Source organism: Streptomyces sp. NPDC000983 (assembly GCF_040299205.1).
Classification (GTDB): Bacteria; Actinomycetota; Actinomycetes; order Streptomycetales; family Streptomycetaceae; genus Streptomyces.
Genome location: NZ_JBEPBM010000027.1, coordinates 57,672 through 109,768 on the forward strand (window position 1 = coordinate 57,672; position 52,097 = coordinate 109,768).

45 protein-coding genes and 1 tRNA gene (1 of these 46 only partly in view) are annotated in these 52,097 nt (G+C 71.9%); 35 read left to right on the forward strand and 11 right to left on the reverse strand.

Features of this window, described 5'->3' with window-relative positions:
• Positions 1-529, reverse strand: partial view of an MFS transporter gene (locus ABT296_RS27055; RefSeq protein WP_351931248.1) — the beginning only. 686 nt of this gene lie to the left of the window's left edge; only the first 529 of its 1,215 coding nucleotides appear in the window; it begins with the start codon at positions 527-529; the stop codon falls past the left edge of the window.
• An 83-nt stretch (positions 530-612) separates the two neighbouring features.
• Here ABT296_RS27055 and ABT296_RS27060 point away from each other — a divergent pair, with 83 nt between their 5' ends.
• The 13 genes from ABT296_RS27060 to ABT296_RS27120 all read left to right on the forward strand — a co-directional run bounded on the left by ABT296_RS27060 (position 613) and on the right by ABT296_RS27120 (position 17,567).
• The gene (locus ABT296_RS27060; protein WP_351931249.1) at positions 613-1,578 is read left to right on the forward strand and encodes a LysR family transcriptional regulator; all 966 of its coding nucleotides are present in this window, start codon (positions 613-615) and stop codon (positions 1,576-1,578) included.
• Positions 1,579-1,849: 271 nt separating this feature from the next.
• The gene (locus tag ABT296_RS27065) at positions 1,850-3,040 is read left to right on the forward strand and encodes a hypothetical protein (protein ID WP_351931250.1); all 1,191 of its coding nucleotides are present in this window, start codon (positions 1,850-1,852) and stop codon (positions 3,038-3,040) included.
• A complete protein-coding gene (locus ABT296_RS27070; RefSeq protein ID WP_351931251.1) occupies positions 3,040-5,208 on the forward strand; it encodes a bifunctional polysaccharide deacetylase/glycosyltransferase family 2 protein in 2,169 nt (722 codons plus the stop codon). The genes ABT296_RS27065 and ABT296_RS27070 overlap by 1 nt, the downstream gene beginning before the upstream one ends.
• Positions 5,205-6,470 (forward strand): acyltransferase family protein, encoded by a 1,266-nt coding sequence (locus tag ABT296_RS27075; protein WP_351931252.1) that lies wholly within the window; start codon positions 5,205-5,207, stop codon positions 6,468-6,470. Before ABT296_RS27070 ends, ABT296_RS27075 begins: the two co-directional genes overlap by 4 nt.
• A gap of 155 nt (positions 6,471-6,625) precedes the next feature.
• Positions 6,626-7,531 carry a hypothetical protein gene (locus ABT296_RS27080; protein ID WP_351931253.1) on the forward strand — a complete coding sequence of 302 codons (906 nt, stop codon included), beginning with the start codon at positions 6,626-6,628 and terminating at the stop codon, positions 7,529-7,531.
• 166 nt (positions 7,532-7,697) lie between these two features.
• The gene (locus ABT296_RS27085; RefSeq protein ID WP_351931254.1) at positions 7,698-9,080 is read left to right on the forward strand and encodes a nitrate/nitrite transporter; all 1,383 of its coding nucleotides are present in this window, start codon (positions 7,698-7,700) and stop codon (positions 9,078-9,080) included.
• A gap of 120 nt (positions 9,081-9,200) precedes the next feature.
• Entirely contained in the window at positions 9,201-10,361 is a 1,161-nt protein-coding gene (locus ABT296_RS27090; protein ID WP_351931255.1) for a uroporphyrinogen-III synthase, read from the forward strand.
• 176 nt (positions 10,362-10,537) lie between these two features.
• Positions 10,538-11,140, forward strand: a complete 603-nt coding sequence (locus ABT296_RS27095) for a CGNR zinc finger domain-containing protein (RefSeq protein ID WP_351931256.1) — start codon at positions 10,538-10,540, stop codon at positions 11,138-11,140.
• 267 nt (positions 11,141-11,407) lie between these two features.
• A complete protein-coding gene (locus ABT296_RS27100; RefSeq protein WP_186287205.1) occupies positions 11,408-11,992 on the forward strand; it encodes a sigma-70 family RNA polymerase sigma factor in 585 nt (194 codons plus the stop codon).
• On the forward strand, positions 11,992-12,804 hold the full coding sequence (locus tag ABT296_RS27105; protein WP_502977337.1) for an anti-sigma factor family protein: 813 nt from the start codon (positions 11,992-11,994) through the stop codon (positions 12,802-12,804). The genes ABT296_RS27100 and ABT296_RS27105 overlap by 1 nt, the downstream gene beginning before the upstream one ends.
• Positions 12,805-12,887: 83 nt before the next feature.
• Positions 12,888-15,185, forward strand: a complete 2,298-nt coding sequence (locus ABT296_RS27110; RefSeq protein WP_351931258.1) for a HelD family protein — start codon at positions 12,888-12,890, stop codon at positions 15,183-15,185.
• A gap of 354 nt (positions 15,186-15,539) precedes the next feature.
• A complete protein-coding gene (locus ABT296_RS27115; RefSeq protein WP_351931259.1) occupies positions 15,540-16,964 on the forward strand; it encodes an NAD-dependent malic enzyme in 1,425 nt (474 codons plus the stop codon).
• A 321-nt stretch (positions 16,965-17,285) separates the two neighbouring features.
• Positions 17,286-17,567 carry an HU family DNA-binding protein gene (locus ABT296_RS27120; protein ID WP_007382399.1) on the forward strand — a complete coding sequence of 94 codons (282 nt, stop codon included), beginning with the start codon at positions 17,286-17,288 and terminating at the stop codon, positions 17,565-17,567.
• Between the two features lie 144 nt (positions 17,568-17,711).
• On the opposite strand, the gene murA is transcribed toward ABT296_RS27120, so the two are convergent.
• Entirely contained in the window at positions 17,712-19,058 is a 1,347-nt protein-coding gene (murA, locus tag ABT296_RS27125) for a UDP-N-acetylglucosamine 1-carboxyvinyltransferase (protein WP_351931260.1), read from the reverse strand.
• A 252-nt stretch (positions 19,059-19,310) separates the two neighbouring features.
• Here murA and ABT296_RS27130 point away from each other — a divergent pair, with 252 nt between their 5' ends.
• From ABT296_RS27130 to ABT296_RS27175, 10 genes are all read left to right on the forward strand, one after another.
• Positions 19,311-19,883 carry a YqgE/AlgH family protein gene (locus ABT296_RS27130; RefSeq protein ID WP_351931261.1) on the forward strand — a complete coding sequence of 191 codons (573 nt, stop codon included), beginning with the start codon at positions 19,311-19,313 and terminating at the stop codon, positions 19,881-19,883.
• 30 nt (positions 19,884-19,913) lie between these two features.
• Entirely contained in the window at positions 19,914-20,204 is a 291-nt protein-coding gene (locus tag ABT296_RS27135) for a DUF3039 domain-containing protein (RefSeq protein WP_351931262.1), read from the forward strand.
• Positions 20,205-20,490: 286 nt separating this feature from the next.
• Positions 20,491-21,777, forward strand: coding sequence for an extracellular solute-binding protein (locus tag ABT296_RS27140; protein WP_351931263.1), 1,287 nt, complete (start codon positions 20,491-20,493; stop codon positions 21,775-21,777).
• Positions 21,774-22,664 carry a carbohydrate ABC transporter permease gene (locus ABT296_RS27145; protein WP_351931264.1) on the forward strand — a complete coding sequence of 297 codons (891 nt, stop codon included), beginning with the start codon at positions 21,774-21,776 and terminating at the stop codon, positions 22,662-22,664. Before ABT296_RS27140 ends, ABT296_RS27145 begins: the two co-directional genes overlap by 4 nt.
• Entirely contained in the window at positions 22,661-23,506 is an 846-nt protein-coding gene (locus ABT296_RS27150) for a carbohydrate ABC transporter permease (RefSeq protein WP_351931265.1), read from the forward strand. The genes ABT296_RS27145 and ABT296_RS27150 overlap by 4 nt, the downstream gene beginning before the upstream one ends.
• 1 nt (position 23,507) lies before the next feature.
• Positions 23,508-25,133 carry a beta-N-acetylhexosaminidase gene (locus tag ABT296_RS27155; RefSeq protein WP_351931266.1) on the forward strand — a complete coding sequence of 542 codons (1,626 nt, stop codon included), beginning with the start codon at positions 23,508-23,510 and terminating at the stop codon, positions 25,131-25,133.
• Between the two features lie 225 nt (positions 25,134-25,358).
• Positions 25,359-26,252: an FAD binding domain-containing protein gene (locus ABT296_RS27160; RefSeq protein WP_351931267.1), complete on the forward strand. Its 894-nt coding sequence runs from the start codon at positions 25,359-25,361 to the stop codon at positions 26,250-26,252.
• Positions 26,249-27,718, forward strand: a complete 1,470-nt coding sequence (locus ABT296_RS27165; RefSeq protein WP_351931268.1) for a 2Fe-2S iron-sulfur cluster-binding protein — start codon at positions 26,249-26,251, stop codon at positions 27,716-27,718. The genes ABT296_RS27160 and ABT296_RS27165 overlap by 4 nt, the downstream gene beginning before the upstream one ends.
• The gene (locus ABT296_RS27170) at positions 27,715-30,027 is read left to right on the forward strand and encodes a xanthine dehydrogenase family protein molybdopterin-binding subunit (protein ID WP_351931269.1); all 2,313 of its coding nucleotides are present in this window, start codon (positions 27,715-27,717) and stop codon (positions 30,025-30,027) included. The genes ABT296_RS27165 and ABT296_RS27170 overlap by 4 nt, the downstream gene beginning before the upstream one ends.
• 83 nt (positions 30,028-30,110) lie before the next feature.
• On the forward strand, positions 30,111-30,638 hold the full coding sequence (locus tag ABT296_RS27175) for an SUKH-4 family immunity protein (protein WP_351931270.1): 528 nt from the start codon (positions 30,111-30,113) through the stop codon (positions 30,636-30,638).
• 57 nt (positions 30,639-30,695) lie between these two features.
• Here ABT296_RS27175 and ABT296_RS27180 read toward each other — a convergent pair.
• A tRNA-Cys gene (locus ABT296_RS27180) sits at positions 30,696-30,767 on the reverse strand.
• A 201-nt stretch (positions 30,768-30,968) separates the two neighbouring features.
• On the opposite strand from ABT296_RS27180, the gene ABT296_RS27185 reads away from it, so the two are divergent.
• From ABT296_RS27185 to ABT296_RS27210, 6 genes are all read left to right on the forward strand, one after another.
• The gene (locus ABT296_RS27185; RefSeq protein ID WP_351931271.1) at positions 30,969-32,408 is read left to right on the forward strand and encodes an MFS transporter; all 1,440 of its coding nucleotides are present in this window, start codon (positions 30,969-30,971) and stop codon (positions 32,406-32,408) included.
• Between the two features lie 40 nt (positions 32,409-32,448).
• On the forward strand, positions 32,449-32,649 hold the full coding sequence (locus ABT296_RS27190; protein WP_016826066.1) for a ribbon-helix-helix protein, CopG family: 201 nt from the start codon (positions 32,449-32,451) through the stop codon (positions 32,647-32,649).
• Positions 32,646-33,035, forward strand: a complete 390-nt coding sequence (locus tag ABT296_RS27195; protein WP_351931272.1) for a type II toxin-antitoxin system death-on-curing family toxin — start codon at positions 32,646-32,648, stop codon at positions 33,033-33,035. The genes ABT296_RS27190 and ABT296_RS27195 overlap by 4 nt, the downstream gene beginning before the upstream one ends.
• A 103-nt stretch (positions 33,036-33,138) precedes the next feature.
• A complete protein-coding gene (locus ABT296_RS27200) occupies positions 33,139-34,929 on the forward strand; it encodes a DEAD/DEAH box helicase (protein WP_351931273.1) in 1,791 nt (596 codons plus the stop codon).
• Positions 34,930-35,246: 317 nt separating this feature from the next.
• On the forward strand, positions 35,247-35,888 hold the full coding sequence (locus ABT296_RS27205; protein ID WP_351931274.1) for an IclR family transcriptional regulator: 642 nt from the start codon (positions 35,247-35,249) through the stop codon (positions 35,886-35,888).
• Positions 35,889-35,995: 107 nt separating this feature from the next.
• A complete protein-coding gene (locus ABT296_RS27210; protein ID WP_351931275.1) occupies positions 35,996-36,787 on the forward strand; it encodes a S16 family serine protease in 792 nt (263 codons plus the stop codon).
• Between the two features lies 1 nt (position 36,788).
• Here ABT296_RS27210 and ABT296_RS27215 read toward each other — a convergent pair whose 3' ends face one another.
• Genes ABT296_RS27215 through ABT296_RS27235 form a run of 5 tightly spaced genes read right to left on the reverse strand, consistent with a single transcriptional unit; the run spans position 36,789 to position 41,000 of the window.
• A complete protein-coding gene (locus ABT296_RS27215; protein ID WP_351931276.1) occupies positions 36,789-37,757 on the reverse strand; it encodes a glycine betaine ABC transporter substrate-binding protein in 969 nt (322 codons plus the stop codon).
• Positions 37,754-38,614, reverse strand: a complete 861-nt coding sequence (locus ABT296_RS27220; protein ID WP_351931277.1) for an ABC transporter permease — start codon at positions 38,612-38,614, stop codon at positions 37,754-37,756. Before ABT296_RS27220 ends, ABT296_RS27215 begins: the two co-directional genes overlap by 4 nt.
• Positions 38,611-39,849, reverse strand: a complete 1,239-nt coding sequence (locus ABT296_RS27225) for a betaine/proline/choline family ABC transporter ATP-binding protein (protein WP_351931278.1) — start codon at positions 39,847-39,849, stop codon at positions 38,611-38,613. The genes ABT296_RS27220 and ABT296_RS27225 overlap by 4 nt, the downstream gene beginning before the upstream one ends.
• Positions 39,842-40,489 (reverse strand): ABC transporter permease, encoded by a 648-nt coding sequence (locus ABT296_RS27230; protein WP_351931292.1) that lies wholly within the window; start codon positions 40,487-40,489, stop codon positions 39,842-39,844. Before ABT296_RS27230 ends, ABT296_RS27225 begins: the two co-directional genes overlap by 8 nt.
• 31 nt (positions 40,490-40,520) lie before the next feature.
• Positions 40,521-41,000, reverse strand: coding sequence for an Lrp/AsnC family transcriptional regulator (locus ABT296_RS27235; RefSeq protein ID WP_351931279.1), 480 nt, complete (start codon positions 40,998-41,000; stop codon positions 40,521-40,523).
• A gap of 123 nt (positions 41,001-41,123) precedes the next feature.
• Between ABT296_RS27235 and hppD the strand changes: the two genes are divergently transcribed.
• Positions 41,124-42,269, forward strand: coding sequence for a 4-hydroxyphenylpyruvate dioxygenase (hppD, locus tag ABT296_RS27240; RefSeq protein ID WP_351931280.1), 1,146 nt, complete (start codon positions 41,124-41,126; stop codon positions 42,267-42,269).
• Here the strand turns inward: hppD and ABT296_RS27245 are convergent.
• On the reverse strand, positions 42,266-43,684 hold the full coding sequence (locus ABT296_RS27245) for a tetratricopeptide repeat protein (RefSeq protein WP_351931281.1): 1,419 nt from the start codon (positions 43,682-43,684) through the stop codon (positions 42,266-42,268). The two genes, hppD and ABT296_RS27245, sit on opposite strands and share 4 nt — an antisense overlap.
• 92 nt (positions 43,685-43,776) lie before the next feature.
• On the opposite strand from ABT296_RS27245, the gene ABT296_RS27250 reads away from it, so the two are divergent.
• Positions 43,777-45,171 (forward strand): FAD-binding oxidoreductase, encoded by a 1,395-nt coding sequence (locus ABT296_RS27250; RefSeq protein ID WP_453167635.1) that lies wholly within the window; start codon positions 43,777-43,779, stop codon positions 45,169-45,171.
• 20 nt (positions 45,172-45,191) lie between these two features.
• Here the strand turns inward: ABT296_RS27250 and ABT296_RS27255 are convergent, their stop codons facing one another.
• Entirely contained in the window at positions 45,192-45,668 is a 477-nt protein-coding gene (locus tag ABT296_RS27255) for an SsgA family sporulation/cell division regulator (RefSeq protein WP_351931283.1), read from the reverse strand.
• A gap of 263 nt (positions 45,669-45,931) precedes the next feature.
• Here ABT296_RS27255 and ABT296_RS27260 point away from each other — a divergent pair, with 263 nt between their 5' ends.
• Positions 45,932-47,602 (forward strand): RDD family protein, encoded by a 1,671-nt coding sequence (locus ABT296_RS27260; RefSeq protein ID WP_351931284.1) that lies wholly within the window; start codon positions 45,932-45,934, stop codon positions 47,600-47,602.
• Between the two features lie 112 nt (positions 47,603-47,714).
• On the forward strand, positions 47,715-48,389 hold the full coding sequence (locus ABT296_RS27265) for an RDD family protein (protein WP_351931285.1): 675 nt from the start codon (positions 47,715-47,717) through the stop codon (positions 48,387-48,389).
• A gap of 72 nt (positions 48,390-48,461) precedes the next feature.
• On the opposite strand, the gene ABT296_RS27270 is transcribed toward ABT296_RS27265, so the two are convergent.
• Complete coding sequence (locus ABT296_RS27270) at positions 48,462-48,740, reverse strand: hypothetical protein (protein ID WP_351931286.1); 279 nt, start codon at positions 48,738-48,740, stop codon at positions 48,462-48,464.
• 401 nt (positions 48,741-49,141) lie between these two features.
• On the opposite strand from ABT296_RS27270, the gene ABT296_RS27275 reads away from it, so the two are divergent.
• Positions 49,142-51,496, forward strand: coding sequence for an immune inhibitor A domain-containing protein (locus tag ABT296_RS27275; RefSeq protein WP_351931287.1), 2,355 nt, complete (start codon positions 49,142-49,144; stop codon positions 51,494-51,496).
• A gap of 121 nt (positions 51,497-51,617) precedes the next feature.
• Positions 51,618-51,965, forward strand: a complete 348-nt coding sequence (locus ABT296_RS27280; protein ID WP_351931288.1) for a hypothetical protein — start codon at positions 51,618-51,620, stop codon at positions 51,963-51,965.
• Positions 51,966-52,097: the final 132 nt, after the last annotated feature.

The window sequence follows — 52,097 nt, forward strand, 5'->3', positions numbered from 1 at the left end:
TGCCCGCCTCCGGGAAGAGGCTCGCGCACAGGAAGGCCGCGAGGACCGGGCCCAGCATGAAGCAGAGTTCGTCGGCGGCCTGCTCGAAGGAGTTCGCGGTGTGCAGCGCGCCCTGGTCGCCCTTGAGCAGGTGCGCCCAGCGGGCCCGGGCCATCCCGCCGATGTTGGGGGTCGTCGCGGTGGCGGCGTACGCGGCGAAGAGGGTCCAGTCGGGGGCGCCCTGACGTGCGCACAGCACCAGGACCAGCTCGCCGAGGACCGCGACGAGGGTGGCGGGCAGGGCGATCCGGGACTGCCCGTGCCGGTCGACCAGCCGAGCGATCCAGGGGGCGACCAGCGCGGTCGCCGCCAGCCCGGCCGCGACCACGGCCCCGGCCAGCGCGTACGAGTCCCGGGTCCCGGCGATCATCATGACCGCGCTCACACTGAACATGCCCATCGGCAGGCGGGCCATGAGGTTTCCGGCGGTGAAGGCACGGGCGCCGGGCAGGGCGAACAGACGGCGGTACCCGGAGGTCGGTTGCGGCATGGAGCAACGGTCGCCCCTGGACGATCAAGGGGTCCAACACCTGCCCGGCACCGATTGACGCACCCGCGTTGTAAATTCACGGGATGCCCGCCCACCTCGACCCCCGACTGCTGCGCGCCTTCCTCGCCGTGGCCGAGGAGCTCCACTTCACCCGCGCCGCGGCCCGTCTCTTCGTCGCCCAGCAGGCGCTCAGCCGCGACGTGCGCAGGCTGGAGCGGGAGCTGGGCGCCGAACTGTTCGTACGGACCACCCGGCAGGTGACGCTGACCGCGGACGGCGAGCGGCTCGTCCCGCACGCCCGCCGGGCGCTCGCCGCGCAGGACGACCTGCTCGCCGCGTTCGGGCAGGCCCGGCCCCTGCTGGTGGACGTGAACTCCCCGGGCCTGGGCACCGGCACCCGGGTCCTGGAGCGGGCCCGGGAACTCGCCCGCGAGTACGAGTTCATGGCCCGCTACGAGAGCGGCCTGACCGGAGCCGCCGCCGACCTCCTCGCCGGGCGCCTGGACGCCTCCTTCGGACGGTTCGCGGGACTGGACCCGGCGCTGCGGGCCGGCCTGGAGCACCAGCCCGTGCGGTACGAGCCGATGGCGGTGCTCCTGCCCGAGGGCCATCCCCTGGCGGAGCTGGACCGGGTGCCGCTCGCCGCGCTCGCCGGAGAGACCGTCTACGCGGGCGCCGGGAACCCCCGGACCCCGGAGTGGACCGACCTCGCGCACCAGCTCTTCCGGGACCGGGACATCGCGGTCGCCGCGCCCGCGCCGCTCGCCGTCGGCCACGAGGAGTTCCGGCGGATCATGGCCAAGACCAGGACGCCGGTTCTCGCCGTGATCGACTTCCCGGACATGCCTGGTGCGGTGCTCCGGCCGCTGACCGATCCGGTCCCGCTGTCCCCCGTGTCCCTGGTGTGGCGCAGGGGACTGGCGCACCCTGGCATCAGCGCGCTGCGACGCGCCGCGGCCGAGCTCGCGGTGGCTGAGAACTGGCTCCGGCCACCTGCGGGGGGATGGATTCCGGCCAGTGACAAAGTCACGATGCGGCTCCACAACTGACACGCGGCAAACATGGATCTCACTCGTGCGCTACATTCTTGGCCTGAGCACGGTGTGATATTGGGGGCGCTCGGACGGGTGGGGGCCTGTTTCGATCGGCGGGTGCTCGGAGTCGTGCGCGCACCCGGAAGGTCCCGTGGGGGGATGAGTGCGCGAGAACAACTGGCGGGAAGACGCCCAACCGGACTGGCCGGAGGCGGCATCCGGAACCCAGACGAACCCGACCCGCCAGGGTGCCACCCAGGCGTTTGCGGAGACCGCCTTGAACAACATGAACAGAGCTGACATGGGCGACGCCGACGAGACGACGGTGCTGCCGACGAACCCACAGCCGCACGGCGCCGCCGACGCGGGACGCCCGGATCTGACCGAGCTCCTCTCGGCGTTCGACCGTTTCGAAGGCACGCAGCCGGCCCCGGCGACGGGCGCCCGCAAACCGCGTACCGGCGGCGAGGCGTTCACTCCGCGCGAGCCGCGGACGGCAGGCGAGTCCTTCCCGGCGGCGCGTGAGCCGCGTCACGGCGGCGACGCGTACCCGCCCTCCGGCGGCGTCCGCGAGACCGGCGGTGGAGTCCGCGAGACCCCCGCGGCGTATGCGCCCGCCGGTGGCGTCCGCGACGCCTCCGCCGCGTACCCGCCCCCCGGTGACGTCCGCGACACCTCCGCCGCGGTCCAGGACCCCTGGGGCGAACCCGGTGACACCGTGCACACCCATGACCCCCACGAGGTCACCATCCAGCTGGACAGCGTCGGCCTCCAGCTCGACGGCTCGCTGCGCGCGGCCAAGGGCGGCGCCCACGGCGGTGGCGGCCCGGACGGCTCCGACGGCCCGGTCTTCGTCGACGAGTCCGGACGCCGCAGCCGCCGCTTCCGGCGCCTGGGCATGGCCGTGGGCCTCGCCTGCGCCGTCTATGCCGTCGTGATCGTCGCCACATTGCTGTCCGGCAACTCCAACGCGCCCTGGCTTCCCGTCCAGGACCCGAAGAAGGACACCCCGGCCGGCCAGGTCGACACCACCCCGCTGCCCGGGGAGTCGGCGCCGTCCGCCGGCGTCGACGGCGCCAGCCCCGGCGCCTCCCCCTCCGTCAGCGACGGCGTGACGCTCTCCCCGGGCGCCGACGCCACCGCACCGGACGCCTCCGGCTCCGCCGAGGAGACCGACGCCGGCACCGACCCCGAACCGACGGCGACCAAGAAGCCGACGACGGGGACGGGCACCAAGCCGACGGCGGACCCGGACCCCACCGACACGGCGACCACGCCCGACCCCGAGCCCACCCCGACGGACACCGGCGAGCCCACGCCGGACCCGACCGAGACCGAGGGCGGCGACACCGCCGGCACCGGTGTCGACACGGTCGCCGCCGGACAGGCCGAACCCGCCTCCGTCCGCCGCAGCGTCGCCGCGGAACCGGCCAACCCCGACACCCCGTACGACCCGTCCCCGGAGTACACCCTCTGATGGCCTCCCGCACCAACCGCCGACGCTCAGCGCCCGGTGGTCCCCGGCGCCGCCGCCTGCCCATGCGCCTGCTTCTGCCCGTGCTCGTCCTCGCCGCCCTGATGGCGATGCTGATGCTGCGGGGCTACGTGCACAGCGAGATCCTGGCCGACCACCGCGTCCGCCCGGCCGCCGCCTCCGACCAGGTCCCCGAGGAGATCCTCAAGGGCGGCCCGGTCATCGACGCGCGCGGCGGCCGCACCGAGAGCCTGAGCGTGCCGAACCACCGGCTCGTGCTCACCTTCGACGACGGCCCCGACCCCGAGTGGACGCCCAAGGTCCTGGACGTGTTGAAGAAGCACGACGCGCACGCCGTCTTCTTCGTCACCGGCACGATGGCCTCGCGCTATCCGGACCTGGTCCGGCGCATGGTCGACGAGGGCCACGAGATCGGCCTGCACACCTTCAACCACCCCGACCTGTCGTACCAGTCGAAGGAGCGCATCGACTGGGAGCTCTCGCAGAACCAGCTCGCCATATCCGGCGCGGCCGGCATCCGCACCTCGCTCTTCCGGCCGCCGTACTCCTCCTTCTCCGACGCCATGGACAACGAGTCCTGGCCGGTGACCGAGTACATCGGCTCGCGCGGCTACATCACCGTCGTCAACAACACCGACAGTGAGGACTGGCGCAAGCCCGGCGTCGACGAGATCATCGAGCGCGCCACGCCCAAGGGACGCCAGGGCGCGATCGTGCTGATGCACGACTCCGGCGGCGACCGGCACCAGACCGTCGAGGCCCTCGACCGCTTCCTGCCGCAGATGCAGGAGCGGGGCTACAAGTTCGAGAACCTCACCGAAGCCCTCGGCGCGCCCAGCGCGCACAGCCAGGTCACCGGCATCGACCTGTGGAAGGGCAAGGCGTGGATCTTCCTGGTCCAGGCCTCCGACAACATCACCGCCGTCCTGGTGGTCGGGCTGGCCATCATCGGCTTCCTGGTCATCAGCCGGTTCGTGCTGATGCTCGTGCTCTCCGCCGCGCACGCCCGCCGGGTGCGCCGACGCGGCTTCAGCTGGGGACCGCCGGTGACCGAACCGGTCTCGGTGCTGGTGCCGGCGTACAACGAGGCCAAGTGCATCGAGAACACCGTCCGTTCCCTGATGGCGAGCGAGCACCCGATCGAGGTCCTCGTCATCGACGACGGCTCCTCCGACGGCACCGCGCGCATCGTGGAGGCCATGGGCCTGCCGAACGTGCGGGTGATCCGGCAGCTCAACGCGGGCAAGCCCGCCGCCCTCAACCGGGGCCTGGCCAACGCCCGGTACGACATCGTCGTGATGATGGACGGCGACACCGTCTTCGAGCCCGCCACCGTCCGTGAACTGGTCCAGCCCTTCGGCGACCCGCGCGTCGGCGCCGTCGCGGGCAACGCCAAGGTCGGCAACCGGGACTCCCTGATCGGCGCCTGGCAGCACATCGAGTACGTGATGGGCTTCAACCTCGACCGCCGGATGTACGACATGCTCAGCTGCATGCCGACCATCCCCGGCGCGGTCGGCGCCTTCCGCCGGCAGGCCCTGGAACGGGTCGGCGGCATGAGCGAGGACACCCTCGCCGAGGACACCGACATCACCATGGCGATGCACCGCGACGGCTGGCGCGTCGTCTACGCCGAGAACGCCCGCGCCTGGACCGAGGCCCCCGAGACCGTCCAGCAGCTGTGGTCCCAGCGCTACCGCTGGTCCTACGGCACCATGCAGGCGATCTGGAAGCACCGCAGGGCCCTGGTGGAGAGCGGCCCCTCCGGCCGCTTCGGCCGCGTCGGCCTGCCGCTGGTCTCCCTGTTCATGGTGCTGGCCCCGCTGCTGGCCCCCCTGATCGACGTCTTCCTCCTCTACGGCCTCGTCTTCGGCCCGACCCAGAAGACGATCGTCGCCTGGCTGGGCGTCCTCGCGATCCAGGCCGTCTGCGCGGCGTACGCCTTCCGGCTCGACAAGGAACGCATGACCCACCTGATCTCGCTGCCCCTGCAGCAGATCCTGTACCGCCAGCTCATGTACGTGGTCCTCCTCCAGTCCTGGATCACCGCCCTCACCGGCGGCCGCCTGCGCTGGCAGAAGCTGCGCCGCACGGGCGTGGTCGAGGCACCGGGCGGTCCGGTCCAGCGCGAACGGAGGCCGGTGGGATGACCCAGGGCACACCTCAGCAGTCGCACGAGATGTACGGAGTCCCGCCGGAGCCGCTGGCGGTACCGGTGCCGGAGGCCCGGACTCCCGAGGCAGCCGCGCCGAAGAAGCCGGGCCGGGACCGCTACCTGGACCTCCTGCGGTCCATAGCCCTGGTCCGCGTGGTGGCCTACCACCTGTTCGGCTGGGCCTGGCTGACCGTGCTGTTCCCCTCCATGGGCGTGATGTTCGCGCTGGCCGGATCGCTCATGGCCCGCTCGCTCAAGCGCCCCGCCTGGGGCGTGATCCGAGGACGTGTCCGCCGGCTGCTGCCCCCGCTGTGGGTGTTCAGCGCGGTGGTGCTGACGCTGCTGTTCGCCGGCGGCTGGAACCCGACGAAGAACACCGAGGACGGCCCGGTCTGGGCCCTGCTGGAGCTGTTCAACTACATCGTCCCGATCGGCGCGCCGCCGTTCCCCTGGTCCATCGGCTCCCAGTCCGGCCTGCTGGAGGACACCTGGGCGGTCCAGGCGGCCGGCGTCCTGTGGTACCTGCGCGCCTACCTGTGGTTCGTGATCGCCTCCCCGCTGCTGCTGTGGGCGTTCCGCCGGGCCCCCTGGCCCACCCTGCTGGCCCCGCTGGCGCTGACCGCGGTGGTCGGCACGGGCGTGGTGACCATCCCGGGCGAGACCGGCAACGCGGTCACCGACTTCGCGGTCTACGGCGGCTGCTGGGTCCTGGGCTTCGCCCACCAGGAGGGCCTGCTGGCCCGGATCCCGCGCTACGTCGCCGTCTCGGCGTCGTCCCTCGTGATGGCCTTCGGCCTGTGGTGGGCGTCGAACCACCTGGGCCCCGACGGCTGGGACCTCAACGACATCCCGCTGGCCCAGGCGACCTGGTCCTTCGGCTTCGTCGTCATCCTGCTGATCTACTCGCCGTCCTGGCAGGAACTCCCCGGCCGCCTGGCGAAGTGGGACCGCCTGATCACCCTCTCCAACAACCGCGCGGTCACGATCTACCTGTGGCACAACCTGCTCATCATGGCCACGGTCCCGATCCTCGACCTCCTCTACAGCCTCCCGTTCATGGAGAACGAACGGGCCGTGGCGGCGCTGGACTCGACCTACCTGATCTGGATGTTCTTCCTGGTCTGGCCACTGATCGCCCTCGCGGTCCTGGCGGTCGGCTGGGTCGAGGACCTGGCGGCCCAACGAAGCCCCCGCCTCTGGCCGGACGGCTCCCAGCGCCGCAAGTCCAGGGAACCCAAACGCCGCCGCCACGCCTGACGCCCCATCGAGGCCCGCCCCCGGAACGCCCCGGGAGGCGGGCCTCTGCGCGTCACGGCTCCGCCCACCGGCCGAGGTTCACGTCGGTGGGGCCGCGTGGAACACTGGCCGCGTTGCGGGTGTGAACGGGGCGGTCCGGTGGGGAGTGGGTGGGCATGAGCAAGCGGCAGGTACGGAAGATGCTGCGGTTGATGGCGACGGGGGAGCCCGTTGAACTCACCAGCGCCATGGCCTCGGTGAAGAAGCTCGCCCGGCTCGCCTTCATCGCCCAGCAGTTCGGGTACGAGTACGCCGACGTCCGCCAGGGCGGCGGTCACAACTCTGCGCTCGTGATGCTGCTGGTGCCGGACCACGGTCCGCACGCCCGGGCGCGCGCCGCGCAGAACTGGGCGCAGTACCCCAACGCCGGGGACGGTGTCTCCGTACCGCCGCTCGTCCCCGACGCGTTCGAACTGCTCAAGGCCCGGATCAACTTCGACCTCACCGGCAAGAACGCCGAGAAGCGGATGGTCCTCGGGGCTCTCGGCGGCAGCCTCGGCTGTCTGGTCGTCGCCCTGCGGTCCGGTCAGGGCGATGTCCCCTGGGCGATCGTCGCGGGCGTGCTGTGGGTGCTGCTGCTGGTCGGGCTCGGCGTCGGCTTCGCCGTCAACCGCAAGCGCAACGCCAAGTTCGCCGCCCGCCTCCTGGCGGCGGGCTTCCAGCCGGTGAACGACGCCACGGGACGGCTGCGGTACCTGCCGGCGGGCGTCCAGGTGGCGGGGCAGGCGAACCCGCTCACCAACAGCCCGTACGGGGCTGTGCCGTACGGGGCAGCGCCCGCCCAGGCCCCCGCGCCGTATGGGGCGGCTCCCGCCCAGGCTCCCGCGCCGTATGGGGCGGCTCCCGCCCAGGCTCCCGCGCCGTACGGGACGCCTCCCGTGGCTCCTGCCCAGGCCCCCGCGCCGTACGGCACGCCCCCCGCCCAGGCCACCGGGCCCTACGGCGCACACCCCCACCCGCAGGCGCCGCAGCAGCCTCCGCATCCGCAGCAGAACCCGCACTGGCAGCCTCCGGCGCGCTGAGCGGGGCGTCCGCGTCACGGGAATCTCTCATCCCACCTCCTCACGAGGTGAGAGCAAAGTTCCTTTCCGGTCACTCAGTGCCACAGGCAGGAAACGCGCTCTCCCTACCTTCGGGATCAGCCACTCCTTGGAGTACGACCTGAGCCCGGAGCCCCGTGGAGGCGTCATGACAGCACCGAGCCCTTCCCCTGCCGCGAGCAGGGGAGGCCGCTGGATCGAGCACTGGGATCCGGAGGACGAGACGTTCTGGAACGAGCAGGGCGAGAAGATCGCCCGGCGGAACCTGTTCTTCTCGGTCCTCTCCGAGCACATCGGGTTCTCGATCTGGACACTGTGGTCCGTCATGGTCCTCTTCATGGGCCCCGAGTACGGCCTCACCCCGGCGGACAAGTTCGTCATCGTCTCGATGGCGACCGCGGTCGGCGCCGTCGTCCGGGTGCCGTACACCTTCGCCGTGGCGATCTTCGGCGGGCGGAACTGGACGGTCATCTCGGCCTCCATGCTGCTGCTGCCCACGGTCGCCGCGTTCACCGTGATGGAGCCGGGGACGTCGTTCACCACGTTCCTGCTGTGCGCGATGCTCGCCGGTGTCGGCGGCGGCAACTTCGCCTCCAGCATGACCAACATCAACGCCTTCTTCCCGCTGAGGAAGAAGGGGTGGGCGCTCGGACTGAACGCCGGCGGCGGCAACATCGGTGTGCCGGTCGTGCAGCTCATCGGCCTCGCCGTCATCGGCGCGAGCGGCGGCCCGCGCCTGCTGCTCGGCATCTACATCCCGCTGATCGTGGTCGCGGCCGTGCTCGCCGCGATCTACATGGACAGCATCACCTCGGTGAAGAACGACACCGGCGCCGCCTGGGACTCCGTCAAGGAGGCGCACACCTGGATCATGTCGTTCCTCTACATCGGGACCTTCGGCTCCTTCATCGGCTACAGCTTCGCCTTCGGCCTGGTCCTCCAGACCCAGTTCGGCCGCACCCCGCTGCAGGCCGCGTACGTCACCTTCATCGGCCCGCTGCTCGGTTCGCTGATCCGGCCGCTGGGCGGCGCGCTCGCCGACCGGTTCGGCGGCGCGAAGATCACGCTGTGGAACTACGTGGCCATGGCCGCCGCCACCTCGGTGGTCATCGTGGCCTCGATGCGGGAGTCGCTGCCGCTGTTCACCACCGCCTTCATCGCCCTGTTCGTCCTCTCCGGACTCGGCAACGGCTCGACGTTCAAGATGATCCCGGGCATCTTCCACGCCAAGGCCCTCGCCAAGGGGCTCACCGGTGACGCGGCAGCGGCCTACGGACGCCGGCTGTCCGGCGCCTCCATGGGGCTGATCGGCGCGGTGGGCGCGCTCGGCGGACTTGGCATCAACCTCGCCTTCCGCCAGTCCTTCCTCTCGGTGGGCTCCGGCACCGGCGCCTTCGTCGCCTTCCTCGCCTTCTACGGCGCGTGCTTCGTGGTCACCTGGGCCGTATACCTTCGGCGCCCGGCCGCGCAGCCCCAGGCCGAGACGACCGCTTCCGAGGAGAAGCCGCAGCTCAGCTACGCCGAGGTGTGATCTGGGCGACGTAACACTGCCGACATCAAGCCGAACCGAGCCTGTCACGGACCGTTGACAGGCTCGGTCGGCATGCGGGTGCAGCCCGATATGTGACGACTCGAGCGCGGGACGAGAGTTATGTACGACGAACAGCACAAGCCCGGGCAAGGGCAACACGGACCCCTCGCGGGGTTCACCGTCGGAGTGACCGCGGCGCGCCGGGCCGACGAACTGGCGGCGCTGCTCCAGCGGCGCGGGGCCGGTGTGCTCCATGCACCCGCCCTGCGCATCGTGCAGCTCTCCGACGACGGTGAACTCCTCGCCGCCACCAAGGAGATCGTCGACCGCGTCCCGGACGTGGTGGTCGCCACCACCGCGATCGGCTTCCGCGGCTGGATCGAGGCCGCCGACGGCTGGGGCCTGGGCGAGGACCTGCTGGACCGGTTGCGCGGGGTGGAACTGCTCGCGCGCGGTCCGAAGGTCAAGGGCGCGATCCGGGCCGCCGGGCTGACCGAGCACTGGTCGCCGTCCTCGGAGTCCATGGCCGAGGTGCTCGACCGGCTGCTGGAGGAGGGCATCGACGGCCGGCGGATCGCCGTCCAGCTGCACGGGGAGCCGCTGCCCGGGTTCGTCGAGGCGCTGCGGGCCGGGGGAGCGGAGGTGGTGGGGGTGCCGGTGTACCGGTGGATGCCGCCGGAGGACCTCGGCCCGGTCGACCGTCTGCTGGACGCCACGGTCTCCCGCGGGCTGGACGCGCTGACCTTCACCAGCGCCCCGGCCGCCGCCTCGCTGATCTCCCGCGCGGAGGACCGGGGGCTGCTGCCGGAGCTGCTCGCCGCGCTCAACCACGACGTGCTCCCGGCGTGCGTGGGCCCGGTGACCGCGCTTCCCCTCCAGGCCCACGGGATCGACACGGTCCAGCCCGAGCGGTTCCGGCTCGGGCCGCTGGTCCAGCTGCTCTGCCAGGAACTGCCCGGCCGGGCCCGGGCCCTGCCCGTCGCCGGGCACCGGGTGGAGATCCGGGGGCACGCGGTGCTGGTCGACGGGACTCTGCGGCCCGTACCGCCCGCCGGTATGTCGCTGCTGCGGGCGCTGGCCCGACGGCCGGGATGGGTGGTGGCCCGCGCCGACCTGCTGCGCGCCCTCCCCGGGGCCGGCCGTGACGAGCACGCGGTGGAGACCGCGATGGCCCGGCTGCGGACCGCCCTCGGCACCCCGAAGCTGATCCAGACGGTGGTCAAGCGCGGCTACCGGCTGGCCCTGGACCCGGCCGCGGACGCCAAGTACGCGGAGACGTAGCCGCGACGCAGCCGCCCGGACCGCACCGCCGGGCCCCCGATACGGCCGCCCGCCGCCGTCACCGCAACGTCCCCCGCCCCGCGAGGGGTTCCGGGCGCGGGAGCGGGCAGGCACTGTTGGAGGGAACGGTTCGTCCGGGGCCGGACCCGGGGTGACCCCTAGGCGGTGACAGGCACATGGCACTGGGTACGGCCACGGTCCCGTACGAGCTGCGGTTCGGCGCCGGGCGGATCTGTCTCGATCTCCTCGCCACCGCCCACCCCGTCGAACGGCTCGACTCCGTCGACGTGCTGTGCGCGTGGATCACTGCGTCGGGGCTGGTCCCGGCCGGCACCCCGCTCGGCCACGCCGACGCCACCTGGCCGGCCGTCTTCCGCGAACTGCGCGGACGTGTCGACCAGTTGGTCCGCGGCGCGCTGCGCACCGAGGCCGGCCCCCGGCCCTCGTACGGTCCGGAGCTGGCCCTGGTGAACGACCTCGCCCGCACCGCGCCGCCGGCCCCCCGCGCGGTCCGTGCCCAGGACGGCACGCTGGTGCGGGAGTTGGCGGGGCCCCCGGAGCTGTCCGCGCTGCTCGCCGCGGTCGCCCGGGATGCCGTGGAACTGCTGACGGACGCGCCGACGAGGGCCGGACTGCGCCAGTGCGAGGGCGACAACTGCCGCATCGTGTACCTCGATACCTCGCGCGGCCGACGGCGCCGCTGGTGCAGCAGCGAGGTGTGCGGAAACCGGGAGCGGGTCGCCCGGCACCGGCGGCGGGCCGCCCTCTCCCGCGCCTGAAGGTCCGTTATGCCCCTTGTGTTCCGCAACTGTCGAAGTGATTTCGATTACACGAGGTTTACCCGCTCAGGTGTTGCGCCGCGCGGCGCGTCCGTCCTCAAGTGATGAAACTGTAAAGACTTTGAGGCGGGAATGTGCCCCGGTGTCCCCTCCGTCATGTCATCCCGAAGAAAACTGTCACCCCACTTTGAACACGCAACCCGTCGGGTCCGTACGGGTGGTGGAGCGACCGACTGGGCTCGCCCAGGCGAAACGGGGACATCGGAGGTGGGCGTGCGGAAGGATGCGGCCGTGGCCAAAGAACGTGGATCGAGGGCCCGACATCGCATGTCCCAGCCCTCGGTCGAACCTGACGAGGAGCTGATGCGTGCTCTGTACAGAGAGCACGCGGGACCCCTGCTCGCGTACGTCCTCCGACTGGTCGCCGGCGACCGCCAGCGCGCCGAGGACGTCGTGCAGGAGACACTCATCCGTGCCTGGAAGAACGCCGGCCAGCTCAATCGAGCGACCGGTTCGGTACGCCCCTGGCTGGTGACGGTCGCCCGGCGCATCGTCATCGACGGCCACCGCAGCCGGCAGGCCCGGCCGCAGGAGGTCGATCCGTCGCCGCTGGAGGTCATCCCCGCGGAGGACGAGATCGACAAGGCGCTGTGGTTGATGACGCTGTCGGACGCGCTCGACGACCTGACCCCCGCCCACCGGGAGGTGCTCGTCGAGACGTACTTCAAGGGGCGTACCGTCAATGAGGCGGCCGAGACGCTCGGTATACCCAGTGGCACTGTCCGTTCCCGGGTGTTCTACGCCCTGCGGTCGATGAAGCTGGCACTGGAGGAGCGGGGGGTGACGGCGTGATGAACACCTACGGGGGATACGGAGCAGGGGGTCCGGGTATGTCTGGCTCCATGCAGGGATCTTCGGGCACGAACGAGCACGAGACCGTCGGCGCCTACGCCCTCGGGATTCTCGACGACTCCGAGGCAACCGCTTTCGAAGCCCACCTCGCGACCTGCGAATGGTGCGCCCAGCAGCTCGACGAGCTGGCCGGGATGGAGCCGATGCTGGCCGCGCTCGCGGACCTCCCCGGCACCGGAACGCCCGCCATCGGCGAGTCGCTGTCGGCCAAGCCCAGCCCGAGGCTGGTCAACAACCTGGTCGACGAGATCGCCGAGCGCCGCGCGATGACCCGCCGCCGCAGCTTCTACATGGTCGCCGCGGCCGCCGCGCTGATCATCGGAGGCCCGGTCGCGGCCATCGCCACCACCGGTGACGACGGCGGCACCTCCACCGAGGCGCACTCCACCAGCCCCGCCAAGGACGCCTTCGAGGTCATGGCGGCCAAGGTCACCGGCCGTGACGCGAGCACCAAGGTCACCGCGACCGTCGCCATGGAACCGAAGGCCTGGGGCACCCACGCGGTGCTGGAGCTGAAGAACGTCACCGGCCCCGAGAAGTGCTCCCTGATCGCCGTCGGCAAGAACGGCGAACGCGAGACGATCACCTCCTGGTCCGTCCCCAAGTGGGGCTACGGCATCCCCGACGCCCAGACCGAGCAGGCCCGGCAGCCGCTCTACGTCCACGGCGGGGCCGCCTTCACACCCGAGGAGATCGAGCGCTTCGAGGTGATGACCTTCGAGGGCAAACGGCTGGTCGAGGTGGCCGTGTGAGGCCACACACTGCGGACGCATAGCTTCCAGGGGCCCCCTTCGCGTACGGTTGACGGCTGCCCAGCACGTCAGAAGGGGGCCCGGTGGCCGCACAGGCTCAGCAGGAAACCGCGGTCGGCTCGGTTCCGGATTCGGTCCGGGACCGTGAGATCAGCGTCGAACAGGAACACCTCGACCAGGTGTACCGGCGCCTCGAGGAGAAGATCCACGAGGCCGAGTTCCTCATGCACGACGCGGCCAAGCGCGGTCAGGTCGGCACACCCGGCGCCCTCGCGGAGCGGGACGCGCAGGTCTTCCGGGCGGGTGTCCACCTCAACCGGCTGAACAACGAGTACGAGGACTTCCTCTTCGGCCGGATCGACCTGCTGGCCGGCAAGGACGGCAAGAAGGGCCCGGACGGCGCGTACACCGCCGTCGAGCCCGCCGAGGGCGCGGTCCGCGCCGACAGCACCGCCGACATCGCCGAGACCCTGCACATCGGGCGGATCGGGGTCCTCGACCACGACTACGCCCCGCTGGTCATCGACTGGCGCGCCCCGGCCGCCGCCCCCTTCTACCGCTCCACCCCGGTCGACCCCGGCCGGGTCGTGCGGCGCCGGGTCATCCGCTCCAAGGGCCGCCGGGTCCTCGGCGTCGAGGACGACCTGATGCGCCCCGAGCTGAAGGCCTTCCTCGGCGGCGACGAGCTGGCGGTGATCGGCGACGGCGCCCTGATGGCGGCCCTGGGGCAGGCCCGCACCCACTCCATGCGGGACATCGTGGCCTCCATCCAGGCCGAGCAGGACCTCGTCATCCGCGCCCCCGCCGCCTCCGTCACCTACGTCGAGGGCGGCCCCGGCACCGGCAAGACGGCCGTCGCCCTGCACCGCGCCGCCTACCTGCTCTACCAGGACCGGCGCCGCTACTCGGGCGGCATCCTGATCGTCTCCCCGACCCCGCTGCTGGTGGCGTACACCGAGGGCGTGCTGCCCTCCCTCGGCGAGGAGGGCCAGGTCGCGATCCGCGCGATCGGCTCCCTGGTCGACGGCGCGGAGGCCGGGCTCTACGACTCCCCGGCCACGGCCCGCGCCAAGGGCTCGTACCGGATGCTCAAGGTGCTGCGGAAGGCCGCGCGCGGAGCCCTGGAGCTGAACGATTCCCCGACCCGGCTGAGGATGGTCGCCTTCGGCCGCCGGCTGGAGCTGGAGCAGCAGGACCTGGAGGCGGTCCGCCGCAACGCCCTCAGCGGCACCGCACCCGTGAACCTGCTGCGCCCGCGCGCCCGCAAGCTGCTCCTGGACGCCCTGTGGGCCCGCTCCGGTGGCGCCACCCGGCACACCGACCCCGAGCTCGCCGCCGAACTGCGCTCCTCCTTCGACGAGGACGTCACGACCGAGGACTCCTTCATCGAGTTCCTCGACGCCTGGTGGCCGGAGCTGACCCCGGCCGCCGTCCTCGGGGCGATGGCCGACGACAAGCGCCTCGGCCGCTGGGCCCGGCGCATCCTGAACCCCGGCGAGGTCCGCCGGGTCGCCCGCTCGCTGCGCCGCGAGGGGCACTCCGTGCACGACATCGCCATGCTCGACGAACTCCAGGCGATCCTCGGCACCCCGGCCCGCCCCCGCAAGAAGCGCGAACTGGACCCGCTGGACCAGCTCACCGGCCTGGAGGAGCTGATGCCGGTGCGCGAGGAGACCCAGCGCGAACGCGCCGAGCGCCTCGCCCAGGAGCGCACCGAGTACGCCCATGTGATCGTCGACGAGGCCCAGGACCTCACGCCGATGCAGTGGCGGATGGTCGGCCGCCGCGGCCGGCACGCCACCTGGACGGTCGTCGGCGACCCGGCCCAGTCCTCCTGGTCCGACCCCGACGAGGCGGCCGAGGCCCGCGACGAGGCGCTCGGCACGCGCCCGCGCCGCCGCTTCGAACTCACCGTGAACTATCGCAACCCCGCGGAGATCGCCGAACTGGCCGCCAAGGTGCTGGCGCTGGCGATGCCCGGCTCCTCCTCGCCCTCGGCCGTCCGCTCGACCGGCGTCGAGCCGCGCTTCGCGGTGGTGGCCCAGTCGCTCGGCCGGACCGTGCGCGAGGAGGCCGCCCGGCTGCTGGAGCGGGTCGACGGAACGGTGGGCGTGGTCGTCGCCATGCAGCGCCGCGAGGAGGCCGCGCGCTGGCTGGACGGACTCGGCGAGCGGGTGGTGGCCCTCGGCAGCCTGGAGGCCAAGGGCCTGGAGTACGACGCGACCGTGGTGGTCTCCCCGGCGGAGATCGCCGACGAGTCACCGGCCGGTCTGCGGGTGCTCTACGTCGCCCTCACCCGGGCCACCCAGCAGCTCACGGTGGTCTCGGCCGAGCGGGACGCACCGGACGGTTCGGGAGTGCCGGATCTTCTGCGGGACTGACCGGCGCATCGGGAATGGTCTCGCCGGATCGGTTTGTTAGCCTGGGTGTGACACCGGCCCGATCCAAGCCCCCGGGCCCAACCTTCGTCGCTACGAGCGACCACTTGCCGCGAGGCGAGCATGGCGGGCCGGTGTCACTCAGCCACTGAAGAGGCCCACGTCCGTGTGACGTGGGCCTCTTCGGCGTTCCGGGACTGGCTGATCGATTCTCGTATCGTGGAAGATGTTTTCCGAAGTCGTCGGCGCCCGGTGAACAAAAAGTCCGCAATCCGGGGCGGCTACCGCGTACTCGGCGGTAGGTGCGACCATCGGACGGCATAACTAGCGACACGGTGAAAGCAGAGGAAGTCGGCCATGGCAACGGCGCCCAGCGTCTCCTACTCGATGACCATCCGGCTGGAGGTGCCCGCGAGCGGAACGGCCGTCTCGCAGCTCACCACCGCCGTGGAGTCCTCCGGAGGCTCGGTCACCGGCCTCGACGTCACCGCGTCCGGGCACGAGAAGCTCCGTATCGACGTCACCATCGCGGCGACGTCCACCGGGCACGCCGACGAGATCGTCGAGCAGCTGCGCGGCATCGAGGGCGTCACCCTCGGCAAGGTCTCCGACCGTACGTTCCTGATGCACCTCGGCGGCAAGATCGAGATGCAGTCCAAGCACCCCATCCGCAACCGTGACGACCTGTCCATGATCTACACGCCGGGTGTGGCCCGGGTGTGCATGGCGATCGCCGAGAACCCCGAGGACGCCCGCCGCCTGACCATCAAGCGCAACTCCGTCGCGGTCGTCACCGACGGCTCCGCCGTGCTCGGCCTCGGCAACATCGGCCCCAAGGCCGCGCTGCCGGTGATGGAGGGCAAGGCGGCCCTGTTCAAGCGGTTCGCCGGCATCGACGCCTGGCCGCTCTGCCTGGACACCCAGGACACCGACGCGATCGTGGAGATCGTCAAGGCCATCGCCCCCGGGTTCGCCGGCATCAACCTGGAGGACATCTCCGCGCCGCGCTGCTTCGAGATCGAGGCCCGGCTGCGCGAGGCCCTCGACATCCCCGTCTTCCACGACGACCAGCACGGCACCGCGATCGTCGTCCTCGCGGCGCTCACCAACGCGCTGCGCGTGGCCGGCAAGTCCATCGAGGGCATCCGGGTCGTCATGTCCGGCGCGGGCGCGGCCGGTACGGCCATCCTGAAGCTGCTGATCGCCGCCGGCGTGAAGAACGCCGTGGTCGCCGACATCCACGGAGTCGTGCACTCCGGGCGCGCCGACCTGGTCGACGCCGCGTCCGACTCGCCGCTGCGCTGGATCGCCGACAACACCAACCCCGAGGGCCTGACCGGCACGTTGAAGGAGGCCGTGCGCGACGCGGACGTCTTCATCGGCGTCTCGGCCCCGAACGTCCTCGACGGCGAGGACGTGGCCGCGATGGCGGAGGGCGCGATCGTGTTCGCGCTCGCGAACCCCGACCCCGAGGTGGACCCGGCGATCGCCCGTCAGACGGCGGCCGTGGTGGCCACCGGCCGCTCCGACTTCCCGAACCAGATCAACAACGTGCTGGTCTTCCCGGGTGTCTTCCGCGGCCTGCTGGACGCCCAGTCCCGCACGGTCAACACCGAGATGATGCTCGCCGCCGCGAAGGCGCTGGCGGACGTGGTGACCGAGGACGAGCTGAACCCGAACTACATCATCCCCAGCGTCTTCAACGACAAGGTCGCGGGCGCGGTGGCCGGTGCGGTGCGGGACGCGGCGAAGGCCGCGGCGGCCGGAAGGTCCGGCGTCTGAGCGACGTGACGATCGCCACGGCAAGCCCTTGTCGCGGCGCGTCGCGGAACCGGGGGCCCGTGCGGGCCGTTTATCGTGTCCGCCAGGCCCAGGCCCTCGCTTCGTGTGACTCCCAAGGGTGTTCTCACGACTCGGACGGGTGCCGGATTGGCTTTCCCGCCGCAGGTAGGGGCAGGATGCGTCTCTGGGCGCGAGGGTCTGAGGACCGGACCCGGTCCGGGGACTGTCCGAGGACCCTGGCAGCATCGAGTTCGCTGTGCCCACTGTGCGGCTCCGCCGCGTGGCACGCCTCAACAGCAAGAAGAACACGGGAGTAACAACATGAACCGCAGTGAGCTGGTGGCCGCGCTGGCCGACCGCGCCGAGGTGACCCGCAAGGACGCCGACGCCGTTCTGGCCGCGTTTGCCGAGACCGTCGGTGAGATCGTCGCCAAGGGCGACGAGAAGGTCACCATCCCCGGCTTCCTGACCTTCGAGCGCACCCACCGTGCCGCTCGCACCGCGCGCAACCCGCAGACCGGCGACCCGATCCAGATTCCGGCCGGCTACAGCGTGAAGGTCTCCGCGGGCTCGAAGCTCAAGGAAGCCGCCAAGGGCAAGTAAGCGCTCCGCTCCGAACGCCGGGGGCCCCTGCGCGCCGTCTGTGGCTGGTCGCGCAGTTCCCCGCGCCCGTGGGGAGTTGCAGTGACGCCGATGGGGCGGCCACCCGAGTCCGGGTGGCCGCCCCATCGGCGTCACTGAGCAGTCTCAGCCGAGTGCCTTGCCCGGGAGTTCGACCTTCGCTCCCAGCTCGACGAGTTTCTCCATGAAGTTCTCGTAGCCGCGGTTGATCAGGTCGATGCCGTGGACTCGGGAGGTGCCCTGGGCCGCGAGGGCGGCGATCAGGTAGGAGAAGCCGCCGCGCAGGTCGGGGATGACCAGGTCGGCGCCCTGGAGGCGGGTGGGGCCGCTGACCACCGCGGAGTGCAGGAAGTTGCGCTGGCCGAAGCGGCAGTCGGAGCCACCCAGGCACTCGCGGTAGAGCTGGATGTGGGCGCCCATCTGGTTCAGCGCGGAGGTGAAACCGAGCCGGGACTCGTAGACCGTCTCGTGGACGATGGACAGGCCCGTGGCCTGGGTGAGCGCCACCACCAGCGGCTGCTGCCAGTCGGTCTGGAAGCCGGGGTGCACGTCCGTCTCCAGCGCGATGGACTTCAACTGGCCGCCGGGGTGCCAGAAGCGGATGCCCTCGTCGTCGATCTCGAAGGCGCCGCCCACCTTGCGGTAGGTGTTCAGGAACGTCATCATCGAGCGCTGCTGGGCGCCGCGGACGTAGATGTTGCCCTCGGTCGCCAGCGCCGCGGACGCCCAGGAGGCGGCCTCCAGGCGGTCCGACAGGGCGCGGTGGGTGTAGCCGCCGAGCTTGTCGACACCGGTGACGCGGATCGTGCGGTCGGTGTCGATCGCGATGATCGCGCCCATCTTCTGCAGGACGCAGATGAGGTCCTCGATCTCGGGCTCCACGGCGGCGTTGGAGAGCTCCGTGACGCCCTCCGCGAGCACCGCGGTCAGCAGCACCTGCTCGGTCGCGCCGACCGACGGGTAGGGCAGCTGGATCTTGGTGCCGCGCAGCCGCTGCGGGGCCTCCAGGTACTGTCCGTCGGCCCGCTTCTCGATCGTCGCGCCGAACTGCCGCAGCACCTCGAAGTGGAAGTCGATGGGCCGGCCGCCGATGTCGCAGCCGCCGAGACCCGGGATGAAGGCGTGCCCGAGGCGGTGCAGCAGCGGGCCGCACAGCAGGATCGGGATACGGCTCGAACCCGCGTGGGCATCGATGTCAGCGACGTTGGCGCTCTCCACGTGCGACGGGTCCATGACCAGCTCGCCGGGCTCGTCGCCCGGACGGACCGTCACCCCGTGCAGCTGGAGCAGGCCGCGTACGACACGCACGTCACGGATGTCCGGGACATTGCGCAGTCGGCTTGGCTCACTGCCCAGCAGAGCTGCCACCATGGCCTTCGGCACGAGGTTCTTCGCGCCGCGGACACGGATCTCGCCCTCCAGCGGGGTTCCGCCGTGGACGATCAGTACGTCGTCATTGCCGTTGACGGTCATGTATCTCGCGTTCCGATGAGTGGGGCAGGGGCCGAAGCAAACAGGGTAATCGCCGCGCACCCCCCTTCTGTAAGCCCAAGGAGCACCCAGATACGTCATAGCTGTGTCACAACACGAACGGTTCCCCGGCGGGCACGAGGGGTCACCGGGAAGGGGGCGCGCCGGGCGCGCCCGAGGTGGCGCTGAGCTGCGTTCACTCCCTTACCGGGATTGCCTCCCCACACGGGGGAAAGATGCGGGATCATGTCTGGCATGACCGAGGTGTCCTCGCTCACAGGGCGGTTGCTCGTGGCAACGCCCGCCCTGGCGGACCCGAACTTCGACCGTGCGGTGGTGCTCCTCCTCGACCACGACGAGGAGGGCTCCCTCGGCGTCGTCCTCAACCGCCCGACCCCGGTGGGCGTCGCCGACATCCTCCAGGGCTGGGGCGACCTCGCCGGTGAACCCGGGGTGGTCTTCCAGGGCGGCCCCGTCTCGCTGGACTCCGCGCTCGGGGTCGCCGTCATCCCGGGCGGCGCGGCCGGGGAGCGGGCCCCGCTGGGCTGGCGCCGGGTGCACGGCGCGATCGGGCTGGTGGACCTGGAGGCCCCGCCCGAACTCCTCGCCTCCGCCCTCGGCTCGCTGCGGATCTTCGCCGGGTACGCGGGCTGGGGCCCGGGCCAGCTGGAGGACGAGCTGGTGGAGGGCGCCTGGTACGTGGTGGAGTCGGAGCCCGGTGACGTCTCCTCGCCGGCCCCCGAGAGACTCTGGCGGGAGGTGCTGCGCCGCCAGCGCAGCGAGCTGGCGATGGTGGCCACGTACCCGGACGACCCTTCGCTCAACTGACCCCTGTGAGCTTCAGTACTCTTGGTGGTTATGAGCACTCTTGAGCCCGAGCGCGGGACTGGTACGGGGACACTCGTAGAGCCGACGCCGCAGGTGTCCCACGGCGACGGCGACCACGAGCGCTTCGCCCACTACGTCCAGAAGGACAAGATCATGGCGAGCGCCCTCGACGGGACTCCCGTCGTGGCGCTGTGCGGCAAGGTGTGGGTGCCCGGCCGCGACCCGAAGAAGTACCCGGTGTGTCCCATGTGCAAGGAGATCTACGAGTCCATGGGCTCCGGCGGCGACGACAAGGGCAAGGGCGGCGACAAGAAGAAGTAGTCCCCGCTCGTCGTCCGACGATTCGCGAAGGCCCCCGGCCGCGCTCAGGCGCGACCCGGGGGCCTTTCGCGTGTCACGAACTGGTTGAGACCTCTTGTGGACATGTTCATGTACTCCCTAGCCTCCGGAGTGTTGTGCAGAGCGAAACAGTCGTTGCGTATGTTGCAACGCCCTTCTGTGTCCGGAGGTTCACTGCATGAAGCCCGTGAAGTCCGTGAAGCCTGTCGAGTCCGCGAGATCCGTGAAGTCCGCGAGGTCCGCGAGGTCCGCGAGGTCCGCGAGGTCCGTGCCGCGGCTCGCCGCCGTCCTGGCCGCCGCCGCGGTCCTCGCCGCCTGCGCGCCGCAGACGTCCGACAACTCCGCCTCCGACAAGGACGAGCAGGCCGGGACCCTGCGCGTCTGGCTCTTCCAGGAGGTCGGCAACAAGCCCAAGGAGAAGGTCGTCGACTCCGTCGTCGCCGCCTTCGAGAAGGCCCACGACGACACCGAGGTCTCGGTCGAGTACATCCCCGTCGAGACCCGCGCCCAGCGCATCAAGGCCGCCTTCAACGACCCGGGGAGCGCGCCCGACGTCATCGAGTACGGCAACACCGACACCGCGGGCTATGTGAAGGACGGCGGGCTCCTCGACATCACCGAGGAGTTCGGCGCCTGGGACGAGACCGAGGACACCGACCCCACCGCCCGCCAGTCGGTCACCGTCGACGGAAAGGTCTACGGCGCCCCCTACTTCGTCGGCGTCCGCGCCCTGTACTACCGCACCGACGTCTTCGACGACCTCGGCCTCGACGTCCCCCGCACCCAGGCCGAACTGATCGCCACCGCCAAGGAGATACGGGCCGCCGAACCCGACCTGTACGGCCTCGCGGTCGGCGGCGCCTACACCTACGGCGCCATGCCCTTCGTCTGGGCCCACGGCGGTGAACTCGCCACCGGCAAGGGCGGCTCGTACGCCTCCGCCATCGACAGCCCCGCCGCGCAGAAGGGCATCAAGGCGTACACCTCGCTCTTCGGCGACGACAACTGTCCCGCGGAGACCTGCGCCGGCATGGGCGGCAACGACACCGTGACCGCGTTCGCCGCCGGCAAGGCGGGCATGGCCATCGGCGGCGACTTCAGCCACGCCGCCGTCGAGGCGGGCGAGGTCAAGGGCAAGTACGCGGTCGTCCCGCTGCCCGGGCTGAAGGAGGGGGAGACCGCGCCGGCCTTCGCGGGCGGCAACAACCTCGGCGTACTGAAGAGCACCTCGCACCGCACGCTCGCGGTCGACCTGATGCAACGGCTGGCCTCGAAGCGGACCCAGGCGGCGATGTTCGACGCGATGGGCTTCCTGCCGACCTACTCCGACGTACGCCGGCAGGCTGCGGCGAAGGAGCCGTTCGTGAAGCCCTTCGTCGAGACCCTCGCCGCGGGCACCAAATTCGTGCCGGCCTCGCCCGCCTGGTCCGGGATCGACTCCTCGCTGGTGCTGCCGACCATGTTCCAGGAGATCGTCAGCGGCCGTAAGCCGGTCGCCGAGGCGGCCGCGGACGCGGCGGCGAAGATGAACGACGCGTTCGGCACCGCCGGATGACCTCACCGGCCCACCGCACCGCCTGGACCCCCTGGCTCTATCTCGCCCCCGCCCTGATCGTCCTGGGCGGACTGCTCGCCTACCCCGTCTACCAGCTCGGCCTGATCTCCCTCTTCCACTACACCCAGGCCCAGGTCAGCGGCGGCGAGCCGACCACCTTCGAAGGGCTCGGCAACTACGCCGAGCTGTTCGGGGACCCCCGCTTCTGGGAGGTCCTGCTGGCCACCGTGGTGTTCGCCGCCGCCTGCGTGGTGTCCACCCTCGCCGTCGGATGCGCCCTCGCGGTCCTGCTCACCCGGGTCCGGGCGGTGCCGCGCCTCGCGCTGATGCTGGCCGCGCTCGGCGCCTGGGCCACCCCGGCCGTCACCGGCTCCACCGTCTGGCTGCTGCTCTTCGACGCCGAGTCCGGGCCCGTCAACCGCGTCCTGGGCCTCGGCGACCACTCCTGGACGTACGGCAGGTACAGCGCCTTCCTGCTCGTCCTGCTCGAAGTGGTCTGGTGCTCCTTCCCGTTCGTGATGGTCACCGTCTACGCCGGAATCCGCGCCGTACCCGCCGAGGTGCTGGAGGCCGCCGCGCTGGACGGCGCCTCGCAGTGGCGGATCTGGCGGTCGGTGCTCACCCCGATGCTCCGGCCGATCCTGGTCGTGGTCACCATCCAGTCCGTGATCTGGGACTTCAAGGTCTTCACCCAGATCTACGTGATGACCAACGGCGGCGGCATCGCGGGCCAGAACCTGGTGCTCAACGTGTACGCCTACCAACAGGCCTTCGCCTCCTCCGAGTACAGCCTGGGCTCCGCGATCGGCGTGGTGATGCTGCTGATCCTGCTCGCCGTGACGCTCGGATACCTGCGGCTGCTGCGCCGCCAGGGGGAGGAGCTGTGAATCTTCTCCGTGGCCTTGTGGCCCGCCCGTGGCGGTTCGCGGCGGAGGCGGCGGCCCTGCTGATCGCGGCCGTGGTCGCCCTCCCGCTCTACTGGATGGTGCTCAGCGCCTTCAGGCCGGCCGGCGAGATCGAGTCGGCCGAGGCCCGGCCCTGGACGACCGCGCCCTCCCTGGACTCCTTCCGGCGCGTCTTCGAGCAGCAGGAATTCGGCCGCTATTTCGTCAACAGCCTTGTCGTGGCGGGCACCGTCGTGATCGCCTCGGCGCTCATCGCGTTTCTCGCCGCGACCGCCGTGACCCGATTCCGGTTCCGCTTCCGGACCACCCTGCTCATCATGTTTCTGACCGCCCAGATGGTGCCCGTGGAGGCCCTCACGATCCCGCTGTTCTTCCTCATGCGCGACGCCGGCCAGCTGAACACGCTGGGCTCGCTGATCCTGCCGCACATCGCCTTCTCGCTGCCGTTCGCGATCTGGATGCTGCGCGGCTTCGTGAAGGCGGTACCCGAGTCCCTGGAGGAGGCCGCGTACCTGGACGGGGCGAGCCGGGCGCGATTCCTGTGGCAGATCCTTTTCCCGCTCGTACTGCCCGGCCTGGTGGCCACGAGCGTGTTTTCCTTCATCTCCGCCTGGAACGACTTCCTCTTCGCCAAGTCGTTCATCATCAGCGACACTTCGCAGTCCACCCTGCCGATGGCGCTGCTGGTCTTCTTCAAACCGGACGAGCCCGACTGGGGCGGCGTGATGGCCGCCTCCACGGTGATGACGATTCCGGTGCTGGTGTTCTTCGTACTCGTACAGCGACGGCTGGTCTCCGGACTGGGCGGAGCGGTAAAGGACTGACGTGACCGAACTGATTCCGGCTCCCCGCAAGGTCGCCGAGGGCTCCGGCGAGGTGCGGCTGAGCGCGCGCTCCCAGCTCTACGCCGCCCCCGGGACCGAGGGCGCCGCCCACTGGCTGACGGCCGTCCTCAGACAGTCCACCGGGCTGCCGCTGCGCGAGGGGCGGACGCCCGCCGACGCCCGCGGCGACGGCATCGCGACCCTCCTCGCCCCCGGGCTCGGCCCCGAGGAGTACCGCCTGGCCAGCGGCGACGCCGGCATCGTGATCGAGGGCGGCGACGCGGCCGGGGTCTTCCGCGGCGCCCAGACCCTGCGCCAGCTCCTCGGCCCCGAGGCCCACCGCAGGGCACCGCTGGACCGCGGCCGCGTCTGGGCGGTGCCCCATGTCACCGTCGAGGACGCGCCCCGGTTCCGCTGGCGGGGCCTCATGCTCGACGTCGCCCGGCACTTCATGCCGAAGGAAGGCGTGCTGCGCTACCTGGATCTGATGGCCGCGCACAAACTCAACGTCCTCCACTTCCACTTGAGCGACGACCAGGGCTGGCGCGTCGAGATCAGGAAGTACCCGCGGCTCACCGAGGTCGGTTCCTGGCGGGCCCGCACGAAATTCGGCCACCGCGCCTCACCGCTGTGGGAGGACAAGCCGCACGGCGGCTTCTACACCCAGGACGACATCCGGGAGATCGTCGCCTACGCCGCCGAGCGGCATATCACCGTCGTCCCCGAAATCGACATCCCCGGCCACTCGCAGGCCGCCATCGCCGCGTACCCGGAACTCGGCAACACCGACGTCGTCGACACCGCCTCCCTGACCGTGTGGGACAACTGGGGAATCTCCGCGAACGTACTCGCCCCCACCGAACACACCCTGCGCTTCTACGAGGACGTGTTCGAGGAACTCCTGGAGCTGTTCCCCTCGGAGTTCGTCCATGTCGGCGGCGACGAATGCCCCAAGGAGCAGTGGCGCGACTCGCCCGCCGCGCAGGCCCGTATCGAGGAACTCGGTGTCGACGGCGAGGACGGACTCCAGGCCTGGTTCATCGCGCACTTCGACTCCTGGCTCTCCGCGCGCGGGCGCCGGCTCATCGGCTGGGACGAGATCCTGGAAGGCGGTCTCGCCGAGGGCGCCGCGGTCTCCTCGTGGCGCGGCTACGCGGGCGGAATCGCCGCCGCCCGCGCGGGACACGACGTCGTCATGTGCCCCGAGCAGCACGTCTACCTGGACTACCGGCAGGCGCCGGGCGCGGACGAACCGGTGCCGATCGCCTATGTCCGCACCCTGGAGGACGTCTACCGCTTCGAGCCCGTTCCGCCCGAGCTGACCGAGGGGGAGGCGCGCCATGTGCTCGGGACGCAGGCCAACGCGTGGTCGGAGGTGACGGAGGACCAGGCCCGCGTGGACTACCAGGTGTTCCCGCGGCTCGCGGCCTTCGCCGAGGTGGCCTGGAGCGAGTTGCCGGCGCCCGGCGAGCGGGACTTCGCCGACTTCGAGCGGCGGATGGCGGTCCACTACCGGCGGCTCGACGCGCTCGGCGTCGCCTACCGCCCGCCCGCCGGACCGCTGCCGTGGCAGCGGCGCCCCGGAGTGCTCGGCCGGCCCCTGGAGGGAGAGCCCCCGAACCGGTAGGGGAGAAACCGCTCGGGCGTCACCGAAGAGTGGCAATTCCCGCACACCGGCGAAGAGGTGCGAAAACGGACCATCCCGCCGGTGAAGTGGGCGAATGCCTCCTAGCGGACCCCCGCGTTCGGCTCCCGCGAAGATGTGCCAGAGTTGCCACGTCCGCCCTGTCAGCACGTACCGTACGGCAGCAACAGGTGGGACCAGGTGGGGCAGCGGGAAGGGGCAGCCGGTTTGACCACGCACGCACCGCAGGCGGGGCAGGCCGTCACGCTGCCCACGACTCTGGACGAGGCCGTGGCGGCGCTGGCAGCCATGCCGGCCGCCGTCCCCGTGGCCGGCGGCACCGACCTCATGGCCGCCGTCAACTCCGGACAGCTCAGGCCGACCGCGCTGGTCGGCCTCGGCCGGATCAGCGAGATCCGCGGCTGGCAGTACCAGGACGGGCACGCCCTGCTGGGCGCCGGGCTCACCCACGCGCGCATGGGCCGTCCCGACTTCGCGGCCCTCATCCCGGCGCTCGCCGCGTCCGCGCGCGCCGCGGGCCCGCCGCAGATCCGCAACGCCGGCACCCTCGGCGGCAACATCGCCACCGCCGCGCCCACCGGTGACGCGCTGCCGGTGCTGGCCGCCCTGGAGGCGACGCTGATCGTCGCCGGGCAGCACGGGGCCCGCCGGGAGATCCCGGTGTCGCACCTGCTGGCCGGCATGGAGATGCTCCGGGCCGGCGAACTCATCGGCTTCGTGCGCGTACCGCTGCTGCACGCCCCGCAGGTCTTCCTCAAGGCGACCGGACGGACCGGCCCCGGCCGCGCGACCGCCTCCGTCGCCCTCGTCCTCGACCCCGCGCGCCGGGGTGTGCGCTGCGCCGTGGGCGCCATCGCGCCGATGCCGCTGCGGCCCCTGGACGCCGAGCAGTGGGTCGCGCAGCTGATCGACTGGGACAACGACCGCGCCATCGTTCCGGAGGCGCTGGCCGCCTTCGGCGAGTACGTCGCCGCGGCCTGCATCCCCGACCCGGCCCCGGCCGAGGACGGCACCGTGGACCCGCTCCCGCCCGCCGTACTGCACCTGCGGCGGACCGTCGCCGCGCTGGCCCGACGAGCACTCGGGAGGGCGCTGTCGTGACCGACGACCAGCACGGAGAGGGCGCCCCGCAGGGGCCCGCCCGCTGGGACCCGCTGCCCCAGGGCGACTACGACGACGGCGCCACCGCCTTCGTCAAGCTCCCCGAGGGGGGCATCGACGCCCTGCTCGCCTCCGCGGACAGCCCGCTGGCCGCGCCCGGGCACGGCTATGTGCCGCCGGCCATCACGGTCTCGCCCGCCACCGCGGACACCGACCCGGCGGCCACCGGCTCCTGGTCGATGCCCGCGGGCGCCGTCCAGTGGCCCGACGCGAACGCCGGGAACGCCGGCAACCCCGGTGGCGAGGAGGCCGGCAACGACCGGTTCACCTACCACCCCGGTGCCACCGGCCAGTGGAACTTCGAGGACGCCTCCGGCGCCGGAGACGCGGGGCAGGCGCCCGGCCAGGACGTCACCGGCCAGTGGTCCATCCCCCTCGCGGGCGGTGACCTTCCCGACGAATCGGGCGAGTTCACCACGTCGTCGCTGGTGGAGCAGTGGGGCGGCAACCCGCCCGCCACGCTGCCCGGCGGCGCGTCCGCGCCCTGGGCCACCGAGGCGATCGGCGAGCCGTGGGGCAGGCCCGCCGACGCGCCCGCCGAGCCCGACGCCCCGCACCCGCACGCTCCCGGCGAGGCCGTACCCGGGCCGCGCGCCCAGGACGGCCCCGAGGACGCCCCAGAGGGCTCACAGGGCGCCCCGCGGGCCCGTGAGGCCGACGGGGACGACGGGGACGCCCACGCGCCGGAGAACGGCGCCGAGAGCGCCCCGGACGCCTCGGCCCCCGTCGACGCCCCGGAGCCCGAGGACGCCGCCGCCTCCCTGCCCGGCGAGGAACACCCCCTCGCCTCCTACGTGCTGCGCGTCAACGGCGCCGACCGGCCCGTCACCGACGCGTGGATCGGCGAGTCGCTGCTGTACGTGCTGCGGGAGCGGCTCGGCCTCGCGGGCGCCAAGGACGGCTGCTCGCAGGGTGAGTGCGGCGCCTGCAACGTCCAGGTCGACGGCAGGCTCGTCGCCTCCTGCCTGGTGCCCGCCGTGACCGCCGCCGGCAGCGAGGTCCGTACCGTCGAGGGCCTGGCCGTCGACGGACAGCCCTCCGACGTGCAGCGCGCGCTCGCCCGGTGCGGCGCCGTGCAGTGCGGCTTCTGCGTGCCCGGCATGGCGATGACCGTGCACGACCTGCTGGAGGGCAACCCCGCCCCCACCGAGCTGGAGACCCGCCAGGCGCTCTGCGGCAACCTCTGCCGCTGCTCCGGCTACCGGGGTGTCGTCGACGCCGTCAAGGACGTCGTCGCCGAACGCGAGGCGCACAGCGCCGCCGACGGCGAGGACGACCCCGACGAGGCCCGCATCCCGCACCAGGCCGGCCCCGGGGCCGGCGGGGTCCGCCCGTCGGCGTTCGGCGGCCCCGGCTCCCCGGCACCGCATGACCAGGCGTACGGACAGGACGGAGGCCAGGCGTGAGCAACGAAGCCGCCACCGCGCCCACCCCCGCGGAGGCCGCCCCCGCCCCCGAACCGATCCCGCACGGCCTCGGCGCCTCCCTGCCGGCCGCCGACGCCCGGGCCAAGACCGAGGGCACCTTCCCCTACGCGGCCGACCTGTGGGCCGAGGGCCTGCTGTGGGCGGCCGTGCTGCGCGCCCCGCACGCGCACGCGCGCATCGTCTCCATCGACACCACGCACGCGCGCGACATGCCCGGCGTGCGCGCCGTCGTCACCCACGAGGACGTCCCCGGCGAACCCCTGCACGGCCGCGGCCGTGCGGACCGCCCGGTGTTCGCCTCCGAGGTCGTGCGCCACCAGGGCGAGCCCATCGCCGCCGTCGCCGCCGACCACCCCGACACCGCGCGCATGGCCGCGGCGGCCGTCATCGTCGAGTACGAGGTGCTCGACCCGGTCACCGACCCCGAGCAGGCCTTCGAGGCCGAGCCGCTGCACCCCGACGGCAACCTGATCCGGCACATCCCGCTGCGCCACGGCGACCCCGACGCGGCCGCCGACCTCGTCGTGGAGGGCCTCTACCGCATCGGCCGCCAGGACCCCGCGCCCATCGGCGCCGAGGCCGGCCTCGCGGTGCCGCGCCCGGACGGCGGGGTGGAGCTGTACCTGGCCTCCACCGACCCGCACACCGACCGCGACACCGCCGCCGCCTGCTACGGACTGGCCCCCGACCGCGTCAAGGTCGTCGTCACCGGCGTCCCCGGCGCCACCGCCGACCGCGAGGACCAGGGCTTCCAGCTGCCCCTCGGCCTGCTCGCGCTGAAGACCGGCTGCCCGGTGAAGCTGACGGCGACCCGCGAGGAGTCCTTCCTCGGCCACCCCCATCGGCACCCCACGCTGCTGCGCTACCGCCACCACGCCGACACCGACGGCCGGCTGGTCAAGGTCGAGGCGCAGATCCTGCTCGACGCGGGCGCGTACGCGGACACCTCCGCCGAGGCGCTCGCCGCGGCAGTCTCCTTCGCCTGCGGCCCGTACGTCGTCCCGAACGCCTTCATCGAGGGCTGGGCGGTGCGCACCAACAACCCGCCGTCGGGCCATGTGCGCGGCGAGGGCGCCATGCAGGTCGCCGCCGCCTACGAGGCGCAGATGGACAAGCTGGCCAAGAAACTCGGCGTCGACCCGGCGGAACTGCGGCTGCGCAACGTCCTGTCCACCGGCGACGTCCTGCCCACCGGCCAGACCGTCACCTGCCCGGCACCGGTCGCCGAACTCCTCCAGGCGGTACGGGACTTCCCGCTGCCGCCGCTGCCCAAGGACACCCCCGAGGACGAGTGGCTGCTGCCCGGCGGCCCCGAGGGCGCGGGCGAACCCGGCGCGGTCCGCCGCGGCGTGGGCTACGGGCTCGCCATGGTCCACATGCTCGGCGCGGAGGGCGCGGACGAGGTCTCCACGGCGACCGTCAAGGTCCATGACGGGATCGCCACCGTCCTGTGCGCGGCGGTGGAGTCGGGACAGGGCTTCACGACGCTGGCCCGCCAGATCGTCCAGGAGACCCTCGGCATCGACGAGGTCCACGTCGCCCCCGTCGACACCGACCAGCCGCCGGCCGGCCCGGGCTGCCGCGGCCGCCACACCTGGGTGTCCGGCGGCGCCGTGGAGCGCGCGGCGAAGATGGTCCGCACCCAGCTGCTCCAGCCCCTGGCGCACAAGTTCGGCATGTCCACCGAACTGCTCCAGATCACCGACGGCAAGATCACCTCGTACGACGGGGTGCTGTCGACGACCGTCACCGAGGCGATGGACGGCAAGGAGCTGTGGGCGACCGCGCAGTGCCGCCCGCACCCCACCGAGCCCCTCGACGAGCACGGCCAGGGCGACGCCTTCGTCGGTCTCGCCTTCTGCGCGATCCGCGCGGTCGTGGACGTCGACATCGAACTGGGCTCGGTCCGGGTGGTGGAGATGGCGCTCGCCCAGGACGTGGGCCGGGTGCTCAACCCCGCCCAGCTGGCGGCGCGCATCGAGGCCGGTGTCACGCAGGGCGTCGGCATAGCGCTCACCGAGAACCTGCGCACCGCCCGCGGCACGATCCGCCACCCCGACCTGACCGGGTACGCCCTGCCGACCGCCCTGGACGCCCCGGACATCCGGATCGTGAAGCTGGTGGAGGAGCGGGACGTGGTGGCGCCGTTCGGCGCGAAGGCGGTCAGCGCGGCGCCGGTGGTGACCTCCCCGGCCGCCATCGCCTCCGCGGTGCGCGCGGCGACGGGCCGTCCGGTGAACCGGCTGCCGATCCGTCCGCAGGCGGCCGTCGTGACCGGCGGCGCGTGAGGCGCCGAGCGGGCGTTGTCAGTGGTGGCGCGTAGGGTTCCGAGGGAACGGGGCACGAACGGGGGAACACCATGATCGCGACGATGACCAGGCCGGAGCCGCCGCGCTGCGGCGATCGGCTGCTCACCACGCTCGCGCTGGTCGCGGGCCCGGAGCCGGACCGCCGTGCGGCGTCGGGCCTGGCCGTCTCGGTCCCGCCGAGGCTGCTCGCCGAGGAGTTCGGGCGCGGCCGGCTGATGCGCTTCGAGGACGTCGACTTCCCGGCGGCGCTCACCCATGAGCCGACCCGCGGCTTCCTGCGCGAGACGGGCCTGCCCGAGGAGCACGCCCTGTTCCGCCTGGACACGGAGGCCGTGCTGCCGACGCTGACGGAGGCCCACGCGGACGATGCCGCCCCGGACCTCCCGCCGGACGCGGACCGCCTGATCGTCCTCGGCCACCTTCAGGGCCCGGAGATCCCCACCGTGCTGCTCCTGCACGGCACCACGGGCACCCTGCTGACCCGCACCGAGGCCGACCCGACGCCCCACGCACTGGACGCCGACGTCTCCGCCCTGGCCTTCACCCTGTGGCTGCTGCACCGGGACACCGCACCGGCGACAGGCGCCTGACAGGCACGACGGGTGCGACGCCGGGACGCGTCGCACCCGCCGGGCGGGCGGAACCGGAGGCCGTGGCGGGATTCGAACCCACGTAACTCGCTTTGCAGGCGAGCCCCTGAACCACTCGGGCACACGGCCGTGTTTGTGGTTCGACCGTAGGCGGGGCCGGGGGAGGGGATCAAGGGATCCCCGGGTGGTGCAACACGACCGCCATGGCGCGTTCATAAAAGGCGTTCATGGAACGGGGCTCGCGGGGGCCCGGTCCTACGACCAAGGTCGCAGGGGCGGACGACTTTGGGACAGGGGTAAAACCGGGGAGCGCGCCTTACGCTGACGGGCATGACCGCCCTCGACCCGAGCGACACCGATGTCGCCCACGCCGCGCCGCCCGACGCCCTCGGCACCGAGACCGTGCTCAGCCGCTCCTACCGCGCGCTCAGCATCGGGATCGTCTCCGTCGTCCTGCTGATCGCCTTCGAGGCCACGGCCGTCGGAACGGCCATGCCGGTCGCGGCCCGGGAGCTGGACGGGGTGTCGCTGTACGCGTTCGCCTTCTCGGGGTTCTTCACCACCTCGCTCTTCGGGATGGTGCTCGCCGGGCAGTGGGCGGACCGGCGCGGACCCGTCGGGCCGGTGACGGCCGGTATCGCCGCCTTCGCCGCCGGGCTGCTGCTCGCGGGGACGGCCGGCGCCATGTGGCTGTTCGTCCTCGGCCGCGCCGTCCAGGGGCTCGGCGGCGGCCTGGTCATCGTCGGGCTGTACGTCGTGATCGGTCGCGCCTACCCGGAACGGCTGCGGCCCGCGATCGTCGCCGCGTTCGCCGCCAGCTGGGTCGTGCCCTCGATCGTCGGCCCGCTCGCCTCCGGCGCCGTCACCGAGCACATAGGCTGGCGCTGGGTGTTCCTCGGGATCCCGGCGCTCGTCGTCCTTCCGCTCGCCCTCGCCCTGCCGCAGATCAAGCACCGGGCCTCCGGCCCCGTCGCCGGCACGGCCCCCTCCTTCGACCGCCGCCGCATCCGGCTCGCCCTCGGCATCTCCCTGGGCGCCGGCCTCCTGCAGTACGCCGCCCAGGACCTGCGCCCGCTCTCCCTGCTGCCCGCGGCCGCGGGCGCCGCCCTGCTCGTCCCGGCCGTCCTCGGCCTGCTCCCGCGCGGCACCTACCGCGCCGCCCGGGGGCTGCCCTCCGTCGTGCTGCTGCGCGGGGTGGCCTCCGGGTCGTTCATCGGCGCCGAGTCCTTCGTACCGCTGATGCTGGTCACCCAGCGGGGGCTGTCGCCGACGCTGGCCGGGTTCTCCCTCGCGGCCGGCGGCCTGACCTGGGCCGCGGGCTCCTGGGTGCAGTCCCGGCCCCGCCTGGAGCCGTACCGGGACCGGCTGACGACCTTCGGCATGGTGCTGGTGGCCGTGGCCATCGCCGCCGCACCGAGCGTGCTGGTCGAGTCCGTGCCGGTCTGGACGCTGGCCGCGGCCTGGGCGGTCGGCTGCTTCGGGATGGGCCTGGTGATCTCCTCCGCCAGCGTGCTCCTGCTGAAGCTCTCCGCCCCCGAGGAGGCCGGCACCAACTCCGCCTCCCTGCAGATCTCCGACGCCCTGTCCAACGTGGTCCTGCTCTCCGTCGTCGGCGCGGCCTTCGCGGCCCTCGGCGGCGGCACGGCGGGCCACGCGGCGGCCGAGGCGTCCGGATCGCACCCGGCGGCCTTCGCGGCGGTGTTCCTCCCGCTGGCACTGGTGGCGTCGGCCGGCGTGTGGGTGACGACCCGGCTGCGGACCCCCACCTGAGTGGTACCGATATGACCCCATGAAGTGGTACCGTTTTGGTATGGCCATGAACCTGCGTCTGCGCGACGACCAGACCGAAGCACTGAAGCTGCGCGCCGAAGAAGAGGGCGTCAGCATGCACGCGATACTGCTGCGGGCCGTGGACGACTATCTGGCGAGGACCGCGCACGAGGCGCTCGTCCGCAAGGCCGCCAAGGAGCAGACCGCCAAGTGGGCCGAACTGCTGGAGCGGCTCAAGTGACCTGTGTCTACCTCTCCGCCGAGGACGTCCTGGCCATCGCCGCGCATGCCGTCGATGACCAGGACGTCGTCGTACGGGACGCGGGGCTGCTGGAGTCGGCCGTGCATCGCCCCTCCGCCGCGATGTTCGGTCAGGAGGCGTACGACGACCTCTTCGGCAAGGCGGCCGCGCTGCTCCAGTCGTTGGTGATCAACCACCCCTTCATCGACGGGAACAAGCCCACGGCCTGGGTGTCCTGCGCCGTTTTCCTGGCCATGAACGACGTACAGCTGCGGCCCGACATCGACGCCGCCGAACGGCTCGTGATCGACGTGTCGACCGGCAGCCTGGACGAGGTGAAAGCGATCTCCGCCGCACTGCGCGCGCTGGCCGAGCAGACGATGTGACCTCCGTCCCACCCACGGGCGACCCGGGCCTGTCCGCGCGTTGACAGGGGGCGGGCGCCGGTAGGGTGACCCGGTCGTCGTACGCTGCCCGGAACCGGAGACCGTGACTACTACCGCCTCCACCTCCCACCACCTTTCCCCCGCCTTCCCCGGCCGTGCCCCGTGGGGTACCGCGGGCAAGCTGCGTGCCTGGCAGCAGGGGGCGATGGAGAAGTACATCCAGGAGCAGCCGCGTGACTTCCTCGCGGTCGCCACACCCGGTGCCGGCAAGACGACCTTCGCGCTGACGCTGGCCTCCTGGCTGCTGCACCACCACGTCGTCCAGCAGGTGACCGTGGTCGCGCCGACCGAGCACCTGAAGAAGCAGTGGGCGGACGCGGCCGCGCGGATAGGCATCAAGCTGGACCCGGAGTACAGCGCCGGCCCGCTCGGCAAGGACTACCAGGGCGTCGCCGTGACCTACGCGGGTGTCGGCGTACGGCCCATGCTGCACCGCAACCGCGTCGAGCAGCGCAAGACCCTCGTCATCCTCGACGAGATCCACCACGCCGGTGACTCCAAGTCCTGGGGCGAGGCCTGCCTGGAGGCGTTCGAGCCCGCCACGCGCCGGCTCGCGCTCACCGGCACCCCGTTCCGGTCCGACACCAACCCCATCCCGTTCGTCGCGTACGAGGAGGACAACGCCGGTATCCGGCGGTCGGCCGCCGACTACACCTACGGTTACGGCAACGCGCTCGCCGACCATGTCGTGCGGCCCGTCATCTTCCTCTCCTACAGCGGCAACATGCGCTGGCGCACCAAGGCCGGCGACGAGATCGCCGCCCGCCTCGGCGAGCCGATGACCAAGGACGCCGTCTCGCAGGCCTGGCGCACCGCGCTCGACCCGCGCGGCGAGTGGATGCCGAGCGTGCTGCGCGCCGCCGACCAGCGGCTGACCGAGGTCCGCAAGGGCATCCCCGACGCGGGCGCCCTCGTCATCGCCTCCGACCAGGACTCCGCCCGCGCCTACGCCAAGCTCATCCGCGAGATCACCGGCACCAAGGCCACCCTCGTCCTGTCCGACGACACCGGCGCCTCCCAGCGCATCGACGACTTCAGCGAGAGCAACGACCGGTGGATGGTCGCGGTGCGCATGGTGTCGGAAGGCGTCGACGTGCCGCGCCTCGCGGTCGGCGTCTACGCCACCACCATCTCCACCCCGCTGTTCTTCGCCCAGGCCGTCGGCCGCTTCGTACGCTCCCGCCGCCGCGGCGAGACCGCCTCCGTCTTCCTGCCGACCGTGCCCGACCTGCTCACCTTCGCCAACGAGATGGAGGTCGAGCGCGACCACGCCCTCGACAAGCCGAAGAAGGAGGGCGAGGAGGACCCCTACGCCGAGTCCGAGAAGGAGATGGAGGAGGCGAACAAGGAGCAGGACGAGGACACCGGCGAACAGGAGCAGTTCTCCTTCGAGGCGCTGGAGTCCGAGGCCGTCTTCGACCGGGTCCTCTACGACGGCGCCGAGTTCGGCATGCAGGCCCACCCCGGCAGCGAGGAGGAGCAGGACTACCTCGGCATCCCCGGGCTGCTGGAGCCGGACCAGGTGCAGATGCTGCTCCAGAAGCGGCAGGCCCGGCAGATCGCGCACAGCCGCAAGAAGCCGGACTCCGAGGCCGACCTGCTGGAACTCCCCGCCGAGCGGCGGCCCGTCGTCTCCCACAAGGAGATGATGGAACTGCGCAAGCAGCTCAACACCATGGTCAGCGCCTACGTCCACCAGAGCGGCAAGCCGCACGGTGTGATCCACACCGAGCTGCGCCGGGTCTGCGGGGGACCGCCGAGCGCCGAGGCGACGGCCGGGCAGCTCCGCCAGCGCATCGCGAAGGTCCAGGAGTGGGCCACCCGCATGCGCTGACCGGCCCTCGGGCGCGACGCCGGGTGAGGCTTCTGCGACGCCGGGTGATGTACGTAACAGGACAAACGCAGGCGGGCCGTATCGGCCGCTGCCCGGATTCTGGACGGAGCCTTCCGCTCAGCGGACCGCCTTCGCTAATGTCCCGCTACGCACACGCCCCGTGGCAGCGCCGCCGCGGAGCGCAGCCGTGAAGCGACGCGGTCCGGACAGGCCGGACCGCCGGCCGATCGGCGGCCTCTGAAGCGCGTCGCCGACGGGACTCGGTGACGCATATGCCGCGAGGGGGCCGTCGACCTCACCACTAAGGAGTGGGCGTCGTGACCGCGGAGACCTCTCAGACGCTCGACCGGGGACTGCGCGTCCTCAAGCTGCTGGCCGACACCGACCATGGGCTGACCGTCACCGAGCTTTCCCACAAGCTGGGCGTCAACCGGACCGTTGTGTACCGGTTGTTGGCCACGCTCGAACAGCATGCCCTGGTCCGCCGCGACCTGGGAGGCCGGGCCCGGGTCGGGCTCGGCGTACTGCGCCTGGGCCGCCAGGTGCACCCCCTGGTCCGCGAGGCCGCGCTGCCCGCGCTGCGCTCCCTCGCCGAGGACATAGGGGCGACGGCCCACCTGACGCTCGTGGACGGCTCCGACGCCCTCGCCGTCGCGGTCGTGGAGCCGACCTGGACGGACTATCACGTGGCCTACCGGGCCGGGTTCCGGCACCCCCTGGAGCGCGGCGCCGCGGGCAAGGCGATCCTCTCGGCCCGCCTCCAGCCCCAGGAGGAGCCCGGCTACACCCTGACCCACGGCGAACTGGAGGCGGGCGCGAGCGGAGCCGCCGCCCCGCTGCTCGGGGTGACCGGGGTCGAGGGCAGCGTCGGCGTCGTGATGCTGGCGGACGCGGTACCGGAGCGGGTGGGCCCGCGCGTGGTGGACGCGGCCCGGGAAGTGGCCGAGGCGCTGCGCTGAGGCCCGGGGACGACCGGGAGGAGCCGGCACCGGCCCGTGGCGGCCGCCGCAGGCCGGGGGACGGGTGGCCGGGACCGCGCGGATGCCGGCCACGTTAGATTGACCCCGTGCTCTCTCGTCTCTCTCGTCCCCAGGCCCTCGCCGTCTGCGCGCTCCCGGTCGTGGGCCTGCTGGCCGCCGCCGTCCTCGTGCCGCTGCCGTTCGCGCTGACGCAGCCCGGCATGACGGCGAACGTGCTGGGCGAGAACAAGGGCGAGCCGGTGATCACGATCTCCGGGGCCCCCACCCGGGACACCACCGGGCAGCTGCGGATGACGACCATCGAGGCCACCGGCCCCGACGTCGACGTCTCCCTGGGGGACCTGCTCGACTCCTGGTTCCGCACCGACCGCGCGGTGATGCCCAAGGACGCCGTCTACCCCGGCGGCAGGAACACCGACGAGATCGAGGAGTACAACACCGAGCAGATGCGCGAGTCCCAGGACGCCGCCTCCGAGGCCGCCCTGAACCACCTCGGCCTCGACCCGGCGAAGGTCAAGGTGGACCTGGAGCTCTCCGACGTCGGCGGCCCCAGCGCCGGTCTGCTCTTCTCCCTCGGCATCATCGACAAGCTGGACGGCGACGGCACCGGCGGCGACCTCACCGGCGGCCGCACCATCGCCGGCACGGGCACCATCGACGCCGCCGGCAAGATCGGCCCCGTCGGCGGGGTCGCCCTGAAGACGCAGGCCGCGCACCGGGACGGCGCGACCGTGTTCCTGGTCCCCGAGGCCGAGTGCTCCGACGCGCAGGCCGAACTTCCCGAGGGCCTGCGCCTCATCCCGGTCACCACCCTCAAGGGCACCGTCGACTCCCTGATCGCCCTGGAGTCCGGCAAGGGCAAGGTCCCCAGCTGCTAGCTCACCCCTCCTTGACGAACCCCTCCTCCAGCATCCAGTCCAGCGCCACCTCGTGCGGGTCCTGCCCCTCCACGTCCACCTTGGCGTTCAGCTTCTGCGCCACCGTGTTGTCCAGCCGCGCGGTCACCGGCGCCAGCACCTCCGCGATCGCCGGCCACTCCTCGAGCGTGTCCGTGTTGATCTCGGGCGCCGCGTTGTAGTTGGGGAAGAACTTCCGGTCGTCCTCCATGACGGCCAGGTTCATGGACCGGATCCGCCCGTCGGTGGTGAAGACCTCCCCGAACGTGCAACTCCCCTTCGCCGCCTCGGTGTAGATGATCCCGGTGTCCATCTGGGTGATGTTCCCGGTCGGCAGGTCCATCCCGTACGCCTTCTCCATGCCCGGCAGCCCGTCCGCACGGTTGGCGAACTCGGCCTCCACGCACACCGTCACCGCCCCGGGGTCCGTCGCGGCCAGCTCGGCCACGTCGGAGAGGGTCCTGGTGCCGTACTTCTCGGAGTTCTCCTGGTTCATCGCCAGCGCGTAGGTGTTGTTCAGGGCGGACGGCTCCAGCCAGGTCAGCCCGTTCTCCAGGTCGGCGTCGCGCACCGCCTCCCACTGCCGCCGCGGGTCGTCGATGGGCTCGCTGTTGCCCTGGTACGTGATCCAGGCGGTGCCCGTGTACTCGTACATCCCGTCCGCGTCCCCCGACTTGACCGCCTCGCGCGCCCCGATCGACCCCTGGATGCCGGTGCGGTCCAGCACCTTCGCGCCCGCCGCCTCGAAGGCGATGCCCATGATCGCGCCGAGGATGAGCTGCTCGGTGAACTCCTTGGAGGTCACGGTCAGATCGGCGCCCTCCAGCGGCAGACCCCGGCCGATCGTGCCCGGCACCACGTCGTCGACCATCGGCGATCCGCTGGTCAGCCCGCACCCCGAGCCCGCCACCAGGACACCGGCCAGCACCGCCGCGCAGGCCCGGCGCCTCATGTGCCCGCCTCCAGTCCCCGCGGCCGCAGCAGCAGTTCGGCCAGGGACGCCAGCCAGTCCACCAGCAGTGCCAGGGAGACCGTGAGGATCGCGCCGAGCATCAGCACCGGCATGCGCTGCGTGGTGATCCCCGTCGTGATCAGCACGCCCAGGCCGCCGCCCCCGCCGAAGGTGGCCAGGGTCGCCGTACCGACGTTCAGGACCAGCGCCGTACGCACGCCCGCGAGGATCAGCGGTACCGCCAGCGGGAGTTCGACCCGGGAGAGCACGCCCGTGGTGGACATCCCGATGCCCCGCGCCGCCTCCAGCAGGGTCGGGTCGTTGGCCTTCAGGCCCGCGACCGTGTTCGACAGCACCGGCAGGATGGCGTAGACGGTGATGCCGATCAGGGCCGCCTTCATCCCGGTGCCGAGCCAGATCACCAGCAGCGCGAGCAGGCCGATCGCCGGGGTCGCCTGCCCCATGTTGGCGATGGTCATCGCGATCGGGGTGGCCTTGCGGAACGCCTCGCGGGTCAGCAGGATGCCCAGCGGGATCGCGATGACCAGGACGAAGAAGGTCGAGATCACGGTCAGTTCGATGTGCTGCCACAGGGCCTCGGACACCACACCGCTCGCCAGCGCGTTCTCCGAGATCGGGTCCAGGTCGGCCTGCTGGAACCACAGCCAGGTCCCCAGCAGCAGCGCCACCAGGACCGCCGGCAGGAAGGTCAGCTTCTGCCAGGTCACCCGGGGCCGGGCCACCGCCGGGGGCGGCGGCGCCTCCTGCTCGGCCTCGCCCTCGTCGCGGAAGGCGAGCCCCTTGACCTCGTGCTCGCCCTCGGGACGCCGTTCGGGGGACTGCGCGGGGCTCGTCACGCCTTCGCCTCCCCGCCGTCGCCCTCCTGCTCGGCGTGGGTCCGCTCGCTGCGGGCGTGCTCCAGCTCGTGCTGGTGCTCCATCGCCTCCAGCCGGTCCGCCTCCAGCAGTTCGTGCACGGAGTTCATCAGCGTCTCCATGTCCACCACACCGTCGTACTCGCCGCGCCGCCCGGTGACCGCGACCCGGCCCGCGTTGTCGGTGAGGACCGCCTCCAGCGCGTCGCGCAGGGTGGCGTCCCGGGTGACCGTGTCGTGCACCAGCGTGCCCGCCCGGGCCAGTGAGCCCTTGGCCCGCATCAGGTCGCCGCGGCGCAGCCACTTGTAGGGGCGGCGGCGCTTGTCGAGCAGCAGGATCTCGTTGGTGCCGCTGGAGCGGAGCAGGTTGAAGATCTCCTGGAGCGGGTCGTCCACGGTCACCGTCGGATAGTCGGTGATCTCCACGTCCCGCACCCGGGTCAGGTTCAGCCGCTTCAGCGCCGCCCCGGCCCCGACGAACCCCGAGACGAAGTCGTCGGCCGGGTTGGTGAGGATCGCCTCCGGGGTGTCGAACTGGGCGATGTGCGAGCGTTCGCGCAGCACCGCGATCCGGTCGCCCAGCTTGATCGCCTCGTCGAAGTCATGGGTGACGAAGACGATCGTCTTGTGCAGTTCGTGCTGGAGCCGGATCAGCTCGTCCTGGAGATGGTCACGGGTGATCGGGTCGACCGCGCCGAACGGCTCGTCCATCAGCAGCACCGGCGGATCAGCGGCCAGCGCCCGGGCCACCCCCACCCGCTGCTGCTGGCCGCCCGACAGCTGGCGCGGGTAGCGGCCGTGGAACTCGCCCGGGTCCAGCCCCACCAGGTCCAGCAGCTCCTCCACCCGGTTCCTGATCCGGGTCTTGGACCAGCCGACCATCTTCGGCACCAGCCCGATGTTCTGCGCGACCGTCATGTGCGGGAAGAGACCGGCCGACTGGATCGCGTAGCCCACCTTGCGGCGCAGCTTCACCGGGTCGATGTCGGTGACGTCCTCGCCGTTGATGCGGATCCGGCCGCCGGTCGGTTCGATCAGCCGGTTGATCATCTTCAGGGTGGTGGACTTCCCGCAGCCGGACGGGCCCACGAAGATGACGGTCTCGCCCGCCTGGATCTCCATGTCCACGTTGTCCACGGCCGGGGCCGCACTGCCCGGGTACCGCTTGGTGAGGCTCTCCAGCTCGATCGACGCGCCGGACGTACTGGACTCAGACACGGATCCCCCTGGGAATGGTCAGCCGCCCGAGCAGGACGTAGGCGGCGTCGAACAGCAGGGCCAGGACGATGATCCCGAGGGTGCCCGCGAGCACCTGGTTGAGCGCGTTCTTGCTGCCCAGGGAGGCGATCCCGCGGAAGATCTCGTTGCCCAGACCCGGCCCGGAGGCGTAGGCGGCGATGGCCGCGATGCCCATCAGCATCTGCGTGGAGACCCTGATCCCGGTCAGGATCGGCGGCCAGGCCAGCGGCAGCTCGATCCGCAGCAGCCGCATCGGCCGGGACATCCCGATGCCGGTGGCCGCGTCCACCAGGGTCGGGTCGACACCGCGCAGCCCGACGATCGAGTTGCGCACGATCGGCAGCAGCCCGTACAGGGTCAGCGCGATCACCGTGGGCGGGACACCCAGACCCACGATCGGGATGAGCAGGCCGATCATGGCGAGCGAGGGGATGGTCAGCAGCGTCGACGTGGTCGTCGTCGCCAGGTTCCCGGCCCATTCGCTCCGGTAGGTGACCACACCGATCAGCACGCCCAGCAGGGTCGCGACGACCATGCACTGGAACACGGCGCTCGCGTGCTGATACGCGTCCGCGAAGAGCTGCCGGTGGGTGGCGCTCAGGTACTCCCAGAAGTTCACATCGCTCACCCCACCGGTCGGCCGTCTGGCGCTAGCTCCTCTCCCGGTCCTCCGCCGCCTGCTCCACCAGCGGGATGATCCGCAGCGGAACGGGGTTCTCCATCACGATCGCGGTCGAGGCCCGGACGATCCCATCAAAACCGACAACCCGGTCGATGACCCGTTGCAGATCGGCGTTCGAGCGGGCCACCAGCCGGCACAGCATGTCCCCGCTGCCGGTGGTCGTGTGCAGCTCCAGCACCTCCGGAACCGTCGCCAAGTGCGCCCGTACGTCCGGCCCTTGGCCCTGCCGGATCTGGAGCGTGGCGAAGGCGGTGACCGGGTAGCCGAGCGCCGCCGGCTCCACCTGCGGGCCGAACCCGCGGATGACTCCGTTCGACTGAAGCCGGTCCAGCCGCGCCTGCACCGTCCCGCGCGCCACCTCCAGCCGCCGGGACATCTCCAGCACCCCGATCCTCGGCTCGCGCGCGAGCAGCACGATGATGCGCCCGTCCAGACGATCGATCGCCACAGGGCCTCCCGGCACTGGTCATCCTGTACAGAAAGCCCGCACGGGCGGGCCCGACGCTGCACACATTGTCCAGCGAATACGCGAACTATTGCGCACCTTGCGAGGCAGAGCCAGGCTGCCGCTATGACGCAGACCACTCACCACACTCCCGACACCGCCCGGCAGGCCGACCCCTTCCCGGTCAAGGGAATGGACGCGGTCGTCTTCGCCGTGGGCAACGCCAAGCAGGCGGCGCACTACTACTCCACCGCCTTCGGCATGAAGCTGGTCGCCTACTCCGGACCGGAGAACGGCACCCGCGAGACCGCCTCGTACGTCCTGGAGAACGGCTCCGCCCGCTTCGTCCTCACCTCGGTCATCAAGCCCGCCACCGAGTGGGGCCACTTCCTCGACCGGCACGTGGCCGAGCACGGCGACGGCGTCGTCGACCTCGCCATCGAGGTCCCGGACGCCCGCGCCGCGTACGCCTACGCCATCGAGCACGGCGCCCGCTCCGTCACCGAGCCGTACGAGCTGAAGGACGAGCACGGCACCGTCGTCCTCGCCGCCGTCGCCACCTACGGCGAGACCCGCCACACCCTCGTCGAGCGCACCGGCTACGACGGCCCCTACCTGCCCGGCTACGTCGCCGCGAACCCGATCGTCGAGCCGCCCGCCCAGCGCACCTTCCAGGCGATCGACCACTGCGTCGGCAACGTCGAACTCGGCCGCATGAACGAGTGGGTCGGCTTCTACAACAAGGTCATGGGCTTCACGAACATGAAGGAGTTCGTGGGCGACGACATCGCCACCGAGTACAGCGCCCTGATGTCGAAGGTGGTCGCCGACGGCACGCTCAAGGTCAAGTTCCCGATCAACGAGCCCGCCGTCGCCAAGAAGAAGTCCCAGATCGACGAGTACCTGGAGTTCTACGGCGGCGCCGGCGTCCAGCACATCGCGCTGAACACCAACGACATCGTCGCCACCGTCCGCACCATGCGCGCGGCCGGAGTCCAGTTCCTCGACACCCCGGACTCCTACTACGACACCCTCGGCGAGTGGGTCGGCGACACCCGCGTCCCCGTGGAGACCCTCCGCGAGCTGAAGATCCTCGCCGACCGCGACGAGGACGGCTACCTGCTGCAGATCTTCACCAAGCCGGTCCAGGACCGCCCGACCGTCTTCTTCGAACTCATCGAACGCCACGGCTCGATGGGCTTCGGCAAGGGCAACTTCAAGGCCCTGTTCGAGGCCATCGAGCGCGAGCAGGCCAAGCGCGGCAACCTCTAGCCGTCCTCGTCCGCGCCCTCTTCCCCGGGCAGCGGCACGTCCGCGGGTTCGCCGAGTCCCACGAGGGCCTGGCGGGCCCGCGGGACGTGCAGCGCGGAGAACCACGGATTGATCCGCAACGCCTCCTGGAGATGCCGCCGGGCGGGCCCGGACAGCCGCAGGTCCCGCTCGATCATCCCGCGGTGGTACGTGTACAGGGCGCTGCGCACCCCGCCGCCCTTCGTCCCGTCCGTCGCGATCCTCGCGAACCGCAGCGCCTCCTCGTCCTGTCCGGCCCGGTGCAGCGCCCAGCCCAGCGCGTCCGCCACCGCGATCCCCGGCTGCCGCCGCCACTCGGCCCGCAACCGCCGCACCGCCGCCACCGGATCCCCGTGGTCCGCCTCGAACTGGCCCAGCACCAGCTCCCCGTCCACCCCGCCCGCCGCGGCCCGCCGCACCTGCTCGCGCAGGGTGTCGTACTGCACCCGGGCGGCCTGCCCGAGCCCCAGCGACTCGTACAGCTCGCCCAGCTCCAGCGCGTACTGGGGGAGCGGCTGCTTGGCGAGGGCGACCCGGTACGCGTTCAGCGCCTCGGTCGTACGGCCCAGCGCCGCCAGCGCCCGGCCCTGCCCGGCCAGCGCGGCCCGCTGATCGGGGTCGAGCCGTACCGCCTCCTGGAAATGACGCAGGGCCGCCTCACGGTCCCCGCGCTCGAACGCCAGCTGCCCGCCCCGCTCCAGGTACGCCGCCCGCTCCGCCGGGGCCTCGGCGCCCGCCGCCGCGTCCGAGAGGGAGGCCGCCGCGTCCTCGCGCCAGCCGTGGTCCCGGTACACCCCGCCCGCCCTGGCCAGCGCCGCGGGACCGGTCCGCAGCTCCAGCAGCCGGTCCAGGGCCTTCTTCGCGGCCTTGTGGTCACCGAGCCCCGTGTAGGCGTCGATCAGCGGCGGATACGTCGTCCACCGCTTCGGCGCCAGCTCCCGCGCGGCCTCGCCCCACTTCCGCGCGGCGGGGAAGTCCCGGCGGGCGCCCGCCAGCACCGACAGCCCGCCCAGCGCCTCCACATTGCCCCGGGCCCGCTCCCGCAACGACCGCCGCAGCGCCCGCTCCGCCCGCGGGAAGTACTCCGCGTCCGCGGTGCGCCGCCCCTGCTCCACATAGGCGGACCCCAGCACCGCCCACGACTCCGCGTCCCGGGGATGGTCCCGCAGATGGCTCTCCCGGTCCTCGATCAGCACCGCCAGATCGGGCAGCGCGGCCGGCACCCCGGTGGTCACCGCGGCCAGCGCCTGCGCGCCCGGCGCCGGGGAGACGGGGCCCGTCCGCTGCCCCCACGGCAGCAGCGTCAGCACGCCCCCGAGCACGGCACACCCCACGACCGAACCGGCCAGCACCCGTCGGCCCGGGCGCCGGCGCCGCTCCTGCTGTTGCTTCTCCATGGCGCTCACTGTGCGTCAGCGCGGCGACCCCGTCCGGGCACCGAAAGCCCCCCGGTTGCGGGGTTCACACCGATGGCCCCCGGTGCGACGCTGTGATCATGAGCCGTAGCCAAGTGCCGCACTCCGACGTCATCGACCGGCTGCTGACCGGCCTGCCCGCCGAGGCCGTGCTCACCGACCCCGACATCACGGCCTCCTACGCCAACGACATGGCCAGCTTCTGCCCGGCCGGCGCCCCGGCCGTGGTGGTCCTGCCCCGCACCGTCGAACAGGTCCAGCACGTCATGCGCACCGCCACCGCGCTGCGCGTGCCGGTCGTCCCGCAGGGCGCCCGCACCGGCCTGTCCGGCGGCGCCAACGCCACCGACGGCTGCATCGTGCTGTCACTGACCCGCATGGACCGGATCCTGGAGATCAGCCCGGTCGACCGGATCGCCGTGGTGGAACCCGGTGTGGTCAACGCGGCCCTGTCCCGCGCGGTCGGCGAACACGGCCTGTACTACCCGCCGGACCCCTCCAGCTGGGAGCAGTGCACCATCGGCGGCAACATCGGCACCGCCTCGGGCGGCCTGTGCTGCGTGAAGTACGGGGTGACCGCCGAGTACGTGCTCGGCCTCGACGTCGTCCTCGCCGACGGACGGCTCATGAGCACCGGCCGACGCACCGCGAAGGGCGTCGCCGGCTACGACCTGACCCGGCTGTTCGTCGGCTCCGAGGGCTCCCTCGGCATCGTCGTGCGGGCGGTCCTGGCACTGCGGCCCCGGCCGCCCCGGCAGCTGGTCCTCGCGGCCGAGTTCGCCTCCGCGGCCGCCGCCTGCGACGCGGTGTGCCGGATCATGGCCGGCGGACATGTGCCGTCCCTCCTCGAACTGATGGACCGCACCACCGTCAAGGCCGTCAACGACCTCGCGCACATGGGGCTGCCCGAGTCCACCGAGGCACTCCTCCTCGCCGCCTTCGACACCCCCGACCCCGGCCCCGACCTCGCCGCCGTGGGCGCGCTGTGCGAGGCCGCCGGCGCCACCGGGGTGGTCCCCGCCGAGGACGCCGCCGAGTCCGAACTGCTCCTCCAGGCAAGGCGGTTGTCCCTGACCGCGCTGGAGGCGGTGCGCGGGGTGACGATGATCGACGACGTGTGCGTGCCGCGCTCCCGGCTTGGCGACATGCTCGACGGCGTCGAGCGGATCGCCGAGAAGTACGGGCTGACCATCGGCGTCGTCGCCCACGCCGGCGACGGCAACACCCACCCCACGGTCTGCTTCGACGCGAGCGACGCCGACGAGTCCCGGCGCGCCCGCGAGTCCTTCGACGAGATCATGGCGCTCGGCCTGGAGCTCGGCGGGACCATCACCGGCGAACACGGCGTCGGCGTCCTGAAGAAGGAGTGGCTGGCCCGCGAGATCGGCCCCGTGGGCCTGGAGATGCAGCGCGGGATCAAGCAGGTCTTCGACCCCCTCGGCATCCTCAACCCGGGCAAGCTGTTCTGAGCCCTCGCACGCCCCGCGGCTCACTCCCCGTCCTTGGACTCGTCGCCCGGCCACGGATCGCGCAGCCACGGATCGTCGGCCGGGGTGGGGGCGAGCAGCTCGGCGAGTCCGTCGTCGATGCCGAGCTGCTCGGCCTCGGAGCCCGGGGGGACCACCCGCAGGGTCCGCTCCAGCCATGCCGACACCTGCGCGGTCGGCGCCTCCAGCAGCGCGTCGCCGTCGGGTGAGCTCAGCGCCATCAGCACGACGCTGCGGCCCTCGATCTTCGTCGGCCACACCCGCACGTCCCCGTGGCCGCACGGCCGGAACACCCCCTCCACCAGCAGCTCCCGGGCGAACGTCCAGTTGACGGGGTGGTCGGAGCCGATGTGGAAGGTGATGTGCACGGCGAAGGGGTCGTCGCTGGTGTAGCTCAGCAGGGCGGGGACGGGGATGCTCCGCTCGGGCGACAGCACGAGCTTCAGCTCCAGTTCCCGCTCAACCACGGTGGGGTACATGACGTCCGGTGTCCTCTCTCACGACGTTCATGGCTCTCGTACGGATCCCGAAGCGGGCCCGTACGAGTGGAGAGCGGGTTCGGTCCGTGGCATTACGCGGGTTCGCGAAAGTTTTCTCCGCACTTCCTTCCGGGCCCGTGACCGAGGGTGCGCGAGCTTGCCCGGAAAGGGGCGGGTACCGCGGGACTGGCGGTGGGGGTTGCCCGCGTCTGATAGATGTGGAGCCCCCCAGACGACCCCCGAGCAGATACGGGACGACGGACATGAGCGCCCCAACCCCGGCCCCCGGCGACGACAGGCCCCGCGAAGGGTATTACCCGGACCCCTCCATTCCTGGATATGTCCGGTACTGGAACGGTGCCGCGTGGGTACCGGGCACCAGCCGTCCGGCGCCGTCCGGCGGCGAACCGCTCGCCCCGCCGCCGGCCGGCACTCCGGCATCGGCCCCTGCGGCGGGTCCGGCCTCCGCTCCGGTCGAGGAGACGGGCCCGCACTTCTTCGACGAGGACCCGGCCGGCACGCCCGCGTCCGAACCGGGCCGCTCCCAGCACGGCAGCCGCCCGGAGCCCGCCTCGGCGTGGGGCGCCGACCGCTCCCGCCAGACCGGCTTCGGCGGCGACCCCGACCGCCGGGTCTCCTGGGGCGGCGCCCCCGACCCCCGCACCCAGGCCCCGGGTCCGGCCGAGGGCGCGACGGCCGCCACGGACGGTTCGGCGGCCGTGCCGCCCGCCGAACCGGAGCAGCAGCCGGGCAACAACACGTTCGTCTTCCGCCGCCCGACCCCCGGTCCCGCCGCCCAGGGCGCCCCCGGTTCCGCCGCACCGGCCACCTCCGGCCCCACGGCCGACGAGGGCACCATGACCTTCCGCGCGCTGTCCCCGCGCACGAGTGGCCAGGACGGTGCGTCCGGCGCACAGCAGGGGCGCACGGCCGGCCCGTCGGGCGGTCCCGCGTCGGCGGGGGCCGCCGGTGCGGGTGTGCCGGGCCCCGCCGCGGGCACCGCGTCCCCGGCTGGCTTCGGCCCGCCGGGACAGGGGCCGGTGGCGCAGCCGCCGGGCGCCTCACCGGGCGCCTCGCCCGCCGCCTCACCCGGCGTCTCTTCCGCCGCCCAGCAGGGCCCCGGTTTCGCCGCCGGCCGCACCGCCGCGGAGCGGGCCGCCGCCGTGCAGGCGCAGCAGCCCCGGGCCGCCGCCCCCGCGGCCCCCTCCGGCCCGCAGGCCGCCCCTTCGGTCCCCCAGCAGTCCGGCCCGCCAGCGGCCTCCCAGGCCCCCGCGCAGGCCCCCGCCCCGGTGGCCGGGGCCGCTCCGATGGCCGGCGGTGCCGGCGGCGGGCAGCCCTCCTGGGCCCAGCAGGTGCACCGGCTCGCCGGAGCGTCCGGCGAGGACCAGCCCGTGGCGCCCTGGAAGCCGCCCGTCGACGACGTCTTCCAGGCCGCGGCCCGCCGGCAGGCGGCCGCCCGGCCCGCCTCCCTCGGCAAGCGGTTCGCCGCCCGGCTGCTCGACACCGTCGTGCTGCTCGGTGTCACCGGCGCGGCCGCCGTGCCGCTCGGCACCCGGGCGATCGACCACGTCGACGCGAAGATCGACACGGCGAAGGCGTCCGGAGAGACCGTCACCGTGTGGCTGCTGGACGGCACCACGTCGGTGTACCTCGGCATCGTGCTCGCCGTCCTGCTGGTCTTCGGCGCGCTCTACGAGGCGCTGCCCACCGCCAAGTGGGGCCGCACGCTGGGCAAGAGGCTGTTCGGCCTGGAGGTGCGGGACATCGAGGCGCACGAGCCGCCGACCTTCGGCGGGGCCCTGCGCCGCTGGCTCGTCTACAGCGTGCCCGGACTGCTGGTGGTCGGTGTCGTCGGAGTCCTGTGGTGCCTGTTCGACAAGCCGTGGCGCCAGTGCTGGCACGACAAGGCCGCCCACACCTTCGTGACGGGCTGACGCGGGGGCGGGCGGAGAGGGGCCGGGACCTGCCGCGGGCCCCGGGTGGTCCCTTAGCCCGGACGGACCCTCGCCGGATGCGCGGCGCAGGGGTTCGCGGTCGACTCGGCCCATGAGCAGCGAACCGCCCCCCGGCTCCGGTGAGCAGCCGCCGGAAGACGACCCGTTCAGGAAGCAGCCCCCGTCCGGCGACCCGGGCGCGGCCGGCGGCTCGCCCTACGGCAGCCAGCCGCCGCCGTACCAGGGCGGTCCCTACGGCGGTGACCCCTACGGGGGCGGCGGCCCGTACGGCGGCGGTCCGTACGGCGGTGGCGGACAGCCGGCCGATCCGCTGGCCGGGATGCCACCGCTCGCCGAGAGCGGCCGGCGCACCCTGGCCCGGATCATCGACATGATCATGGTCGCCGTCGTGGTGTGGCTGCTGACCCTGGCCTTCCGGGTCAACGAACTCGACGTGACCTCCGACGACATGGACTACGGCAAGTCCCTCGGCCAGTCCGTGATCGCGGCCGTGCTCTACGTCGCCTACGACACGGTCATGATCTCCAGGTCCGGCCAGACGCTCGGCAAGAAGTGGCTGGGCATGCGGGTGGCCAACCTCGACAACGGGGCCACGCCCTCCGTGCAGACCGCGCTGGTCCGCTCGTTGGTGCTGTGGATCCCGTTCGCCTTCTGCTGCGCCTGCGTCTGGACCGCGATCTGCGGCGGCTGGAGCTACTTCGACAAGCCCTACAAGCAGGGCCTGCACGACAAGGCGGCCAAGACGGTCGTGGTCAGCACCCGCTAGCCGGCACCTGACAGAAGGGCCGTAGGGCCTGACGCCGCGCCGCGGAGCGGGAGTGCGACGGCAGGCCCCGACTCAGGACGCGGCGCGCTCGCGCACTGGCTCCGGCGCCACGGCGACCGGGGCCGGCCGCCGTGTGGTCGTCTCGGCCCCGGCGGGCTTGCGGAAGGCGATGACCCGGGCCTGCGGGGTGGGGACGGCCAGTGCCACCAGCAGTCCGAGAGCGAGTGCGGCGACGGCGACGAGCGCGATGCCCGGGGCCGAACTCGTCTGTGACAGCAGCAGCATGGCGAGCGTCGAGAAGATCACGGTGCACGAACCGTAGGCGAGCTGTGCGGCGGTCGGACGAGGCATGTCAATCGTGTCCTCGGATTCGGGGGTACACGGGGGTGTGGGCCTGGCATTCCGCCAACTTCCGGGCGTTCCGCCAACTGACTCTAATCGCGTCCATGCCCGAGCGGAACGAACAGTAAGCGTGACCTAACCAACAGTACCGGTGCACGGGGGGGCGCACGGAGTCATGACGTCCACCACATGGACGGGGTCGCGCGCCCGTCGAGTGACCCGCGGGTGTCCGTAAAGCGAACCTCGACTCCGCATAGTGCAGTTGACCTGTTCAAGTCAAGGTCTGTCTTTTCCGCTGAACCTCTAGTCAAATGTCGTCACTTGACTACACGCGTCGATCACACGCGCGCGAATCTCCATGACCAGGAACCCTCCCGTCGCGCGCGCTCGGACGCGGGGGAGGATCTCAAGTGACCAGCAGATCTTGGACGTTCAGAGCGGCCGCGACGGCTGTCGCGTTCGCGGCGGCCACCGCCACGTTCTCGGCGTTCACCACGGCCCAGGCCGACGACACGGCCACGGGCGTCATCGACCGGCACGACCCGGCGCCGGTGCACCAGGAGCACGAGCACGACCTCGACGGCCCGCTGAGCCAGACCCAGGAGGCCCAGCGCGAAGAGGCCCTGAAGCAGGTCATATCCGGCGAGGCCGAGGTGAAGGAGCGCGGCGGCTCCCAGGTCGTCGAGCTCAGGAGCAGGAAGGGCGACAGCAAGTACGTCGAACTCGGCCGTAAGAAGACCGACAAGATCTTCACGATCCTGGTCGAGTTCGGGGACGAGACGCTGCCCGAGTTCGGCGGGACCCCCGGCCCGCTGCACAACCGGATAGCCGAGCCGGACCGCAGCCAGGACAACAGCACGGCCTGGCAGGCGGACTACGACCAGAAGCACTTCGAGGACCTCTACTTCGGCACCCGCAAGGGCTCGGAGTCGATGAAGAAGTACTACGAGAAGCAGTCCTCGGGCCGCTACTCCATCGAGGGCGAGGTCTCCGACTGGGTCAAGGTCCCCTACAACGAGGCCCGTTACGGCAACAACGCCTGCGGCGAGACCAACTGCCCGAGCGTGTGGAACATCGTCAGCGACGGTGTGACCGCCTGGGTCGACCAGCAGAAGGCGGCCGGCCGCACCGACGCCCAGATCGCGGCGGACGTCAAGCAGTTCGACCAGTGGGACCGCTACGACTTCGACGGCGACGGCGAGTTCAACGAGTCCGACGGCTACATCGACCACTTCCAGGTCGTGCACGCCGGTGAGGACGAGTCCGCGGGCGGCGGCGCACAGGGTGAGGACGCCATCTGGGCCCACCGCTGGTACGCCTTCGGCACCGACGCCGGCGCCACCGGCCCGGACGACAACCGGCTGGGCGGCGCGCAGATCGGCTCCACCGGCATCTGGGTCGGCGACTACACCGTCCAGCCGGAGAACGGCGGACTCGGCGTCTTCGCCCACGAGTACGGCCACGACCTCGGTCTTCCGGACCACTACGACACCTCCGGCGGCGGCGAGAACTCCACCGGCTTCTGGACCCTGATGTCCTCCGGCTCCTGGCTCGGCACCGGCAAGGAGGCCATCGGCGACCTGCCCGGCGACATGACCGCCTGGGACAAGTTCCAGCTGGGCTGGCTCGACTTCGCCACGGCCAAGGCCGCGACCAGGTCGAAGCACAAGCTGGGCGTCGCCGAGTACAACACCAGGAACAAGCAGGCGCTCGTCGTCGAACTGCCCCAGAAGGCGGTCACCACCGAGATCGTCGCCCCGGCCGAGGGCACGAAGCAGTGGTGGAGCGGCAGCGGCGACAACCTCAAGAACACGCTGACCCGTTCGGTGGACCTCACCGGCAGGTCCTCGGCGGCGCTGACCCTCGACGGCTGGTGGGCCATCGAGGCCGGCTACGACTACCTCTACACCGAGGTGTCCACCGACGGCGGCGCCAACTGGACCTCCCTGGACGGCACGGCCGACGGCCAGCCGCTGTCCAGGGACGGCAGCGACAAGCCCGCGCTGAGCGGCTTCTCCCAGACGTACAAGAAGCTCGACTTCCCGCTGGACGCCTACGCCGGCCAGAAGATCGACCTGCGCTTCCGCTACGCCACCGACGGCGGTGTGGCCGAGAAGGGCTTCGCGGCCGACCGGATCTCGGTCACCGCGGACGGCACGGCGCTGTTCACCGACAACGCCGAGTCCGCGGACGCCGCTTGGACCGCCGCCGGCTTCGAGCGCATGGGCGGCTCGTTCACCAAGGACTACGCGCAGTTCTACATCGCGGAGAACCGCCAGTACGTGTCGTACGACAAGACCCTGAAGGTCGGCCCGTACAACTTCGGCTTCTCCACGACCCGTCCGGGCTGGGTGGAGCACTACCCGTACCAGAACGGCCTGTTGATCTGGAAGTGGGACACCTCCCAGGCGGACAACAACACCAGCAAGCACCCGGGCACCGGCCTGATCCTGCCGGTCGACTCCCACCACAAGGCGCTGAAGTGGGCCGACGGCACGCCGATGCGCAGCCGCATCCAGGCCTACGACTCGCCGTTCAGCCTGTACGGCACGGACGGCATCACGCTGCACAACGCCGACGTCAAGGTCCGGATCCCGGGGTCGAAGGGTGTGCCGGTCTTCAACGACCGCACCAGCACCTACTACGACCCGGCGACCCCGCAGGCCGGTGTCAAGATCACTGACACCAACACCAAGATCAAGATCGTCAAGGAGGCCAAGAACGGCTCGACGATCACGGTCGAGGTCGGTCCCGCAGGCCGGTAAACGGCATATTTGCAGGTCAGAAGCGTATCGGCGGCAACCCCTGGCGGGTTGCCGCCGATCCGTGTTTAGGTGCGTGCTGTGGTTCTCTTATTGACACCGACGCACACGGGGGTGTGACCGCATGGCCGCAGGAGGCTTCTGCAAGCTGCCGACCGGCAGCGTGGTGGTGGCGCTGAACCTGCCCGCGCCGGCCGTGGCCGGCATGGGCTCGGTCCGGGTCCTCGTCCACGCCCGCAACCGGGCCCGGGCCCTGACCAGGCTCCGCAACGTCGGGCTGCGCGCGGTCTACCTCCGAGGCAACGCGGCACCGCCCACCCCGGACGAGATCACCGCGGTCCTGCACCACCCCGACGGCCTCATATGGCGTACGGCACCGGACAGCGGTGTCGCCGCGGCCTGCCCGGGGCCCGCCCAGGAGCTGTGGCGCCCGATCAGATCCCTGGTCAGACGCCCCACGGCCCCCGTCTAGGGCGTGTTTCGAAAGTCCCGCCTGCCCCGCGGCGTCTGGCACGCGCGCTCGCGGCGTTGCCGAAACGCCCGAATAGCTCCGCTATTAGGGCGCTCCGGCGCCTTGCGATCGCACGCACCAGACGCCGCGGGG

Excerpts from the sequence above, each read along its gene's own strand:
- ABT296_RS27215 (WP_351931276.1), bottom strand. The coding sequence starts at position 37,757 with ATGAGGCGCCGGGCCTGCGCGGCGGTGCTGGCCGGTGTCCTGGTGGCG.
- ABT296_RS27060 (WP_351931249.1), top strand. The coding sequence starts at position 613 with ATGCCCGCCCACCTCGACCCCCGACTGCTGCGCGCCTTCCTCGCCGTG.
- ABT296_RS27280 (WP_351931288.1), top strand. The coding sequence starts at position 51,618 with ATGGCCGCAGGAGGCTTCTGCAAGCTGCCGACCGGCAGCGTGGTGGTG.
- ABT296_RS27070 (WP_351931251.1), top strand. The coding sequence starts at position 3,040 with ATGGCCTCCCGCACCAACCGCCGACGCTCAGCGCCCGGTGGTCCCCGG.
- ABT296_RS27065 (WP_351931250.1), top strand. The coding sequence starts at position 1,850 with ATGAACAGAGCTGACATGGGCGACGCCGACGAGACGACGGTGCTGCCG.
- ABT296_RS27105 (WP_502977337.1), top strand. The coding sequence starts at position 11,992 with ATGAACACCTACGGGGGATACGGAGCAGGGGGTCCGGGTATGTCTGGC.
- ABT296_RS27130 (WP_351931261.1), top strand. The coding sequence starts at position 19,311 with ATGACCGAGGTGTCCTCGCTCACAGGGCGGTTGCTCGTGGCAACGCCC.
- ABT296_RS27095 (WP_351931256.1), top strand. The coding sequence starts at position 10,538 with ATGGCACTGGGTACGGCCACGGTCCCGTACGAGCTGCGGTTCGGCGCC.
- ABT296_RS27115 (WP_351931259.1), top strand. The coding sequence starts at position 15,540 with ATGGCAACGGCGCCCAGCGTCTCCTACTCGATGACCATCCGGCTGGAG.
- ABT296_RS27175 (WP_351931270.1), top strand. The coding sequence starts at position 30,111 with ATGACCAGGCCGGAGCCGCCGCGCTGCGGCGATCGGCTGCTCACCACG.
- ABT296_RS27270 (WP_351931286.1), bottom strand. The coding sequence starts at position 48,740 with ATGCCTCGTCCGACCGCCGCACAGCTCGCCTACGGTTCGTGCACCGTG.
- ABT296_RS27135 (WP_351931262.1), top strand. The coding sequence starts at position 19,914 with ATGAGCACTCTTGAGCCCGAGCGCGGGACTGGTACGGGGACACTCGTA.
- ABT296_RS27265 (WP_351931285.1), top strand. The coding sequence starts at position 47,715 with ATGAGCAGCGAACCGCCCCCCGGCTCCGGTGAGCAGCCGCCGGAAGAC.
- hppD (WP_351931280.1), top strand. The coding sequence starts at position 41,124 with ATGACGCAGACCACTCACCACACTCCCGACACCGCCCGGCAGGCCGAC.
- ABT296_RS27120 (WP_007382399.1), top strand. The coding sequence starts at position 17,286 with ATGAACCGCAGTGAGCTGGTGGCCGCGCTGGCCGACCGCGCCGAGGTG.
- ABT296_RS27255 (WP_351931283.1), bottom strand. The coding sequence starts at position 45,668 with ATGTACCCCACCGTGGTTGAGCGGGAACTGGAGCTGAAGCTCGTGCTG.
- ABT296_RS27090 (WP_351931255.1), top strand. The coding sequence starts at position 9,201 with ATGTACGACGAACAGCACAAGCCCGGGCAAGGGCAACACGGACCCCTC.
- ABT296_RS27245 (WP_351931281.1), bottom strand. The coding sequence starts at position 43,684 with ATGGAGAAGCAACAGCAGGAGCGGCGCCGGCGCCCGGGCCGACGGGTG.
- ABT296_RS27185 (WP_351931271.1), top strand. The coding sequence starts at position 30,969 with ATGACCGCCCTCGACCCGAGCGACACCGATGTCGCCCACGCCGCGCCG.
- murA (WP_351931260.1), bottom strand. The coding sequence starts at position 19,058 with ATGACCGTCAACGGCAATGACGACGTACTGATCGTCCACGGCGGAACC.
- ABT296_RS27145 (WP_351931264.1), top strand. The coding sequence starts at position 21,774 with ATGACCTCACCGGCCCACCGCACCGCCTGGACCCCCTGGCTCTATCTC.
- ABT296_RS27260 (WP_351931284.1), top strand. The coding sequence starts at position 45,932 with ATGAGCGCCCCAACCCCGGCCCCCGGCGACGACAGGCCCCGCGAAGGG.
- ABT296_RS27080 (WP_351931253.1), top strand. The coding sequence starts at position 6,626 with ATGAGCAAGCGGCAGGTACGGAAGATGCTGCGGTTGATGGCGACGGGG.
- ABT296_RS27190 (WP_016826066.1), top strand. The coding sequence starts at position 32,449 with ATGGCCATGAACCTGCGTCTGCGCGACGACCAGACCGAAGCACTGAAG.
- ABT296_RS27085 (WP_351931254.1), top strand. The coding sequence starts at position 7,698 with ATGACAGCACCGAGCCCTTCCCCTGCCGCGAGCAGGGGAGGCCGCTGG.
- ABT296_RS27075 (WP_351931252.1), top strand. The coding sequence starts at position 5,205 with ATGACCCAGGGCACACCTCAGCAGTCGCACGAGATGTACGGAGTCCCG.